General features: G+C 69.2%; 56 protein-coding genes and 1 other RNA gene (2 of these 57 cut by a window edge). 35 read left to right on the forward strand and 22 right to left on the reverse strand.

What is annotated here, in order from left to right; all coding sequences use genetic code 11:
• The 9 genes from ileS to MFF24_RS00555 all read left to right on the forward strand — a co-directional run.
• A protein-coding gene (gene ileS, locus MFF24_RS00515) for an isoleucine--tRNA ligase (RefSeq protein WP_238221604.1) crosses the window boundary here: on the forward strand, positions 1-1,141 show its end. Its footprint begins 1,841 nt before the window's first position; the window shows 1,141 of its 2,982 coding nt (coding positions 1,842-2,982); its start codon lies off the left edge, out of view; it ends in the stop codon at positions 1,139-1,141.
• On the forward strand, positions 1,138-1,653 hold the full coding sequence (gene lspA / locus MFF24_RS00520; protein WP_238221605.1) for a signal peptidase II: 516 nt from the start codon (positions 1,138-1,140) through the stop codon (positions 1,651-1,653). The genes ileS and lspA overlap by 4 nt, the downstream gene beginning before the upstream one ends.
• Before the next feature lie 166 nt (positions 1,654-1,819).
• Positions 1,820-2,524 (forward strand): hypothetical protein, encoded by a 705-nt coding sequence (locus MFF24_RS00525; RefSeq protein ID WP_108940227.1) that lies wholly within the window; start codon positions 1,820-1,822, stop codon positions 2,522-2,524.
• Between the two features lie 192 nt (positions 2,525-2,716).
• Entirely contained in the window at positions 2,717-4,111 is a 1,395-nt protein-coding gene (locus MFF24_RS00530) for a M16 family metallopeptidase (protein WP_108940228.1), read from the forward strand.
• A 72-nt stretch (positions 4,112-4,183) separates the two neighbouring features.
• Positions 4,184-5,467: a M16 family metallopeptidase gene (locus MFF24_RS00535; protein ID WP_238221613.1), complete on the forward strand. Its 1,284-nt coding sequence runs from the start codon at positions 4,184-4,186 to the stop codon at positions 5,465-5,467.
• Positions 5,468-5,650: 183 nt separating this feature from the next.
• Entirely contained in the window at positions 5,651-6,583 is a 933-nt protein-coding gene (locus MFF24_RS00540) for a ring-cleaving dioxygenase (RefSeq protein WP_238221615.1), read from the forward strand.
• A 169-nt stretch (positions 6,584-6,752) separates the two neighbouring features.
• The gene (locus MFF24_RS00545; RefSeq protein WP_108940231.1) at positions 6,753-7,526 is read left to right on the forward strand and encodes a ferredoxin--NADP reductase; all 774 of its coding nucleotides are present in this window, start codon (positions 6,753-6,755) and stop codon (positions 7,524-7,526) included.
• A gap of 196 nt (positions 7,527-7,722) precedes the next feature.
• Positions 7,723-8,400 carry a dethiobiotin synthase gene (gene bioD, locus MFF24_RS00550; RefSeq protein WP_238221617.1) on the forward strand — a complete coding sequence of 226 codons (678 nt, stop codon included), beginning with the start codon at positions 7,723-7,725 and terminating at the stop codon, positions 8,398-8,400.
• An 81-nt stretch (positions 8,401-8,481) separates the two neighbouring features.
• Positions 8,482-9,354 carry a PASTA domain-containing protein gene (locus MFF24_RS00555; RefSeq protein WP_238221619.1) on the forward strand — a complete coding sequence of 291 codons (873 nt, stop codon included), beginning with the start codon at positions 8,482-8,484 and terminating at the stop codon, positions 9,352-9,354.
• Here MFF24_RS00555 and MFF24_RS00560 read toward each other — a convergent pair whose 3' ends face one another.
• Positions 9,355-9,699, reverse strand: a complete 345-nt coding sequence (locus tag MFF24_RS00560) for a photosystem reaction center subunit H (protein WP_108940234.1) — start codon at positions 9,697-9,699, stop codon at positions 9,355-9,357.
• A gap of 36 nt (positions 9,700-9,735) precedes the next feature.
• Entirely contained in the window at positions 9,736-10,155 is a 420-nt protein-coding gene (locus tag MFF24_RS00565) for a response regulator (protein WP_238221621.1), read from the reverse strand.
• 267 nt (positions 10,156-10,422) lie between these two features.
• Here MFF24_RS00565 and MFF24_RS00570 point away from each other — a divergent pair, with 267 nt between their 5' ends.
• The 5 genes from MFF24_RS00570 to MFF24_RS00590 all read left to right on the forward strand — a co-directional run bounded on the left by MFF24_RS00570 (position 10,423) and on the right by MFF24_RS00590 (position 14,350).
• Positions 10,423-11,097, forward strand: coding sequence for a YoaK family protein (locus tag MFF24_RS00570; RefSeq protein WP_238221622.1), 675 nt, complete (start codon positions 10,423-10,425; stop codon positions 11,095-11,097).
• Between the two features lie 16 nt (positions 11,098-11,113).
• On the forward strand, positions 11,114-12,121 hold the full coding sequence (locus MFF24_RS00575) for a WD40 repeat domain-containing protein (RefSeq protein ID WP_238221624.1): 1,008 nt from the start codon (positions 11,114-11,116) through the stop codon (positions 12,119-12,121).
• A gap of 9 nt (positions 12,122-12,130) precedes the next feature.
• Positions 12,131-12,391, forward strand: a complete 261-nt coding sequence (locus MFF24_RS00580) for a hypothetical protein (protein WP_133091058.1) — start codon at positions 12,131-12,133, stop codon at positions 12,389-12,391.
• Between the two features lie 67 nt (positions 12,392-12,458).
• Complete coding sequence (locus tag MFF24_RS00585) at positions 12,459-12,989, forward strand: DUF2937 family protein (RefSeq protein ID WP_238221625.1); 531 nt, start codon at positions 12,459-12,461, stop codon at positions 12,987-12,989.
• 128 nt (positions 12,990-13,117) lie between these two features.
• Complete coding sequence (locus tag MFF24_RS00590; RefSeq protein WP_238221627.1) at positions 13,118-14,350, forward strand: peptide ABC transporter permease; 1,233 nt, start codon at positions 13,118-13,120, stop codon at positions 14,348-14,350.
• Between the two features lie 92 nt (positions 14,351-14,442).
• Here the strand turns inward: MFF24_RS00590 and MFF24_RS00595 are convergent, their stop codons facing one another.
• The 3 genes from MFF24_RS00595 to argB all read right to left on the reverse strand — a co-directional run bounded on the left by MFF24_RS00595 (position 14,443) and on the right by argB (position 16,603).
• Entirely contained in the window at positions 14,443-14,874 is a 432-nt protein-coding gene (locus tag MFF24_RS00595) for a metallopeptidase family protein (protein WP_238221629.1), read from the reverse strand.
• The gene (locus MFF24_RS00600; protein ID WP_108940242.1) at positions 14,871-15,617 is read right to left on the reverse strand and encodes a pyrimidine 5'-nucleotidase; all 747 of its coding nucleotides are present in this window, start codon (positions 15,615-15,617) and stop codon (positions 14,871-14,873) included. Before MFF24_RS00600 ends, MFF24_RS00595 begins: the two co-directional genes overlap by 4 nt.
• A gap of 89 nt (positions 15,618-15,706) precedes the next feature.
• The gene (gene argB, locus MFF24_RS00605) at positions 15,707-16,603 is read right to left on the reverse strand and encodes an acetylglutamate kinase (RefSeq protein WP_108940243.1); all 897 of its coding nucleotides are present in this window, start codon (positions 16,601-16,603) and stop codon (positions 15,707-15,709) included.
• A gap of 308 nt (positions 16,604-16,911) precedes the next feature.
• Here argB and MFF24_RS00610 point away from each other — a divergent pair, with 308 nt between their 5' ends.
• Entirely contained in the window at positions 16,912-17,136 is a 225-nt protein-coding gene (locus MFF24_RS00610) for a hypothetical protein (protein WP_108940244.1), read from the forward strand.
• 6 nt (positions 17,137-17,142) lie between these two features.
• Here the strand turns inward: MFF24_RS00610 and MFF24_RS00615 are convergent, their stop codons facing one another.
• Complete coding sequence (locus tag MFF24_RS00615; RefSeq protein WP_238221631.1) at positions 17,143-17,922, reverse strand: MOSC domain-containing protein; 780 nt, start codon at positions 17,920-17,922, stop codon at positions 17,143-17,145.
• 136 nt (positions 17,923-18,058) lie between these two features.
• Between MFF24_RS00615 and MFF24_RS00620 the strand changes: the two genes are divergently transcribed.
• The 4 genes from MFF24_RS00620 to MFF24_RS00635 all read left to right on the forward strand — a co-directional run bounded on the left by MFF24_RS00620 (position 18,059) and on the right by MFF24_RS00635 (position 24,078).
• Positions 18,059-18,835: an MOSC domain-containing protein gene (locus MFF24_RS00620; protein ID WP_238221633.1), complete on the forward strand. Its 777-nt coding sequence runs from the start codon at positions 18,059-18,061 to the stop codon at positions 18,833-18,835.
• A 251-nt stretch (positions 18,836-19,086) separates the two neighbouring features.
• The gene (clpB, locus tag MFF24_RS00625) at positions 19,087-21,711 is read left to right on the forward strand and encodes an ATP-dependent chaperone ClpB (protein WP_238221634.1); all 2,625 of its coding nucleotides are present in this window, start codon (positions 19,087-19,089) and stop codon (positions 21,709-21,711) included.
• A gap of 113 nt (positions 21,712-21,824) precedes the next feature.
• On the forward strand, positions 21,825-22,499 hold the full coding sequence (locus MFF24_RS00630) for a metallophosphoesterase family protein (RefSeq protein WP_238221636.1): 675 nt from the start codon (positions 21,825-21,827) through the stop codon (positions 22,497-22,499).
• Positions 22,500-22,641: 142 nt separating this feature from the next.
• Entirely contained in the window at positions 22,642-24,078 is a 1,437-nt protein-coding gene (locus MFF24_RS00635) for a short-chain fatty acid transporter (RefSeq protein WP_238221638.1), read from the forward strand.
• Positions 24,079-24,085: 7 nt separating this feature from the next.
• Here MFF24_RS00635 and MFF24_RS00640 read toward each other — a convergent pair whose 3' ends face one another.
• The 6 genes from MFF24_RS00640 to rpmH form a co-directional block, all read right to left on the reverse strand.
• Positions 24,086-24,673: a hypothetical protein gene (locus tag MFF24_RS00640; protein WP_238221640.1), complete on the reverse strand. Its 588-nt coding sequence runs from the start codon at positions 24,671-24,673 to the stop codon at positions 24,086-24,088.
• A 35-nt stretch (positions 24,674-24,708) separates the two neighbouring features.
• Positions 24,709-25,080, reverse strand: coding sequence for a DUF423 domain-containing protein (locus MFF24_RS00645; protein WP_238221642.1), 372 nt, complete (start codon positions 25,078-25,080; stop codon positions 24,709-24,711).
• Complete coding sequence (gene yihA / locus MFF24_RS00650; protein WP_238221646.1) at positions 25,077-25,736, reverse strand: ribosome biogenesis GTP-binding protein YihA/YsxC; 660 nt, start codon at positions 25,734-25,736, stop codon at positions 25,077-25,079. Before yihA ends, MFF24_RS00645 begins: the two co-directional genes overlap by 4 nt.
• A gap of 118 nt (positions 25,737-25,854) precedes the next feature.
• Positions 25,855-27,705: a membrane protein insertase YidC gene (gene yidC / locus MFF24_RS00655; protein WP_238221648.1), complete on the reverse strand. Its 1,851-nt coding sequence runs from the start codon at positions 27,703-27,705 to the stop codon at positions 25,855-25,857.
• Positions 27,698-28,201 (reverse strand): ribonuclease P protein component, encoded by a 504-nt coding sequence (rnpA, locus tag MFF24_RS00660; RefSeq protein ID WP_238221649.1) that lies wholly within the window; start codon positions 28,199-28,201, stop codon positions 27,698-27,700. Before rnpA ends, yidC begins: the two co-directional genes overlap by 8 nt.
• Before the next feature lie 71 nt (positions 28,202-28,272).
• A complete protein-coding gene (gene rpmH, locus MFF24_RS00665) occupies positions 28,273-28,407 on the reverse strand; it encodes a 50S ribosomal protein L34 (RefSeq protein WP_012253788.1) in 135 nt (44 codons plus the stop codon).
• 631 nt (positions 28,408-29,038) lie between these two features.
• On the opposite strand from rpmH, the gene rcdA reads away from it, so the two are divergent.
• Positions 29,039-29,572, forward strand: coding sequence for a protease adaptor protein RcdA (rcdA, locus tag MFF24_RS00670; RefSeq protein ID WP_108940254.1), 534 nt, complete (start codon positions 29,039-29,041; stop codon positions 29,570-29,572).
• 226 nt (positions 29,573-29,798) lie between these two features.
• On the opposite strand, the gene rpmE is transcribed toward rcdA, so the two are convergent.
• Positions 29,799-30,053, reverse strand: coding sequence for a 50S ribosomal protein L31 (gene rpmE / locus MFF24_RS00675; RefSeq protein WP_108940255.1), 255 nt, complete (start codon positions 30,051-30,053; stop codon positions 29,799-29,801).
• A 292-nt stretch (positions 30,054-30,345) separates the two neighbouring features.
• Here rpmE and MFF24_RS00680 point away from each other — a divergent pair, with 292 nt between their 5' ends.
• On the forward strand, positions 30,346-32,226 hold the full coding sequence (locus MFF24_RS00680; protein WP_373322648.1) for an ABC transporter transmembrane domain-containing protein: 1,881 nt from the start codon (positions 30,346-30,348) through the stop codon (positions 32,224-32,226).
• A gap of 18 nt (positions 32,227-32,244) precedes the next feature.
• A complete protein-coding gene (locus tag MFF24_RS00685) occupies positions 32,245-33,252 on the forward strand; it encodes a D-cysteine desulfhydrase family protein (RefSeq protein WP_238221651.1) in 1,008 nt (335 codons plus the stop codon).
• 147 nt (positions 33,253-33,399) lie between these two features.
• Here the strand turns inward: MFF24_RS00685 and MFF24_RS00690 are convergent, their stop codons facing one another.
• From MFF24_RS00690 to MFF24_RS00720, 7 genes are all read right to left on the reverse strand, one after another.
• Positions 33,400-34,413 carry a peptidoglycan -binding protein gene (locus tag MFF24_RS00690; protein ID WP_108940258.1) on the reverse strand — a complete coding sequence of 338 codons (1,014 nt, stop codon included), beginning with the start codon at positions 34,411-34,413 and terminating at the stop codon, positions 33,400-33,402.
• Between the two features lie 2 nt (positions 34,414-34,415).
• Positions 34,416-35,408, reverse strand: a complete 993-nt coding sequence (locus tag MFF24_RS00695; protein WP_108940259.1) for a MotA/TolQ/ExbB proton channel family protein — start codon at positions 35,406-35,408, stop codon at positions 34,416-34,418.
• Positions 35,409-35,544: 136 nt separating this feature from the next.
• Positions 35,545-36,366 (reverse strand): TIGR00282 family metallophosphoesterase, encoded by an 822-nt coding sequence (locus MFF24_RS00700; protein ID WP_133090753.1) that lies wholly within the window; start codon positions 36,364-36,366, stop codon positions 35,545-35,547.
• Between the two features lie 9 nt (positions 36,367-36,375).
• Positions 36,376-36,966 (reverse strand): 5-formyltetrahydrofolate cyclo-ligase, encoded by a 591-nt coding sequence (locus tag MFF24_RS00705; RefSeq protein ID WP_108940261.1) that lies wholly within the window; start codon positions 36,964-36,966, stop codon positions 36,376-36,378.
• Positions 36,956-37,112: non-coding RNA, 6S RNA (gene ssrS, locus MFF24_RS00710), on the reverse strand. Before ssrS ends, MFF24_RS00705 begins: the two co-directional genes overlap by 11 nt.
• Before the next feature lie 139 nt (positions 37,113-37,251).
• Complete coding sequence (locus tag MFF24_RS00715; protein ID WP_108940262.1) at positions 37,252-37,620, reverse strand: cell division protein ZapA; 369 nt, start codon at positions 37,618-37,620, stop codon at positions 37,252-37,254.
• 23 nt (positions 37,621-37,643) lie between these two features.
• The gene (locus MFF24_RS00720) at positions 37,644-37,964 is read right to left on the reverse strand and encodes a DUF4164 family protein (protein WP_108940263.1); all 321 of its coding nucleotides are present in this window, start codon (positions 37,962-37,964) and stop codon (positions 37,644-37,646) included.
• Between the two features lie 462 nt (positions 37,965-38,426).
• Between MFF24_RS00720 and gap the strand changes: the two genes are divergently transcribed.
• From gap to MFF24_RS00755, 7 genes are all read left to right on the forward strand, one after another.
• The gene (gap, locus tag MFF24_RS00725; RefSeq protein WP_238221652.1) at positions 38,427-39,434 is read left to right on the forward strand and encodes a type I glyceraldehyde-3-phosphate dehydrogenase; all 1,008 of its coding nucleotides are present in this window, start codon (positions 38,427-38,429) and stop codon (positions 39,432-39,434) included.
• 113 nt (positions 39,435-39,547) lie between these two features.
• Entirely contained in the window at positions 39,548-40,060 is a 513-nt protein-coding gene (locus MFF24_RS00730) for a hypothetical protein (RefSeq protein WP_238221653.1), read from the forward strand.
• Between the two features lie 120 nt (positions 40,061-40,180).
• A complete protein-coding gene (locus MFF24_RS00735) occupies positions 40,181-41,383 on the forward strand; it encodes a phosphoglycerate kinase (RefSeq protein ID WP_238221655.1) in 1,203 nt (400 codons plus the stop codon).
• Positions 41,384-41,662: 279 nt separating this feature from the next.
• Positions 41,663-42,730, forward strand: coding sequence for a class II fructose-bisphosphate aldolase (fba, locus tag MFF24_RS00740; protein ID WP_108940267.1), 1,068 nt, complete (start codon positions 41,663-41,665; stop codon positions 42,728-42,730).
• Positions 42,731-42,737: 7 nt separating this feature from the next.
• Complete coding sequence (locus MFF24_RS00745; protein WP_238221657.1) at positions 42,738-43,406, forward strand: thiamine phosphate synthase; 669 nt, start codon at positions 42,738-42,740, stop codon at positions 43,404-43,406.
• On the forward strand, positions 43,403-44,494 hold the full coding sequence (locus tag MFF24_RS00750; RefSeq protein WP_238221659.1) for a tetratricopeptide repeat protein: 1,092 nt from the start codon (positions 43,403-43,405) through the stop codon (positions 44,492-44,494). The genes MFF24_RS00745 and MFF24_RS00750 overlap by 4 nt, the downstream gene beginning before the upstream one ends.
• Positions 44,495-44,526: 32 nt before the next feature.
• A complete protein-coding gene (locus tag MFF24_RS00755; RefSeq protein ID WP_238221661.1) occupies positions 44,527-45,930 on the forward strand; it encodes an amino acid permease in 1,404 nt (467 codons plus the stop codon).
• A gap of 113 nt (positions 45,931-46,043) precedes the next feature.
• Here MFF24_RS00755 and MFF24_RS00760 read toward each other — a convergent pair whose 3' ends face one another.
• Positions 46,044-47,567 (reverse strand): NAD(P)H-hydrate dehydratase, encoded by a 1,524-nt coding sequence (locus MFF24_RS00760; protein WP_238221662.1) that lies wholly within the window; start codon positions 47,565-47,567, stop codon positions 46,044-46,046.
• Between the two features lie 184 nt (positions 47,568-47,751).
• Here MFF24_RS00760 and MFF24_RS00765 point away from each other — a divergent pair, with 184 nt between their 5' ends.
• Positions 47,752-48,090, forward strand: coding sequence for a P-II family nitrogen regulator (locus tag MFF24_RS00765; protein ID WP_009866062.1), 339 nt, complete (start codon positions 47,752-47,754; stop codon positions 48,088-48,090).
• Between the two features lie 85 nt (positions 48,091-48,175).
• Complete coding sequence (locus MFF24_RS00770) at positions 48,176-49,105, forward strand: glutaminase (RefSeq protein WP_108940272.1); 930 nt, start codon at positions 48,176-48,178, stop codon at positions 49,103-49,105.
• Positions 49,106-49,230: 125 nt separating this feature from the next.
• Here MFF24_RS00770 and MFF24_RS00775 read toward each other — a convergent pair whose 3' ends face one another.
• Positions 49,231-50,277, reverse strand: coding sequence for a glutamine synthetase beta-grasp domain-containing protein (locus tag MFF24_RS00775; RefSeq protein ID WP_238221664.1), 1,047 nt, complete (start codon positions 50,275-50,277; stop codon positions 49,231-49,233).
• 588 nt (positions 50,278-50,865) lie between these two features.
• Here MFF24_RS00775 and glnA point away from each other — a divergent pair.
• The 4 genes from glnA to rnr form a co-directional block, all read left to right on the forward strand.
• Entirely contained in the window at positions 50,866-52,275 is a 1,410-nt protein-coding gene (glnA, locus tag MFF24_RS00780; RefSeq protein WP_108940274.1) for a type I glutamate--ammonia ligase, read from the forward strand.
• Positions 52,276-52,427: 152 nt separating this feature from the next.
• Entirely contained in the window at positions 52,428-53,006 is a 579-nt protein-coding gene (locus MFF24_RS00785; RefSeq protein ID WP_108940275.1) for an NADPH-dependent FMN reductase, read from the forward strand.
• A gap of 144 nt (positions 53,007-53,150) precedes the next feature.
• Complete coding sequence (locus tag MFF24_RS00790; protein ID WP_108940276.1) at positions 53,151-53,489, forward strand: hypothetical protein; 339 nt, start codon at positions 53,151-53,153, stop codon at positions 53,487-53,489.
• A gap of 157 nt (positions 53,490-53,646) precedes the next feature.
• Positions 53,647-54,862: the 5' portion of a ribonuclease R gene (gene rnr / locus MFF24_RS00795; protein WP_238221667.1), read on the forward strand. Its footprint extends 1,136 nt past the window's final position; the window shows 1,216 of its 2,352 coding nt (coding positions 1-1,216); its start codon is at positions 53,647-53,649; its stop codon lies beyond the right edge, outside the window.

Here is a 54,862-nt window from a genome sequence, read left to right on the forward strand (position 1 = left end):
GATGTATCTGGAGGGCTCCGACCAGCATCGGGGCTGGTTCCAGTCCTCGCTGCTCGAATCCTGCGGCACGCGCGGCCACGCCCCCTACGACGTGGTGCTCACCCACGGCTTCGTCCTCGACGCCAAGGGCGAGAAGATGTCGAAGTCGCGCGGCAACGTCGTCGCGCCGCAGAACGTCATCAAGGAATCGGGCGCCGACATCCTCCGCTTGTGGGTCGCGGCGGCCGACTATTCCGACGATCTGCGTATCGGGCCGGAGATCGTGAAGACCTTCGCCGAGACCTACCGCAAGCTGCGCAACTCCTTGCGCTGGATGCTCGGCTCGCTCGCCCACCGGGTGCCCGGCGACGACGTGCCCATCTCCGACATGCCGGAGCTGGAGCGCTTCATCCTGCACCGCCTCGCCCAGCTCGACGGCGAGATCCGTGAGGCTTACGCCGCCTTCGACACCAAGCGGATCGTGGCGCTGCTCAACGGCTTCATGACCGGCGACCTCTCGGCCTTCTACTTCGACGTGCGCAAGGACGCGCTCTACTGCGATCCGATCTCCTCGGTGACCCGCCGCGCCGCGTTGCAGGTCATCGACGAGGCGTTCCGCAGGGTCACGATCTGGTTGGCCCCCGTCCTCGCCTTCACGGCGGAGGAGGCATGGCTCGACCGCTACCCGTCGCAGGACGGCTCGGTGCATCTCCAGACCCTGCCGGAGACGCCGGCCGCGTGGCGCGACGAGGCGCTCGCCGCGCGCTGGCAGAAGGTGCGCAAGGTTCGCCGCGTCGTCACCGGCGCGCTCGAGATCGAGCGCGCAGCCAAGCGCATCGGTGCCAGCCTGGAGGCGGCACCGACCGTCTACGTGTCGGACCCCGACCTGCTCGGCGCCCTCGACGGGGTCGATTTCGCCGATGTCTGCATTACCTCGGCGATCACGGTCCGCGCGGGCGAAGGCCCGACGGACGCCTTCCGCCTCGACGAGGTGAAGGGCGTGGCGGTGGTGCCCGAGCGCGCCGCGGGCACCAAATGCGCCCGCTCCTGGCGGGTCACGCCCGAGGTCGGCAGCGATCCCGACTATCCGGATGTGACGCCGCGCGACGCGAAGGCTCTGCGGGAATGGGATGCCGCCCATCCGGAGGCGGGAGTGGCGTGACCCCCTTCCGCTCCGGCCTCGCCGCCTTGCTCGCCACCCTGGTCCTCGATCAGGCCTCCAAGCTCTGGCTCTATTTCGGCACCGATCTCGTGTTGACCCAGCCCTGGCGGCTGGCGCCCTTTGCGGACTTCGTCGTCGTCTGGAACCGAGGCGTGTCCTACGGTCTGTTCCAGCAGGAGGGCGGCCTGGGGCGTTGGCTGCTCGTCGGCATCTCGCTCGCCGCCGCGATCGGCCTGTCGGTGTGGATGGTTCGGGCCGGCTCGCGGCTGCTCGCCGTGGCGCTGGGCCTCATCGTCGGCGGCGCGCTCGGCAACGCCATCGACCGGGCGGCCTACGGCGCCGTGTTCGACTTCGTCCACCTGCATGCGGGGACGTGGTCCTGGTACGTGTTCAACGTGGCGGATGCGGCCATCGTCGCGGGCGTCGTCGGCCTGATCCTCGACAGCCTGCGGCCGGTCGGGCGCAGCCCGCATGCGGATGTGTCGGAGGACCGCACGCATCCCCAAGCCTGACGGGAACTTCATCCCGGCTGCGTCAAGGCGCCATACCTTCGCCCGAAACCCGGCTCACCTCGGTTCGGAAGGTCTCGGTCCGCGACTCACATCGAGTGGCCCGCCGGCTGACTGCCCCGGTTGAAAAGCGGGCGGAGCCGGTTCTTGAAACCTTGGGGAAAATAGCATGAACGGGCGGCGCAGCGTCTCGCGGGCTTTCGGATCGATCCGCCCCTTGGCCTTAAGTGCGACCTTGGGCGCGGCCCTGTTGCCCGGCCTCGCCGCCGGCCCGGCCCGGGCCGAGGGTGAGTTCATGCGCGACACGCTGAGCAATCTCGGCCTGATCGAGCCGGAGCGCCCCGCCATCACCTACCGCGAGCGCGCTCCGCTCGCCATGCCGCCGAAGCTCGGCGGCAAGGAAGACCTGACCGCCGGCCTGCCCGTGCCGCGCACCCGCCAAGCCGACCCGGCCTGGCCGAAGGACCCCGAGCTGGTCCAGCGCGAGCGCGCCGCCGTCGAGGCGAAGAAGCCGATCGTCCGCGGCGCTCAGGGGCGCATGAACGACAACAACGAGACGCTCTCGGTCTACGAGCTGGAGGCCGGCCGGCGCGCCGGCGCCGGCGCCCTGACCGGGCCGGCGAACGCCCCCGGCGAGGGCGATACCCGTACCTCCACTTGGCTCAGCCCGTTCGAGCTTCTCAAGGGGACCCCCGACAAGACCGAACCCTCGCTGGTCGAGCCCGACCGCGACACGCTGACCGATCCGCCCACGGGCTACCGCAAGTCGCCGGTGAAGGTCGCCAAGCCGCAGGGCGGTCCCATCGGCGGTCCGATCAACGACCGCGACGAAGCCGATCCGCGTGCCTATATCAGGGATCAGTCCCGGCGCTGAGCGCAACCTTCCTGATGCGGATCCTTCGCAGCGGAAGGAACCGCGAAGTCGTCAAGCATTCGGACGGACCGTGACCGCGCGGACACGCCGCGCGGTACGGGATTTGCCATCGGCCTACGATCTCGGGACAATGCCGGGATTCTTGAGACGGGAAGCGCGGAGGGCGGAAGAGCCCCCGCAAAGGACAGCAGGATGCACCTCTACCGGAAGGCCATCGCGCCCGTGGGACCGCAGCGAGGCCTGAATCACGCCGGCCGCGTGGATGCTGCCCCGTTCGGGCGCTCCGAGGCCGGCGGCCCGGAGGTCACCGCCTTCGTGCTCGACAACGGGCTCGACGTTGTCGTGGTGCCCGACCACCGGGCGCCGGTGGCGACCCACATGATCTGGTACCGCAACGGTTCGGCCGACGATCCGATCGGCCAGTCCGGTATCGCCCACTTCCTCGAACACCTGATGTTCAAGGGCACCGAGCGGCATCCGGCCGGCGCCTTCTCGCGGGCGGTCTCGTCGCTTGGTGGCCAGGAGAACGCCTTCACCAGCTACGACTACACCGCCTATTTCCAGCGCGTCGCCCGCGACCACCTCTCGACGATGATGTCCTTCGAGGCCGACCGGATGAGCGGTCTCGTCCTCGACGACGCCGTCGTGGCGCCCGAGCGTGACGTGGTGCTGGAAGAGCGGCGGATGCGGGTCGAGACCGATCCCTCGGCCCAGCTTTCTGAGGCGATGTCGGCCTCGCTCTTCGTGCATCACCCCTACGGCATCCCGATCATCGGCTGGATGCACGAGATCGAGGAACTGAACCGCACCCACGCCATCGACTACTACAAGCGCTTCTACACGCCCGAGAACGCGATCCTGGTGGTGGCCGGCGACGTGACGCCCGACGAGGTGCGTCGGCTGGCCGAGGACACCTATGGCCGGGTGACACCGCAGGGCGCGCGTCCGCTTCGGACGCGGCCCCGCGAGCCGGAGCCGCGGGCGATGCGCCGCATCGCGGTGGCCGATCCGAAGGTCGAGCAGCCGACCCTGCAGCGCCTCTATCTCACCCCCTCCTGCATGACCGCCCGTGACGGCGAGGGCCACGCACTGGAACTGCTCGCCGAGGTGATCGGCGGCGGCGCGACCTCGTTCCTCTACCGCAAGCTGGTGCTGGAGATGGGCGTCGCGGTGAATGCCGGCGCCTGGTACATGGGGTCGGCCATCGACGACACGCGGTTTGCCGTCTACGCCGTGCCGGCCGAGGGCGTGAGCCTGGAGGCCCTGGAGGAGCACGTCGATCGCGTGCTGCGCCGCGTCCCCGAGGCGCTCGATCCGGAGGCGATCGAGCGGGCCAAGACCCGGCTCGTGGCCGAGACGGTCTACTCCTCCGACTCGCAATCCTCGCTTGCCCGCATCTACGGCTCGGCGCTCGCCATCGGCGAGACCGTCGAGGAGGTGCGCGCCTGGCCGACCGAGATCGAGGCGGTGACCCGCGACCGGCTCGTGGCGGTGGCCGCCCGCTACCTCGTGCCCGCCCGCTCGGTGACCGGCTACCTCACCAAGGCTCGCGAGACGGACTTGGCGATGGACGTGGCGGTCGCCTGAGCCCGCCCAATTCTTCGCGCCGCCGGAGGGCCGGCGGCGCCGTTTGTGAAAAGACGCTTTAAGGAACTTCCGATGAATCTCGCCGAGACCGGCACGCGCACCGCGACCACGCCGACCCAGGCGCTGCCGCTCGCGGCTGCCCCCGGCATCGAGGCGTGGCACGTCGCCTCGCCGGTGGTGCCGATGATCGCGCTCTCCTTCACCTTCGAGGGCGGTGCGGCGCAGGACGCGGAGGGCAAGGCGGGCACCGCGCAGATGATGGCGCGCCTGCTCGACGAGGGCGCCGGCGATCTCGATTCCGATGCCTTCCAGGAGGCGCTCGCCGCCCGCGCGATCGAGCTGAGCTTCCATACCGGCCCCGATTCCATCGGCGGCTCGCTCAAGACGCTGGTCAAGCACGCCGACGAGGCGATCCGCCTGCTCACCCTCGCGCTCGCCGAGCCGCGCTTCGATCCCGCCGCGATCGAGCGGGTGCGGGCGCAGATGATCGCCGGCCTGCGCTACCAGCAGAACGATCCCGGCGTGTTGGCCTCCCGCCGCTACTTCCGCGAGGCCTTCCCCGGCCACGCCTACGGCCGCCCCTCCGCCGGCACCGTCGAGACCCTGTCGGCGATCACCCGCGACGACCTCGTGGCGCTCCACCGCGCCGTGGTCGGCCGCGGAAGCCTGAAGGTCGCGGCTGTGGGCGCCTTCGACGAGGCGGAGATCACCGGCATGGTCGCCCGCGCCTTCGGCAGCCTGCCCGAGGCCGGCCCGCTCAAGCCCGTGCCGCCGACCGCGATCAACGAACTCGGCCGGCGCATCGTCGTCGATCTCGACGTGCCGCAATCGGTGATCCGCTTCGGCCTGCCGGGCGTGGCGTGGCGCGACCCCGACTTCATCCCGGCCTACGTGCTCAACCACATTCTGGGCGGCGGCGCCTTCACCTCGCGCCTGTTCCAGGAAGTGCGCGAGAAGCGCGGTCTGGCCTACTCGGTCGGCACCTCGCTCACCTCGCACCGGGGCGTGGCCATGACCTGGGGCTACACCGCCACCAAGAACGAGCGCGTGGTCGAGGCCCTCGACGTGATCGGCGAGGAAATCCACCGCCTCATCGCCGATGGCCCCTCCGACGAGGAGCTGCAGAAGGCCAAGGATTACCTCACCGGTTCCTACGCGCTGGGCTTCGACACCTCGACCAAGATCGCCAACCAGCTCGTGCAGATCGCCTTCGAAGGCCTCGGCATGGACTACATCGCCCGCCGCAACGACCTCGTGGCGAGCGTGACCCAGGATGACATCCGCCGGGCCGGGGCGCGCACGCTGGGCGACGGCCGGATGCTGGTGGTCGCGGCCGGGCGGCCGAAGGGGCTGTAAGCGTCTCTCCCCGATTCGGGGTTGAACAAGGCCGGGACGCGGAGACGCGTTGCCGGCCTTTTCCATGCCTGATCTGTGGCCTGCCGTGCCGATGAATGATGACGCGAGGCCGGTGCCTTGGGCTCAGGCCCAAAATCCCTATCTGATGGGCTCGAACCCGCTTCCCGCGCGAGGGCCCAAGCGATGCAGCTCACCGGACTCCACCACGTCACCGCCATCACGGCGCGGGCGGCCGACAACCTCGCCTTCTACACCCGCGTGCTGGGGCTTCGCCTCGTCAAGAAGACCGTCAATCAGGACGACGTCTCGGCCTATCACCTGTTCTACGCCGACGGCCGCGCCTCGCCTGGCACCGACATCACTTTCTTCGATTGGCCGGCACCCGCCGAGCAGCGCGGCACCGACAGCATCTCGCGCACCCTGTTGCGGGTCGGCGGCGCGGCGAGCTTCGACTGGTGGCGCGAGCATTTCGGCCGCCAGGGCGTGAGCCACCATCCGGCGATCGAGCGGGACGGCCGCCTCACCCTCGATTTCGAGGACGGCGAGGGCCAGCGCCTCAGCCTCGTCGATGACGGCGGCACGGGCGAGGCCCATCCCTGGGCGGGCAGCCCCGTGCCGCCCGAGCACCAGATCCGTGGGCTCGGGCCGATCCGTCTCACGGTCTCCCAGCCGGAGCGCACCGAGGCCGTGCTGACGCAGATCCTCGGCTTCCGCCGCGCGAGAACCTTCGAGCTGCCCGAGGGCGAGGTGAGTGTGTTCGAGACCGGCGCGGGCGGTCCGTCCGCGGAGGTGCAACTCCTCAAAGGTTCGGGGACACAGGCCCGCCAGGGTGCCGGCGCCGTCCATCACGTCGCCTTCCGCATCCCGGACGCCGATTACGAGGCTTGGGCCGACCGCCTGAAGCAACGGCGCGTACCCTCCAGCGGCCCCGTCGATCGTTACTACTTCCGCAGCCTGTATTTCCGCGAGCCCAACGGCATCCTGTTCGAGATCGCCACCGACGGGCCGGGCTTCGCCACCGACGAGCCGATGGAGCGTCTCGGCGAAGGTCTCGCCCTGCCGCCCTTCCTCGAACCGCGCCGGGCGGAGATCGAGGCGGAGCTGAAGCCGCTGTAGGACCGACCTGCGTTGCGCTCGGGCCGGGGCAGGCATGCGCCGGCTTCAAGAACAGTTCCAGACAAACCCACATTCCGAGCGCTGTGGCCGCGCTGCGTCTTGACGCGGATGCTGCAACTGCGAGAAGAGCCCGCTTTCGACGCTTCGAGAATCGGGAAACCTGCGGCCGATGAGCAAGTACAACGAGGAGCGCGTCCTCTCCGTCCATCACTGGACCGACACGCTCTTCTCCTTCCGCACGACGCGCGATCCCTCGTTCCGCTTCCGCAACGGCGAGTTCACGATGATCGGCATCGAGGTCGAGGGCCGGCCGCTGCTGCGCGCCTACTCGGTTGTCTCGGCCAATTACGAGGAGGAGCTGGAGTTCTTCTCCATCAAGGTGCCGAACGGCCCGCTCACCTCGAAGCTGCAGCACCTCAAGGTCGGCGATCCGATCATGATCGGCAAGAAGCCGACCGGCACGCTGGTGCTCGACAACCTCCTGCCGGGTAAGCACCTCTACCTGCTCGGCACCGGCACCGGTCTCGCGCCCTTCCTGTCGATCATCAAGGATCCGGAGACCTATGACCGCTTCGAGAAGGTCGTGCTGGTCCATGGCTGCCGCCAGGTGCAGGAACTGGCCTACGGCGAGACCATCACCGAGACGCTGCCGAAGCATGAGTTCCTCGGCGAGATGATCGCCAATCAGCTCATCTACTACCCGACCGTGACGCGCGAGCCGTTCCGCAACCGCGGCCGGATCACCGACCTGATGACCTCGGGCAAGCTGTTCGAGGATATCGGGCTGCCGCCGATGTCGATCGAGAACGACCGCTTCATGTTGTGCGGCAGCCCTGAGATGATCAAGGACACCCGCGAGATGCTGACGGGGCTGGGCTACGAGGAAGGCAACCACGGCGAGGCGGCCCACTACGTGATCGAGAAGGCCTTCGTCGAGAAGTAGGTCCCGCACAGGCGAGCGACCGGCCCGGTCGCTCCACCGCACGGCCTCATCCTGAGATGATGCGCAGCAGCCTCGAGGGAGGCTCCAAGGATCACCCGCGAACCGGATGATCCTTCGCAGCCCGCCGTAGTCGGCACCTCAGAATGAGGATGCGGGTGAGAAGACGCCGTTGTCTCGCCCGAGCGATCCGCACGCCATGCCCCTACCCGCCCTGTTCGTCGTCGGTGCCGGCACCGAAATCGGCAAGACCTATACAACCGCCGCCTTGGTCCGCCGGCTGCGCGGGCAGGGCCGGCAGGTGCGGGCGCTGAAGCCGCTCGCCAGCGGCGTTCCCCCGCTCGACCATCCCGACTTCTCCGCGAGCGACACCGGCCGGCTGCTCGCCGCGCAGGGACTTCCTGTGACGCCCGCGACGGTCGCGGCCTGCTCGCCCTGGCGCTTCGCCGCGCCGCTGGCGCCCGACCTCGCCGCCGCCCGCGAGGGACGCAGCCTTACCCTGTCCGAGCTGGTCGGGTGGTGCGACGCGCGTTTGGCCGAGGCCGCGGACGACGAAACGGTGGTGATCGAGGGTGTGGGCGGTCTGATGAGCCCGATCACCGAGGCCGCGACCGGGCTCGACTGGCTCAAGGCTCAGGCCGTTCCGGCCCTGCTCGTCTCCGGCAGCTATCTCGGTGCGATCAGCCACGCGCTCACTGCCGTCGAGACGCTGCGGGCGCACGGCGTCCCGCTGGTTGGAATCGTGGTCAGCGAGAGCGAGGGCGCACCGACCCCCCCGGAGACGGTGGCCGGGCAGATCGCGCGGCATGCCGGCCTGCCGGTCGTTTGCCTGCCGCGGGGCGGCGCCTTTCCGGACGGGTTCACCGGCCTCGACTGACGGACCGCCGGTTCCGCCTTGCCGGGCGCACCTGCGCCGGTCACCGTGCTTTTGCCGCCGGTCCCGATTCCGAGGGAGTGCATGAACCGTCATACCGCCACCCCTTTTTTGATCGCCGGCCTCCTCGTCGGCGTCTCGGCGATCCCTGCCTATCCGCTGGGGGACACGCCGCGACTCTCAGTGTCGTCATCGGTCGAGGCGGTCACGGTCACGCCGCTCTCGGTGCTGCCGAAGGCGCCGCCCGAGGCCGGCGAGCGTGATCTCTGCTCCCAGTTCGTCGTGACACCGCGCTCGAATGCGGGCCGTCAGGTGGCCGCAGCCGGCTGGGCGGTGACCGGCGAGGCGCGGGCCGGACGGTTTCAGGCGGTCAGCTTCGCGGGCCGCTTCACGCAGGGCACCAGCGGCTCCTGCGAGATCGCCGCCGGCAATGTCGGCCTGTTCGAGGGCGAGGTGCTGCGGGCGGTCGTCTACACCCGCAAGGACGCGGCGCGCTCGATCGGCCGCGTCGTTCCCTTCGGCGCCGACGCGCTGCGCCTGTGGGACGGCGATCTGCTTCCGCAGCCCCTGGCCGATCTGCATGTGGAGGGCGAGAGGGGGCTGAGTATAGTGCCGCTCGCACCCATCGAAGCGTTCTGCGACGGCCGGAGCCTCGTCCCGAACGTCTACGGCCAGACGGTCACCCGCGCGCGGGAGGCGTTGCGGCAGCTCGGATGGAAGCCGATCAAAGGGCCGCCTCCGGAGCATCCGGCTTCCCGAGAGGCGGCGTTGATCGAGCGCGGCGTCATTGAGGTCGAGGCCTGCTCGGGCACCGGCTTCGGCTTCTGCAGCTACGGTTACGAACGCCCGGAGGCGACGCTGTCGCTCGTGACCGTCGGGGATGCCGACGATCCGGCGGTGTCGAGCTACGATGCCCGCTGCCGTCAGGGCGGCGGGACGGACCCGGTGAAACGGTGATTACCGGCCGCGCGGCGCCTTCGGCTCGCGGGATTCCTGGATCTCCTCGGCTTTTTCCTCGTCGGTGTCGCTGCTGCGCTTGATCGTGTCGTCCGGCTTGGCGGCCAGACCCTTCACGATCGTCACGAGGCGCTTGCACTCGTCCGGGAAGCCGTAGGAATCGAGCACGATCGCCGCGTCGCGGAGCGTCCGCAGATCGCGCACGATCTGCGCGTTCTTGGCCTCCTGGAGCTCCTTCTTCGCCGCGATGGCCGGTTCCAGTCCGGTATCCTCGACATCGCATTCGGCTCGGGCTGCCGGCATCGCGGCGAGCATCAGGAAGGCGCAGGCGATCAGGCGACGCATGGTCACGTCTCGTTCCGGTTGGAGAAGGGCGGAGGATCAGCTGCGATGGCGCAGCAGGTCGTTGGTCACGGCCACGAGCTGCGCGGCGCGGTAGGGCTTGGGCATGAACACCGATTCGTTCACCGCCTCGGCGGCGGAGAGCCCCTCGCGGCCGCCGGAGGTGTAGACCACCGGCAGGCGCGGCAGGCTGCGTCGGGCGCGGTGGGCGAGCGCGATGCCGTTCGTGTTGCGGGCCAGATCGATATCGGTGAAGAGCAGGTCCACGTGCTCGCTCGACAGGATCGCCTCCGCCTCGTCCGCGTCGGCCGCCGTCAGCACCCGGTAGCCTTCGTCGAGCAGGGCCTCGGCGGCCAGCTCGCAGACGAAGGATTCGTCCTCGACCACGAGGATCGTGTCGGCATGCGGCGCCAGGGAGAACGGGGGCAGGACGGCAGGGGCGCAAGCGAAGGGGATCATGGCAGCACTCCAACTCACCCGCGCTCGGACAACGGTCGAGCTTGCGGATCGCCGGACCAACGGGGCCGTGAGAGGCCGCGTTCACCGTGATTGCTTCGATTTGCGCGCATTTGGTAACCGATCGGTTAACCTTGACGGCAGGTGGCAAGAACTGCATTCGCCCGCACCGGGCGCGACGATGGGCCTAACGCCTTGTCGGACGAGGCCGAGTTTGTCGCAGGCCGCGTCCTGCCCCGCGAAGAGCGCCTTAACGACCGTGTCCGCCCTGTGACCCGCCCCTGGCAGATCGGCTTCGGCATCGTGCTCACCGCACTCGCCGGCTTTGTGGACGCGCTCGGCTTCATCCGGCTCGGCGGCCTCTACACCTCGCTCATGAGCGGGAACACGACACAGCTCGCTGTCGCGCTCGGCCATGGCCAGCCGCTCGGCGCCGTACTGCCGGCGCTGCTGATCGCCGCCTTCCTCGTCGGCGCGGTCTCCGGCGGGGCCATCGCGGCCCTGTGCCCGCCGCGCTGGATCACGCCGACGGTGCTTGGCCTGGAGGCCGCGGCGCTGAGCGCAGCGGTGGCGCTGGCGGCCGAGCACGCCCATGTCGGGGTCGCCTCGCTGTTCCTGGCGCTCGCCATGGGCGGACAGAATGCGGTGCTCGCCCATGTCCAGGGCTTTCGCGCCGGAACCACCTTCGTCACGGGCGCGCTGTTCGCATTCGGGCAGAAGGCGGCGCTCGCGCTGGCCGGACGGGGACCGCGGCTGGGCTGGGTCGGCGATGGCTCGGTCTGGCTCTCGCTCCTCGTCGGGGCGATTGCCGGGACCTTCGCCCATATGCATCTCGGGATCGCGGCCCTGGCGATTCCCGCCATCATCACGGCCGGCCTATGCCTCGCCGCGAGCCTGTTCACCCTGGTCACCCGGCAGGCGCCGGTGACGCTGACCAAGATCTGAAGGAAGGCCCTCCGGCATGAGCGTCTCCGCTCCCTCCCTCACCGACCATGTCGCCGACATCGCCGCCGGCGCGCACGTCACCGCGGCCCGCTGGCTCAAGGGCACGCTCGCCCTGGCGCTCGCCGACGGCGGCGTGCTGCTGGCCCGCGACGGCGCCACCGAAACCGTTCCCGCCCACCCGGACAGCGGCATCCTCGTCGCGGCCGGCGACGGCACCCGGCTGGTGAGCGGGGGGGACGACGGCCGCGTGGTCGCCACCGACGCGGACGGCCGGTCGACCGAACTGGCGCGCGCCAAGAACGGCGGCTGGATCGACGCGCTGGCGCTCCACGGCGACGGCTCGGTCGCCTTCGCCTCGGGCCGCACGGTCGTCGCCCGCGACGCCAAGGGCCGGGAGAAGACCTTCACGGCGCCCACCACCGCGCGCGGCCTCGCCTTCGCGCCGAAGGGCTACCGGTTGGCGGTGGCGCACTACAACGGCGTCAGCCTCTGGTACCCCAACCTCGAGACGCCGCCGGAATTCATCGAGTGGAAGGGCTCGCATCTCGACGTGACGTGGTCGCCCGATGGCCGCTTCGTCGTCTCGACCATGCAGGAGAACGCGCTGCACGGCTGGCGCCTCCAGCCCGATCGCGGCCACATGCGGATGTCGGGCTATCCGGCCAAGGTACGCTCGCTCTCCTGGTCGGCGGACGGCAAGTGGCTCGCCACCAGCGGCGCCGAGGCCGCCATCGTCTGGCCGTTCGACTCGAAGGAGGGCCCCACCGGCAAGGCGCCGCGAGAATGCGGCGTGCGGCCGGCACGGGTCTCGCAGGTCGCGTTCCACCCAAAGGCGCCGGTCCTGGCGATCGGCTACGAGGATGGCTGCGTGCTGCTGGTGCGCTTCTCCGACGCCTCGGAACTGCTGGTGCGCCCGGCGGTGCGGGGCAGCGCGGTCTCGGCGCTCGCTTGGGACGCCAACGGCGCCCGCCTCGCCTTCGGCTGCGCAGACGGCCGGGCCGGCCTGCTCACCCTGCCGGCCTGACGCCGCGTCGTGGCGCTGTTCGGACGCCGGCCAAAGCCCGACGCCGCCGCCCGGCGGCGGGTCGAGGCATGGCTGCGGAAGGCAGGCGGCTACGGCCTGGACACGGCGATCAGCGTGAGCGAGATCGTCTGCACCGACCCGTCCTGCCCCGGCACCGAGACGGTGGTCCTACTGTTCCCGCCCGGTGAGAAGACGCGGGCGATCAAGATCGCCGGGGCGCTCGACGCCTTGAGCGAGGCGGATGTGGCGGCGGCTCTCGGGCAAGATTGAATCGCGACCCTCCCCGGGCGGGCGGGTCGCCCTACAACCCGGCAGGCACCGCCGAAGGAAGACCTTGATGTTCCGTGTCGTGCGAACGCTCGGCCTCGCCTTCGGGCTGCTCGCCGCGGTCATCGCCGCGCAGGCTCCGGAATTCGCCCAGCAATACACCCAGCGTCTTGGCGGGGCGCTGGACGAGCTGCGCCGCTCCATCGCCTCGCTCGATGCCGACGCCAGGGCCACGGGCCGCAGCCGCGACGAGGCGTTGGCGCTGCTGCGCACCAACCCGGACGCCTTCATCGCCCGCCGCGGCGAGTCGGCTCGAGCCGATGTCGAGCGGCTGAAGCGGCTGGAGGCGCAGAAGCTCGCGCTCGACACCGCCGCGAGCCCGCTCGGACGCCTCACCGTGATGGCGCGCGACCCCGACATGGACATCGCGCGGGCCGCCTATCGCGACTACCAGCCGGCAGTACCGACGACGGCGGACGGCCTCGTCGCCGGCCTGCTCGGCTTCCTCGCCGCCTGGGGCGGCTGGCGCGTCACCAGCGATGTCGGCCGCCACCTCGCCCGCCGTCGCCGGCGCGCGCGGCCGCAAACCACGCCAGTTTGACGCAAAATCTCGACTGATGCGCGGGGGGAGGTGTTGCAGCGCCTCTACAGCCCGGCCCACCCGCCTGCACTAGGTGTAGGCACGCGCCCGCACTCCGCAGGGGCGCCGGATCCGGTTCTCCCTCGATCATGCCGCGTCCCCCGAACACGACGGTCGATCCCGCCCTCGACGCGGCGGCCCTTCTGCGCCGCATCGGCTTCTTCGGCCTGTTCGTGGTGCTGCCGGTGGCCGCGCAAGTCTCGCGCCGCGCCACCGTGGTGTTGGCGCCCATCGCCGTCGTGTTGCTGATCACCGCGAGCGCCATCGACCAGCATCAGCGCGCCGTCGGTCCGGCCCTGAAGCGGCTGCTGACCGCACCCTCCTTCCTGGCCGGCATGCTGGTGGTGTTCTGGTCGGCGCTGTCGCTGGTCTGGACCCCATTTCCGGGACCGGCGAGCGAGCGGCTGGCCAACCTCGTCGCCACCGTGGTGATGACGCTGCTCGCCTATCTCGCGCTGCCCGACCGGATGCGCTCGGCCAACCTCTACCTGCTGCCGCTCGGCGTCGGCGCCGCCGCCATCGTCGCGATCCTGATCAATCTCGTCGGCGACGCGATGCTCAAGGACAACCCGGACGGCGACAGTGCCCTGGAGCGCGGCGCGGTGCTGCTGGCGTTGCTCGCATGGCCCGCCGTGGCCTGGCTGCGCTCGCGCCGCCGCGACCTGGGCTCTCTCGTCGTGGTCGTGCTCGTCGCGGGCGCGCTGCTGCTGGCGCCCGGCCTGACCGCGCTGTTCGCGCTGGCGGTCGGGGCGCTCGCCTTCGCGCTGACCCATTGGCGCCTGTCGCTCGGCGTGCGGGTCACGGCGCTGGTCGCCGCGAGCCTGCTCGTGGTGGCGCCGCTGCTGCCGTTCCTCGCCCGGCCCATCGGCATCGCCCTGTTCGGCCCCGTGGCGCCGGGTGTGCTGGCGCTCAAGGCGTGGCAGAAGGTCGTCACCCTGGAGCCGGTGCGGCTGGTGACCGGCCACGGTCTCGAGACGGCCCTGCGCGGCAAGCTCTTCGGCATCCTGCCGATCAATGCGCCGACGACGATGCTGTTCGAGTTCTGGTACGAACTCGGCATCGTCGGCGCCTTCGCCGCGGCGTTCGCCCTCTACAGCGCCATCCACCGCGCCGGCCGCGATGCCACGGTGCTGGCGCCCTGCGCCATGGCGGCCTTCGCCACGGCGTTTGCCATCGGCTGCGTCGGTGTCGGCCTCACCACGATTTGGTGGCTCACGACGCTCGCCCTGGTGATCCTCACCTTCGTAGCGATCGAGCGCGGGCAGTTCCGCTCCCGCCGGCCGAAGGTCGGGCTGATCCCGCGCCTGCCCGCGCGGGGCTGAGGACCGGCCGCGTCCTCACTGCCCGTTCGAGACGTCTGGCGTCCTCGCCCCGCGAGGACGGTGGGAGCGGAGGCACGCGGACCGAGACGGAATCAGCTCTCGATTGCGTCCGCTGCGGCCTCGATCCCGGCCATATCGTCGTCCGAGAGGCCGAAATGGTGGCCGATCTCGTGGACGAGGACGTGGGTGACGAGATGGCCCAGCGTCTCGTCGTGCTCGGCCCAGTAGTCGAGCAGCGGCCGGCGGTAGAGCCAGACGGCGTTGGGCATCTGCCCCGTGGCGACCTCGCCCGCCTGCGCCAGCCCCACGCCGCGGAACAGGCCGAGCAGGCCGAACTCCGATTCGCAGCCCATCTCGGTCAGCGTCTCGTCGTCGGGAAAGTCATCGACGTGGATGCGCACGCCCGCGCAGAGTGCGCGGAATTCCTCCGGCAGGGCGGCGAAGGCGGCGTCGGCCAGGGCCTCGATCTCGGCAAGACTCGGCGCCTTGGCCTCGGCCCAGCGGCCCGGATCACCCCCGCTCACGGTGCGGAGGGCTCCGGCGGAACGACGGGCAACACGCAGCGCTCCAGAAAGGCGGCCAAGTCGCTGGTGATGTGGTCGATATGCGGCTCCTTCACCGCCTCCTGCTCGAACCGCTCGCGGAACGGGTCGGGTGTCTGCGGCACCACGAGCACGGTCGCCATGCCGAGATCGTGCGGCACCACGAGGTTGCGGGCGATGTCCTCGAACAGGGCCGAGCGGCGGGGATCGACCCCGTGGCGCAGGAGGAAGCGCTCGTAGGTGCCGCGGTCGGGCTTCGGCACGAAGTCGGCCGCCGCGATGTCGAAGACGTCCTCGAAATGGCTGAGGATGCCGAGCTTGTCCGCGACGCGCTCCGCGTGGCGGCGCGAGCCGTTGGTGAGGATCAGCTTGCGCCCCGGGAGATGCTCGATCGCCGTGCCGAGGGACTCGTCGAGCTTGATCGTCGAGTGGTCGATGTCGTGGGCGAAGTCGAGGAAGTCGTGCGGATCGACCGCTTCCTCCACCATCAGCGCCTTCAGGGTGGTACCGTAGTGGTGGTAGAAATGCTTCTGCAGGGCGCGGGCCGAGATCGCGTCGAGTCCGTAGAGCCGCATCACGTAGAGCGTGATCCGCTCGTCCACCTGCGGCCAGACCCGCGCGTCGCTCGGGTAGAGCGTGTTGTCGAGGTCGAACACCCAGGTATCGACTTCGGAGAAGCCGCGGGCGTCGGGGGTGGTGAAGTGGCTCTCGCCGGGAAGAAGCAAGGGGAAGGTGACGCTTGATCAGGAGAAACGGGACGAGGGTGCCCCGTCCCGTAATGTAGGCGTTTGCGCCTCTCAGGGAAGCGCTGCCGTCAGGTGCGCCGGATCAGGGTGCCCGCACCGAAATCGGTGAACAGCTCCAGCAGCGCCGCGTGCGCCACCTTGCCGTTGAGGATGACCACCGCCTCGACACCCTGTTCGAGGGCGTAGATGCAGGTCTCGACCTTCGGGATCATGCCGCCCGTGATGGTGCCGTCGGCGATCAGGCGCCGGCAATCTTCCACCGAGAGCTCCTGAATCAGGTTCTTGTCCTTGTCGAGCACGCCGGGCACGTCGGTGAGCAGCAGCAGGCGCTTGGCCCGCAGCGCACCGGCGATGGCGCCGGCGAAGGTGTCGGCGTTGACGTTGTAGGTCTTGCCGTCCTCGCCGTAGGCCACGGGCGCGAGCACCGGGATCAGCTCGGCCTTCAGCACCGCGTCGAGCACGCCGCGCTCGACATGCTCGGGCTCGCCGACGAGGCCGAGATCGATCGCCTGCTCGATGTTGCTGTCGGGGTCCTTGATCGTGCGCATCGCCCGCTTGGCGCGGACCATGTTGCCGTCCTTGCCGCACAGGCCGATCGCCCGGCCGCCCTCGGCGGCGATCCAGCCGACGATCTGTTTGTTGATCGAGCCGGCCAGCACCATCTCGACCACCTCGACGGTGGCCTCGTCGGTGACGCGAAGCCCGCCGCGGAACTCCGATTCGATGCCGAGCCGAGCCAGCATCTTACCGATCTGCGGTCCGCCGCCGTGCACGACGATCGGCTTCAGCCCGGATTGCTCCAAGAGCACGATGTCCTCGGCGAAGTCCTCCGCCGCCGCCGGGTCGCCCATGGCGTGGCCGCCATACTTGATGACCACGATTTCCTGATCGTAGCGCTGCATGTGCGGCAGCGCCTGGGTCAGGATCTCGGCGCGCACATGCACGTTCGGCAGTGGATCGGTCATCGGGACGTCCTGGCTCTCTCACTCGAGTCACGGGCGGATTCGGCGGGGTTCTAGCGCAGGCTTTGTGCAGAGCGAAGACACCACGAAGACATTGCCGGTTCGCGATCCCGCAATCGTCATCATGCGGCGGCGGACCTGGGGCCGTCCGAGCGCGGATCGCTGCCTGTGCAGCTTCAATGGACAGGCGCGGCGATCCCACGGTCGAGGTTCGACCTTCCATCACGCGTCTGTGCAGAGACGGTCGAACAACTTAATCGGCCATTAACCATCACCATCAATCATCCCCTCCTCGAACGAAGGGGCCGATCATGCCGAACGCCGATCTGGTGACGCCGCGTCCCAGTCTCACCCATCCCGGTCTGCTTGCGCGCGTCGTCGAGCGTCTCGGGCAGGGTGCGGGCTCTTCGGCCGATGTCTGGCGTCAGCTCACCGAGAACTACGCGGTCGACCTCGATGCCGTGGCCGCTCTCTTGCCCTGCGCCGAGCCCGAGCCGCTCTGGCTGACCGCCCGCGCCCAGACTCGCAAGCGCTGATCCGCCTCAGCCGATCACGCGCAAGCTGTCGCCCGCCCGCAGCACGCCCCCGGCCAAAACCTCGGCATAGACGCCGCAATCGGCGTGGCCGAGCTCCTCCATCAGGGCCTTCGGGAGCGACAGGTCGCGCAGACCCGTCTGCGGATCGACGTTGGTGGCGGCGCACCGCACGGTTCGGCTGGTGATCTTGAGACGGACACCGCCCTCCGCCTCCAGCACGCGACCGACCATGTCGAGTTCGGCCCAAGGCCCCAGCCCGTCGAGATAGAGGTTGCCGCGAAAGCGCAGGGGATCGACGGGGGCGCCGACGAGATCCTCGGTTGCCGCCACGCTCGCCCGGTTGATGAGCGAGACGTAGCCGGTGCGCGAATCGGTGAAGCGGTAGCCGGACGGCGCCGCCAGCACCCGCGGCGCGCCGCGCAGCTCCTGCGGCAGGAACCCCTTCATGAAGTCGGCGAGCGCCGCGCGGCCCTCCGCCGTGCCGAGATCCGCATCGACCGCCTGCACGCCGTTCTCCTCGACGGTGAGGCGATGCGTGGTGTCGTCGAACCGGGTGCGCAGCCGCGCCAATGCTTCGTTGCGCATCAGCATCAGGTAGGTGACCTTCGGCAGGTGGCGCGGCACGGTCTCGTTGAAGCCGGAAGGACCGTTCTCGATGGCGTAGAGCCGGTCCCCGGGGAAGTAACCGCTGGTTTCGAGTTCCGCCGTCTCCAGCGCCTCGGGCGAGAGGCCCTTGACCGGATAGCGGTAGAGGGCGGCGATGCGGATCGTGGGGCTCTGGCTCATGCCCCAGCGCTAAGGCCGGCCCTGCGCTTTTGGCAACCGGGCCCACGCCCCCCACGCCTCATCTACGAAGAATTCCGCATGGTCGGCGGCTGCGGTCTGGGTCAGCGTGCCGGCTCCGGCATGAGGATGAGGACAGATGGCCGAAGTCACCGCGCTCTACAGATATCCGGTCAAGGGCCTGTCGGCCGAGCCGCTTCCCGCCCTGACGCTGGCCCGCGCCTCCGGCCTCGCCTTCGACCGCGAATACGCGCTTGCCCTCGGCACCACGGCCTTCGATCCGCAGAATCCGGAGCCGCTCGACAAGGGCTATTTCCTGATGCTGCGCAGCAACGAGGTGCTGGCGGCTCTGTCGACGCGGTTCGATCCCGAAACCGGGCAGCTCACGATCACGCGCGGGGGTGAACCCCTGCTCACCGAGGATCTGACCCATCCCGAGGGCCGCGAGGCGGTCGAGCGCTTCTTCGAGGCCTATGTCGGCCCGGCCGCCAAGGGACGTCCGCGCCTCGTGCAGGCGAGGGATCACAAGTTCACCGACGGCAGCGTGATCTCGCCGGCCTTCATGCGGGCGGTCTCGCTCATCAATCTCGCCTCGGTCCGCGCCTTGGAGGAGCGGACCGGCGAAACGATCCACCCCTTGCGCTTCCGCGCCAACATCTACGTCGACGGGCTGGAGCCCTGGGCCGAGATGGATTGGATCGATCGCGAGGTGACGATCGGGAGCCCGCGCCTGCGAGGACTCGCCCGGACTCCACGCTGCGCCGCTGTGGACGTCAATCCGGAGACGGCCGAGCGTGACACCCACCTGCCGAAGGCGCTCAAGCGCCATTTCGGCCATGTCGATCTCGGCATCTATCTCGAAGTCCTCGCCGACGGTGCCGTCGCGGTCGGCGACCGGATGGCGGTGGCCGCGTAAGCCGAAGACGCCATTGGCTGACCGGCTTGCGGTCGAGCCGGCTCAGCGGCTCCGAATGCCCGCAGAGCCTGCATTTCCGGCTCCCTTACCCCCTTGTGTTACGTAAACGCAACACCAGATCATCCCTGCCGGCGGCTCGCAAAACAGCGCCGGCGTCCTGGCGGGGAAGACCCCGCGGGGCGACGCATCGGGGGCTTCGTGCCGCGGAAAGCGGGCGGATGACCCATCCGATCCGGGGAAGGGCAACACGCATGAATTTTGAAAAGTACACTGAGCGCGCCCGTGGCTTCGTCCAGGCCGCGCAGAATCTCGCCGTCCGCGAGGGCAATCCGCAGCTCGCACCCGGCCATCTCCTGAAGGTCCTGCTCGACGATCCCGAAGGCCTCTGCGCCGGTCTCATCGATCGGGCCGGCGGCCAGTCGCGGGTCGCGCATGCGCAGGTCGAGCAGTGGCTCGCCAAGCAGCCGAAGGTCTCGGGCAACGCCGCGCAGCCGCAGGCGACCCGCGACCTCGTGCGCCTGCTCGACACGGCCGAGCAGGCCGCCGAAAAGGCGGGCGATTCCTACGTCACCGTCGAGCGCCTGCTGATCGCCTTTGCGGTCGAGAAGGACTCGGAGGCCGGCCGCATCCTGACCGCGGCGGGCGTCACCGCGGCCTCGCTCAACGCGGCGATCAACGCCCTACGCAAGGGCCGCACCGCTGACAACGCGAGCGCCGAGAACGCCTACGACGCCCTGAAGAAATACGCCCGCGATCTCACCGAGGCTGCCCGCGAGGGCAAGCTCGATCCGGTGATCGGCCGCGACGAAGAGATCCGCCGCACGATCCAGGTTCTGTCGCGGCGCACCAAGAACAATCCCGTGCTGATCGGCGAACCCGGTGTCGGTAAGACCGCCATCGTCGAGGGCTTGGCCCTGCGCATCGTCAACGGCGACGTGCCGGAATCCTTGAAGGAGAAGAACCTGCTCGCGCTCGACATGGGCGCGCTGATCGCCGGCGCGAAGTATCGCGGCGAGTTCGAGGAGCGTCTGAAGGGCGTGCTCTCCGAGGTGACCGCGGCGGAAGGCCAGATCATCCTGTTCATCGACGAGATGCACACGCTGGTCGGCGCCGGAAAGGCGGATGGCGCCATGGACGCCTCGAACCTCCTGAAGCCCGCGCTCGCGCGCGGTGAGCTGCATTGCGTCGGCGCGACCACGCTCGACGAGTACCGCAAGCATGTCGAGAAGGACGCCGCGCTCGCCCGCCGCTTCCAGCCGGTCTTCGTGTCCGAGCCCACCGTCGAGGACACGGTCTCGATCCTGCGCGGCATCAAGGAGAAGTACGAGCAGCACCACGGTGTTCGCATCCACGACTCGGCTCTGGTCGCGGCGGCGACGCTGTCGAACCGCTACATCACCGACCGCTTCCTGCCCGACAAGGCGATCGACCTCGTGGACGAGGCGGGCTCCCGGCTGCGCATGCAGGTCGATTCGAAGCCGGAGGAACTCGACAACGTCGATCGTGAGATCGTGCGGCTGAAGATCGAGGGCGAGGCGTTGAAGAAGGAGACGGATTCCGCCTCCCGCGACCGGCTCCAGCGGCTGGAGAAGGAACTGGCCGATCTTGAGGAGCAGTCCGCCACCATCACGGCGCGCTGGAAGGCCGAGAAGGACAAGCTGGGTGCCGCGGCCGAGCTGAAGAAGAAGCTCGACGAGGCGCGCAACGAACTCGCCTCGGCACAGCGCCAGGGCCAGTACCAGCGCGCGGGCGAACTCGCCTACGGCGTGATCCCCGGTCTCGAAAAGCAGCTCTCCGAGATCGAGGCTGCCGCCGAGAACGCGGTCGCGCGCGACGGCATGGTCGAGGAAGCGGTGACGCCGGCTCACATCGCGGGCGTGGTCTCGCGCTGGACCGGCGTGCCGGTGGACAAGATGCTGGAGGGCGAGCGCGAGAAGCTGCTGGCGATGGAGGAGGCGCTCGGAAAGCGCGTCGTCGGCCAGCGCGAGGCGGTGGAGTCGGTCTCGACTGCGGTGCGCCGGGCGCGCGCCGGCCTGCAGGATCCGAACCGGCCGATCGGCTCGTTCATGTTCCTCGGTCCGACAGGCGTCGGCAAGACCGAGCTGACCAAGGCGCTCGCCGGCTTCCTGTTCGACGACGACACGGCGTTGGTCCGCATCGACATGTCCGAGTACATGGAGAAGCACGCGGTCGCCCGCCTCATCGGCGCCCCTCCGGGCTATGTCGGCTACGAGGAGGGCGGGGCGCTGACCGAAGCCGTGCGGCGTCGGCCCTACCAGGTCGTGCTGTTCGACGAGGTCGAAAAGGCGCATCCGGACGTGTTCAACGTCCTCCTGCAGGTGCTCGACGACGGGCGTCTGACGGACGGGCAGGGGCGCACGGTCGATTTCCGCAACACGCTTCTGATCATGACCTCGAACCTGGGCGCCGAGTATCTGGTGAACCAGCCCGCCGGCCAGGACACCGATGCGGTGCGTGACGAGGTGATGGGCGTGGTGCGCGGCCACTTCCGGCCGGAGTTCCTGAATCGGGTGGACGAGATCATCCTGTTCCACCGCCTCGCGCGGTCCGAGATGGGGGCGATCGTCGACATCCAGCTCGGCCGCCTCGCCAAGCTCTTGGAGGATCGCAAGATCACCCTCGACGTGGACGAGGAGGCCCGCACCTGGCTCGCCGACAAGGGCTACGACCCCGCCTACGGGGCACGGCCGCTGAAGCGGGTGATCCAGAAGAACGTGCAGGACCCGCTCGCCGAGGCGATCCTCTCCGGCGTGATCCACGACGGCGAAACGGTGCCGGTGCGCGTCGGCCCGGCCGGGCTGATGATCGGCGACGTCGCCGCCGAGCGCCGGCCGGCGGGGGTGCTGCTGAACTGATCCGCCGCAAAGTGGCTACGTGAAATGCCCCGGCGCCGAGAGGTGCCGGGGCATTTCAGTTTGCAGCGACGCCAGCTCTTGCGCTGCACAAGAATACCCTCGACAACCACCGGATGACGGCGGAAACGCTCACCTACGCCATCGGCGACATCCACGGCTGCGCCGACCTCCTCGACCGCATGCTGGAGCGCATCGAGGCCCATGCCGGGGATCGCGCGAAAAAGCTCGTTTTCCTCGGCGACTACATCGATCGCGGACCCGACAGCGCGCGGGTAATTGAGACCCTGCGCCGCCTGCAATGGCGCGGGCCGGACGACGTGGTCTGCCTGATGGGCAACCACGAGGCGATGCTGCTCAAGACGTTGCACGAGCCGGGCGCCCTCGACCATTGGCTGGTGAATGGCGGCACCGAGACGCTGGCCTCTTACGATGCGGCCGGCCCGGAGGAGATCCCCGGCGACGTGCTGGACTGGATCGAAGCTTTGCCAACTGTGCATGACGATGCGCAGCGCTGGTTCGTCCATGCCGGCTTCCGGCCCGACGCGGAGGTCCCCGACCCGGATCGCGAGACGCATCTCTGGATCCGCGAGCCGTTCCTCTCCGCCGATCACGATTTCGGCCGCCACGTCGTCCATGGGCACACGCCGCAGACCCGCGGCGGGGCGGATTGCCGCCGCTTCCGCACCAATCTCGACACGGGTGCGGTCTACGGCAATGCGCTGACGGCGGGCGTTTTTTCGCAGGCACAAGGGCCTGCGCTGGAATTCCTGCGTGTGTCAGTCCGGTGAGCGGCGGAGGCCGCACGACCGGCCAACCTCGATTTCTGTGAGCGCTGAGGTTTCGTAACGGGACCCGCTTGAACCCGGCATCGGCTCCCCTTCTAACGGAGGATAAGCGGCCGCCCGCGCCGCGGATCAGGAGACGACGTCCATGGATGCGCCCGCCAAGCCCCGCGACCGGACCGAGGAGAGGGCCATGGCCCGCCTTGCGCTCCGCTTCACCGATTGGGCCGAGAAGTGGTTTCCGGACGCCTTCGTGTTCGTGGCCATCGCCGTCGTCATCGTAGCCGGCGCTGCCCTCGTCAACGGCGCGCCGGTCCAGGCCGTGACCAAGAGCTTCGGCGACGGCTTCTGGAGCCTGATCCCCTTCACCATGCAGATGGTCTTCGTCACCATCGGCGGCTACGTCGTGGCGACCTCCGCACCGGTCCAGGCGCTGATCGACCGCATGGCTTTGGTGCCGAAGACCGGGCGCGGCGCCATCGGATACGTCGCGCTCGCCACCATGCTCTCCTCGCTCCTGAGCTGGGGCCTCAGCCTGATCTTCGGCGGCCTGCTCGCCCGCGCACTGGCTCGCCGGCCCGAACTGCGGATGGATTATCGCGCGGCCGGCGCGGCGGCCTATCTCGGCCTCGGCGCGACCTGGGCCATGGGCCTGTCCTCCTCCGCCGCGCAGCTTCAGGCGAATCCCAAAAGTCTGCCGCCGGGCCTCTTGCCGATCACCGGCGTGATTCCGTTCAGCGAGACGATCTTCCTCTGGCAGTCCATCCTGATCACCGTGATCCTCGTCGTCATGTCGGCGGTGATCGCCGTCGCTTCGGCGCCGGGCCGCGACACCGCGGTGACGGCCCAGGATCTCGGCGTCGACGTGTCGAAGGAGGACACCAGCCTGCCCCCGCCGAAGCAGCCCGGCGAGTGGCTGGAGCACGCTCCCGTTCTGACGGTGCTGATCGGCCTGCTCGCGGCGGGCTGGCTGATTCAGGAATTCGCGCGCCAGGACTGGATGATCGCGATCTCCAGCCTCAACACCTACAACTTCCTGTTCCTGATGGCCGGCCTCGTGCTGCACTGGCGGCCCAAGCGCTTCCTCGCCGCGCTCAGCAAGGCGGTGCCGGCCACCGCCGGCATCCTGATCCAGTTCCCGTTCTACGCCGCCATCGCGGCGATCCTGACGGGCGCCAAGAACGCCGCCGGCCACAGCCTGTCGGACGTCATCGCCCACGCCTTCGTGGCGCTGAACACGCAAGGCAGCTTCCCGCTGGCCATGGGCGTCTACTCGGCGCTGCTCGGCTTCTTCATTCCGTCGGGGGGCGGCAAGTGGCTCTTGGAGGCGCCCTACGTGATGCAGGCGGCCAACGAGCTGAAGGTGCATCTCGGCTGGGCGGTGCAGGTCTACAACGCGGCGGAAGCCTTGCCGAACCTGATCAACCCGTTCTTCATGCTGCCGCTTCTCGGCATTCTGGGGTTGAAGGCCCGCGACATCGTCGGCTTCAGCTTCCTCCAGCTCCTCGTCCACCTGCCGGTGGTGCTGTTCCTGCTCTGGGCGCTCGCCTTCACGCTGGAATATCACCCGCCGGTGATGCCGTAAGGCGCACCTACGGGCGGCCCTGCGGCGGGCCGCCCATCACGATGAGGCCGGCATCCATCAGGCCGGTTGCCGCGTCGCTGCCGGTGGGGAGAAGCGTGAAGCTGACGGGGCGCAGAGGGCCGGCATCGTGTCCGGTGCTCTTCTCCGACCAAAGGCTCGTGGCAAGCGGTGAGAAAGTGTCGGCCGGAAAGGCGTCCTCGAAGCCCGCAGAGCGCGCCCGCTCGGTGACGCGTCCGAGGAAATCCTTGGCCCGCACACCGAGCCGCGCCGGCAGGCCGTCGCGCTCGGCCCACCACACGGTCTGGAGGAGGCAGTGCCGGCCGTCGGCATCCCGTCCCCAGGACGCGACGTAGCGCGGCGACAGCAACTCGACCGCCTTCTCCCGATCCGGGGCGCGGGAGGGAATCTGATCGATCGCCTCCTTCGAGGCGGGGCGCGTCGCGAGGCCCTCGAACGGGGTGCGACCGTGGCGGATATAGCCGAGGCAATCCTCGAAGATCAGTCGCATGACCAGCGGCTCGTTCTCCTCGATCGCGCCGGCACGGGCGGGACAAGCCGCGAGGCAGGCGGCGAGCAGAAGCCAGTGTCTCGGCACGCGTCCCTCCTGCGGGCTCGGCCGCACTGACCGTATCAGCGCCGCGCCGGCACCAGTGCGGCGACGGCCGCGAGCGCCCATCCCGCCATCAGCACCGTTCCTCCGATCGGTGCCGCCATCGGGAACAGTGCTTGGCCGGTCAGCGCCAGCAGGGCGAGATCGCCTGAGAACAGCGCGAGCCCGACGAGCAGAGCTGCCGCGGCGAGGCGGGTGAGGGCACCACGGGTCAGGCCGGCGGCGGCGAAGCCGGTCAAAGCGATGATGGCCGGCGCGTGGAACAGCAGGAACTGCGCGGCGGTCTTCAGCGTCTCGCCGCCGCTGGTATGGGCGACCGCCGCGCTGGCCGCCACGCCGAGCCCGCCGGCGAGCGCTGCCAGGGCTGCGAGGAGGCGGTCGAGGCCGGTCACGCGCCGCGCTCCTGCAGCAGCCGGGCGATGCTGGCGCGCAGCTCCGCCACGCCGCTGTCGTCGCGGCTCGAAGTCAGCAGAACTTCCGGATAGGCCGCCGGGCGCTTGGCGAGCGCCGCCTGGATGCCGGCGATGCGCCGCTCGATCTCGGCCTTCTTGAGGGCGTCGCCCTTGGTCAGCACGATCTGATAGGAGACCGCCGCCTTGTCGAGCCCGTCGAGCAGATCGGTGTCGATCGACTTCAGGCCGTGCCGGGAATCGATCAGGACGTAGACCCGCGCGAGGTTCGAGCGGCCCTTCAGGTAGGCGTGGATCAACTGGGTCCAGGCCTCGACCTTGGCCTTCTCGACCGCGGCGTAGCCGTAGCCCGGCATGTCGACGAGGGTCAGGCGCCCGCCGATGCGGAAGAAGTTGAGCTGCTGGGTGCGGCCCGGCGTGTGAGAGGTGCGCGCCAGCGTGTTGCGGCCGGTCAGCGCGTTGACGAGGCTCGACTTGCCGACGTTGGAACGCCCGGCAAACGCGATCTCGATACCTTCCATCGGCGGCAGGGCGCCGAGCGCCGGGGCAGCGGCGGTGAACTCGGCCTCGCCCGCGAACAGCAGGCGACCGGCTTCGAGCAGTTCGGGGGAGAGGGAATCGGTCTCGGCTTCGGTCATTGCGGATATCGCCTCGCCTGGCGACGCCGTCCCGATGAGGCCGGGCCGGCGCGGCCCGGGCCGGAACGCAGCGGATCCCGGGCAGGCCCGGGATCCAGGGAAGAGAGAGCCGTGGCGCTCAGCTCTTGGTGGCCGCGGCTTTCTTGTCGCCGCGTTTGAACATGCCCCTCATGTTGTCCCACAATTCCACCTTCACGCCGTTCCGGCGCATGATGATGTATTGCTGGATCACCGAGAGAGTGTTGTTCCAGGCCCAGTAGATCACCAGTCCGGCCGGGAACGAGCCGAGCATGAAGGTGAACACGATCGGCATGAAGGCGAAGACCTGCGCCTGGACCGGGTCCGGCGGCGCGGGGTTCATCTTCATCTGCACGAACATCGTGATGCCCATGATGATCGGCCACACGCCCAGATGGATGAAGTCGGGCGCGGCGAACGGCAGGAGGCCGAACAGGTTGACGATGCTCGTCGGATCGGGCGCGGCGAGGTCCTGGATCCAGCCGAAGAACGGCGCGTGCCGCATCTCGATGGTGATGAACAGGACCTTGTAGAGCGCGAAGAAGACCGGGATCTGGATCAGCACCGGCCAGCAGCCGGCCACCGGATTGATCTTCTCCTTCTTGTACAGCTCCATCATCGCCTGTTGCTGCTTCGTCCGGTCGTCCTTGTAGCGCTCCCGGATGGAGGTCATCTCCGGCTGCACGGCCTTCATCTTGGCCATGGAGACGTAGGAGCGGTTGGCGATCGGCAGGAAGAAGATCTTCAGGATCAGCGTCACGAGCAGGATCGAGACGCCGAAATTCCCGGCGAGATGGAAGAAGAAGTCCAGCGCCCGGAACATCGGCTTGGTCAGGAACCAGAACCAGCCCCAGTCGATCATCAGGTCGAACTGCTTGATGCCGAGCTCGCGCTCGTAGGCGTTGATCTGGTTGACCTCCTTGGCGCCTGCGAACAGGCGCTGGGTCGTGGTCGAGGATGCGTTCGGTGCCACCGTCACGGCGTCGGCGCGCACGGAGGTCTGGTAGACCTTGGTCGCGCCGTCGGTGCGCTCGGTGAAGGCGCCGGTGAAGGGCTTGTCCTGCTCCGGAATGGCCGCGGCGGCCCAGTACTTGTCGGTGATGCCGACCCAGCCGCCGGTCACGTTCGTCCAGGCCTTGCCCAGCGTGCCGGGGCCGCCATAGGCCGGCTCCTTGGCGACCTTGTCGTAGGTGTATTCCTGCAGGCCGTCGTTGCCGAGCACGCCGATCAGGCCCTCGTGCAGCACGAAGTAGCCCTGAGTGTGCGGCTTACCCCAGCGCGAGACGAGGCTGTAGGGATAGAGCGTCACCGGGTTGGCCGAGGTGTTCTCCACCTCGTCGCGAACCGTGAACATGAACTTGTCGTCGACCGCGACGATGCGCTTGAACACGAGGCCCTGGCCGTTGTCCCAGCTCAGCGTCAGCGGCTTGCCGGGGGCGAGCAACTCGCCGTCGGCCTTCCACACCGTCTCGCTGGTGGGCAGCGGCCCGGCATTGGCGCCGACCCAGCCGAACTCGGCATAATAGGGGTTGGCGCTGCCGATGGGCGAGAGCAGCACGATGCGCGGGCTCTCGTCGCTGACGGTCTCGTGGTAGTTCTTCAGGCTCACGTCGTCGATGCGCGCACCCTTGAGCGCGATCGAGCCGTAGAGGGCGGGCGTGTCGATGCGCACGCGGGCCGAGCGGGCCAGCGCGTCCTCGCGGGAGACGGGGCCCTGCGCAGCGGTGCCCGGCACCGTGCCGGGAACGGGCGCGTTGGGGCTGCCCTCCCGCGGGCTCGGGGCGGGGATGCCGTCGGCCGTCTGCGGCACGCCGGATTGCTGCGTGGTCTGGCTCTGCGCCGCCTGTCGCTGCCGCTCGCTGGCCGGCCCGGTGACGAAGTAATGCCAGCCAAGCAGGACCACCAGCGACAAGGCGATGGCGACGAACATGTTCGTCTTGTCGTTACCCATCGGTCGATCCGTCAGGCGCCTTCGATGTGGAGGGAAAGGGCGGAGTGCCACCCGCGTTCGCACCGCGGCCGGAGCGTGAGCCGCCGCGTCGCGATGGAGAGGGAGATGGTCTGGAAGCGTCGCCGGAACGGGGCGAGGCCGGGCGCGTCACCGTGTGGAGGGCCCGGCGCAGATCCGCGACGAGACTTTCGAAGGGCGCGTCGAGGGCGGGGCGTCGGGCGATCACCACGACATCCGCTCCGATCGCGGGGGCGTCCGCGGCCACGGCAGCGACGGCGCTGCGCAGGCGACGCCGGATCCGGTTGCGTTCGGTCGCATGCCCTACGCGCTTGGTGATGGTGAAGCCGAGGAAGAGCCCCTCGGCGGGCGCGCCGTCGCGGGTCTCGTCGGGCGTGCGCAGGCGCCCCTGGGCGCTCATGCGTTCCGTGTGGAAGCGCCGGCCCTGGGCGGCTGCCAGGAAGTCCGGGCGCCGCCGGAGACGTCCGATCGTCGGCACGGGCGCTCCGATCCCGATTCGCGGGCTCGTGTTGCGAAACGTGGCGCCGGCGTGCGGCGCCACGGATTGTATCAGGCCGAGAGGCGCTTGCGGCCGTGCGCGCGGCGGGCAGCGATGACCTTGCGGCCGCCGGCGGTCGCCATGCGGGCGCGGAAGCCGTGACGGCGCTTACGGACGAGCTTGCTGGGCTGGTAGGTTCTCTTCATGATCGGTCTCCGGCGGTCGAGGTATCGACCCGGCGGCGCTTGTGTTCAGCGCGCGGACCGTGCGTGGACCTCGAAATGGGATCTGCAAACGCGAAGGGCGCCCCGAACAGGGCGCCGCTTCGCAATGGCGCGGCTTATGGCGGAGGGGGCGCCGCAAGTCAATGACGCCATGCCGATGCGGATGCGGGGCGGGGGAGGGTGCCGCAACCCTAATGGGTCACCCTCGTGCGTATTGGCGGCTCGATGTCATATCCGGCCGCGTTTTCAGCCCTCGATCCCGACGCCATGCAGCTTTTTTGAGACGCCTAGCGAGCGTTTAACGCTGCGTTAACCTTTCCGTTCTACAAAGAGGCACATCCAGATTGTCTGGATCCTGATTGGGATCTCCGTCCAGTCTGTTTGATGCCTCCCTGTAAGACTCGTGACAGCCGCTCCTCTGGAGCGGCTTCTTTTTTGGCGCCGACGCCCATGGCAGGCTTCGCGCCCTTTGCTGCGCCGGCCCCGTTAACGTTAAAAAGACGTGAACCCTCACCCGGCTCGCGTTCGGCGCTACACTTGCCCCACTGGCTGCATTCGCACCGAGATCGTCCCGAGGCGGGACAGATGGTTCGCCGGCGGCACAGGAGGCAGGATGACCGAGTTCGACGTCACGTTCCGGGACGACCGTGAGTGGGTGAGCTTCGGCGAGTCCTACGTGTCGTCGGAGGCATTCAAGACCCTGTTTCGCGAGGGCATGCTGCTGGTCGAAGAGACCGCGGCCTATCTCGACGGGGAGGGCAGGGCCGAATCGCGGCTGATCTCGCGTGATGCCACGCTGGCCTATGCCAGCGAGAGCATGCGCCTCACCACGCGGCTGATGCAGATCGCCTCTTGGCTGCTGGTGCAGCGGGCGGTGTCCGAGGGCGAACTCTCGGTGAGTCAGGCGCAGGAGGAGAAGACCCGAGTCAAGCTCGCCGAATCGGAGCGCGCCCTGCCGGAGGCCGGTGAGGCCTTCGCCACCTTGCCGCTGCGGCTCCAGGACCTCGTGCGCCGCTCGCGCCGGCTGCACGCGCGCATCCTTCACCTCGATGCGCTGATCAGTGAAGACCGTCCCGTGCCGGTGCCGCGGGAGAGCCCCGTTACCGCGCAGTTCGGTCGCCTGCGGGCCGCGTTCGGCGGCGAGTGAGGCGTTCGCCCGCGAAAAGCCGTTCCCGGTGATCGAGGTCGGGGCCAGATCGGGCGCGTGCCATCAGCCGATGGCCGCGCCCGTTCGATTCGGAAAAAGTGTCTGTTCCGGCAGCGCCCCTCGGCGGGCTCATGCGAACGGCGCGTTGCCCCTCGCGCACAAACGAAAACGGCGCCGCGAGCGGCGCCGTTTCAACGAACCGGACCGGAGTCCGTCCCGAAAAGAATCACTTCTTGCCGAAGCCGAGGCCGCCGAAGCGCGAGTTGAAGCGCGAGACGCGCCCGCCGCGATCGAGCATCTTCTGCTCGCCGCCGGTCCAGGCCGGGTGCGTGGTCGGGTCGATGTCCAGGTTGAGGACGTCGCCTTCCTTGCCGTAGGTCGACCGGGTCTTGTACTCGGTGCCGTCGGTCATCACGACCTTGATGAAGTGGTAGTCGGGGTGCTCGGTCCCCTTGGCCTTGGCGGCCTCGTTCTTTGCCATGACGAATTCCTGAGGTAGCACGCCGACCGGCCCCGCCACTCAGGGGAAGAGCCAGGGGCAAAACATCGCGCGCATTCCGATGAAGGCGCGCCTATACCTCAGCCTCGGGCGACGGACAAGAGAGGACGGATCGGCGGTCGCAGGCGAAATCGCAGCACGACCATCGGTCATGACGTCTCGCCAGGTCCGGCACGAACTGGAAATCGCGGCGCGCGCTGCTTATGCGATGGCCTGAGCCCAGAACGATAAGACAGAAGCGGCAAGGAACGGGACTAAACGATGTCGAGGAATGATGGCCCGCAGGCGTGACGCGTCGTCCGGCGCGAGGAGCGACAGAGGGAGCGATATGGGGGGCGATCCGCAGGCGGCTCTCCGGGGGCGGGCGCCGCTCGGGGCGCTCAAACCCCTGATTCCCTTCGCGAGCCGCTATCGGGGCCGCATCCTCGCGGCGCTGATCTCGCTGATCGCGGCGTCGGGCGCGACGCTGGTCGTGCCGATCGCGATTCGCCGCGTGATCGACCACGGCTTCTCGCCGGAGGGGCAGGCCCTCATCAATTCCTACTTCGTGGCCCTGCTCGGCGTCGTGGCGGTGCTCGCGGTGTCGAGTGCCGGGCGCTACTACTCGGTGGTGACTCTGGGCGAGCGCGTCGTGGCGGATCTGCGCTCGGCGGTCTTCGCCCGTTTGACGAGCCTCGATCCGACCTTCTTCGACAAGTCGCAATCGGGCGAGATCGTCTCGCGCCTGACGGCCGACGCGACGCAGGTCAAGGCGGTGTTCGGGGTCTCGATCTCGATCCTGCTGCGCAACCTGTTCCTGTTCGTCGGCGCCGTCGTCCTGATGGTCTGGACCAGCCCCGGCCTGTCGATCCTCGTGCTCGCGGCCATTCCGCTGATCGTCTTCCCGTTGATCCTGTCGGGCCGCGGCGTGCGCCGCCGCTCCCGCGCGGCGCAGGACCGGCTGGCCGACGCGTCGGCCTACGCGGCCGAAGCCGTCGGTGCTATCCGCACGATGCAGGCTTTCGGCATGGGCCGCGCGACTGCCGAGCGCTTCGCGGGCGCCTCCGAGAATGCCTACCGGGCGGCGCGCGCCTCGATCACCGCGCGCGCCCTGCTCACCGGCGTGGCGATCTTCCTGATCTCGGCCTCGGTGGTCGGCGTCATGTGGTACGGCGCCAAGGAGGTGCTCGCCGGCACCACCACCGCCGGTCAGCTCTCCCAATTCGTGCTCTACGCCGTGTTCGGCGCCAGCGCGCTGGGTCAGCTCTCCGAGGTTTACGGCGAACTCGCCCAGGCGGCGGGTGCGGCCGAGCGGCTCGGCGAGATCCTAGCCGCCGAGCCGGCGATCCGTTCGCCCGAGCACCCGATCGCCCTGCCGAGCCCGGCCCGCGGCGCCGTCGCGTTCGAGTCGGTCCGCTTCCGCTACCCGACCCGACCCGAGCACGCGGCCCTCGACGGCATCTCGTTCACGGCGGCGCCGGGCGAGCGCATCGCCCTGGTCGGTCCCTCGGGCGCCGGCAAGACCACGGTGCTGCAACTGCTGCTGCGCTTCTACGATCCCGATGAGGGACGCGTGACGATCGACGGCGTGCCCCTGCCGCAGGCCGATCTCGACGCGCTGCGCCAGCGCCTCTCCCTGGTGCCGCAGGACCCGGTGGTGTTCTCCGGCACGGTTCTCGAAAATATCCGCTACGGCCGTCCCGGCGCCAGCGAGGCGGAGGTGGAGGAGGCTGCCCGGCTCGCCAATGCCGACGGCTTCATCCGGGCCCTGCCGCAGGGCTACGCGACGCTGCTCGGCGAGCGCGGCACCACGCTCTCGGGCGGGCAGCGCCAGCGCGTCGCCATCGCCCGCGCGATCCTCAAGGACGCCCCGGTCCTGCTCCTCGACGAGGCGACCTCGGCGCTGGACGCCGAGAGCGAGCGCGCGGTGCAGAACGCCCTCGACCGGCTGATGCAGGGGCGCACCACCCTGGTGATCGCCCACCGGCTCGCGACCATCCGCGCCGCCGACCGCATCCTCGTCTTCGACGGGGGCAAGATCGTCGAGGAGGGCACGCATGAGAGCCTGCTCGCCCACGGCGCCCTCTACGCGCAGCTCGCGAGCCTGCAATTCGCCGACAGCTTCGACGAAAGTGCGCGATCCCGCGACCCGCGCCCGAAACACGCGGCGGAATAGCGGGCGCAAGGGAGATCGATGGACCTCACCCGCTTCCCCCGCGTGGCGCTCACCGACGGGCCGACGCCGATCCGCTCCCTAGACCGGCTCTCGACCCATCTCGGGCCTGAGCTGAACGGCGTGCGCCTGTTCGTGAAGCGCGATGATGTCGGCCCGGTGGGCCTGGGCGGCAACAAGCTGCGCAAGCTCGAATTCCTGCTCGGCCAAGCCCTGGCAGAGCGGGCCGACACGGTGATCACCGTCGGTGCGCTGCAGTCAAATCACGCCCGGCTCACCGCCGCCTCCGCCGCGCGGATGGGGCTCGCCTGCGAGTTGTTCCTCACCCGCAGCGTCCCGCGGGAGGACGCCGACTACACGGCCAACGGCAACCGGCTGCTGCAGGATCTGTTCGGCGCCCGCGTCCACCTGCTGCCGGGTGAGGCCGATTCGCTGGCGCAGGCCGAGGCTCGGGCGGACGAGCTGAAAGGGGAGGGGCGGCGCGTCTTTGTCTTTCCCTCCGGCGGGTCGAGCCCGCTCGGTTGCCTCGGCTACGCGGCCTGCGCCGCCGAGATCCTGGAGCAATCGGCCAATCTCGGCCTCGGCTTCGCCCGCATCGTCGTGCCGAACGGCAGCTCCGGCACCCATGCCGGCCTCGCCGCAGGCCTCGCCGCCGCCGGCCGGGACCCGCATCTGGCCCAGTCCTACACGGTGCTGGCACCGGAGCCCGAGGCCCGGGCGGCGACGCTGGCCAAAGCCCGCGAGACCCTCGCGCTGATCGACGTCGGCCTGACTCTTTCCGACGACGCCATCCGCGTGGACGGCGCCCATCGCGGGCCGGGCTACGGCATCCCGACCGAGGGCATGCGCGAGGCCGTGCGGCTGATGGCGCGGACCGAAGGGCTGCTGCTCGATCCGGTCTACAGCGGCAAGGCGTTTGCCGGCTTGCTCCACGATGTACGCACGGGCGCCTACGAGCGCGGCGCGGCGGTGCTGTTCGTGATGACCGGCGGGGTGCCAGGATTGTTTGCGTATCGGAGCGAGTTTTAGCGGCCCAACCCTCACCATCTGCGGGGTAGGGTGCCTCGTGGATGCGAGGTGAGAGAGGGGACGACGCTTCCGGAGGAACCTTAACTGGCTCCCAGCCGACCCTCCTTTAAGGGCCACCCACTCCCGCAGAGGGGAGCGGGATTGCTCTCACCGCTCGGTCAGCTTCATCTCGATCCGGCGGTTGCGCGAATAGGCCTCCTCGCTCGTTCCCGAATCGAGCGGCTGGAACTCGCCGAAAGCGCCGGCCAGGAGCCGCTGCGGCGGAAGCCCCTTGCTCCGCAGATACTGTACGACCGCGATGGCGCGCGCCGCCGAGAGCGCCCAGTTCGAGGGAAACTGCGCCGACTGGATCGGTCGCGCATCGGTGTGGCCGTCGACGCGCAGCACCCAGGGGATGTCGGCGGGGATTTCTTTGGCGATGTCGAGGATCGCCCCGGCGATCCGGTCGAGTTCCGGCCCGGCCTCCGGCTTCAGCGCCGCGGAGCCCGCCGCGAACAGCACCTCGGATTGCAGGACGAAGCGGTCGCCGACGATGCGCACATCCGTGCGGCTACCGATGACCTGGCGTAGGCGTCCGAAGAAGTCGGAGCGATAGCGGGCGAGTTCCTGCACCCGCTGAGCGAGCGCGACGTTGAGGCGGCTGCCGAGTTCGGCGATGCGCGCCTGGCTCTCACGGTCGCGGGTCTCAGAGGCCGCCAGTGCATCCTCCAGCGCCGCGAGCTGCCGGCGCAGCGCCCGGATCTGCTCGTTGAGCAGCTCGACCTGGTTCTGCGCCCGCTGCGTCGCGCCCCGCTCGGCGGCGAGCTGCGCATCGACATCGGCGCTCTTGCCCGAGGCCGCCTCGCTGGCGTCGGCGAGCGCCCGGAGCCGGTCGCGCTCGGCTTCCGTTGCGGTCAGCGTGTTGCGCAGGCCGGAGGCTGCCTCCTCCTGCGCACGACGGCTGGAGCGCTCCAGCGCCAGCAGGTCGGTGAGGTCGGCGATCTGGCGGTTGAGGCGGTTGAGCACCGCGTCCCGCCCGGTCAGCTCCTGCGACAGGAAGAACTGCCCGACCACGAAGACGGTGAGCAGGAACACGACCGCGAGCAGAAGGGTGGCGAGCGCATCGACGTAGCCCGGCCAGACATTCAGGCTGCGCTGCGCGCGCGCGCGGACCGACGCCATTCTTAATTGACCTTCTCGCGCGCCAGCCTTTCGAGCACCTGCTTCAGCTCGCGCTCGCGGGCGGCCTGGGCCTCGACCCAGTCGCGGATCATCTGCTGCTCGGCGCGCATGTGCTGCACGAGGCCCTGGATGCCCTCGGCGAGGTTGGTCATGGCCTGGGTCGCACCGCGGCCCCCGGCGCCCTCGGCGATGACACCGCTGAGACGGTCGACGGCGGCCTGAAGCTCGCGGGCAATGGCCGGGTCGTGCTCCGGCGCGGGGCGGGCGGCGATGGCGGTGGTGGCGACCGCCTGCTCCTCGCCGGAGACCAGCCAATCCTCCAACTCGTTATGGAAGCGCGCATGGGCTTGGCCGGCCTGCAGATCGAGGAAGCCGACGATCAGCGAGGAGGCGAGGCCGAACAGCGAGGCGGAGAAGGCCAGGCCGATGCCGGAGAGCGGCACGGCGAGCCCGCTCTTCAACTCGTCGAACATCACCGCCGCGTCCCCGCCGCCGCGCATGCCGCCGATCACCGAACCCACCGCCGAGAGCGTCTCGATCAGGCCCCAGAAGGTGCCGAGCAGGCCGAGCAGGATCAGGATGCCGGCGATGTAGCGCAGGATCTCGCGGCCTTCGTCGAGCCGCACGGCGGTGGTGTCGAGATGGGCGCGGGTGGAGGTCAGCGTCACGCCCTCGCGCCGGGCCGCGATGGCCGGCAGCAGGGGACCCAGCAGGGTCGGCCGCTCCTTCGGATTCTGCCCGGCGGCGACCGCGTTGACGTAGCGCACCTCGCGAAACAGCCGTGTCACCTGACCGAAAGCGAGCAGCACCGCGATCAGCAGGACACCGAGGATCAGGCCGTTCAGGCCCGGATTGGCGAGGAAGGCCGGCGTGATCTGCTTGTAGAGGACGAAGGCGAGGAAGCCCGCGAGCGCCAGGAACACCAGCATCCGCACCAGCGTCATGCCGGGTTTGGCCAGGGGAGGCGTGTCGGGGGACGCGGAACGGGCCGCCATCGGGTCCATACTCGAGTTGGGGCCTCACGCCGGGACCGGCGGCACCGCTGTGACGAAATCGGCGGCACTCTGGCGGCTCGGCCGGCCGCGATCAAGTCGCGGCGCGCGCTCGTTCAACGCGCCTCGATGCGGGAACTCAGTCCCAGGCGCGCGGCCAGGTCTCTTCCAGATGCGGCCCGAGCCGCACCGCCCAGACCTGCTTGGCCAGTCCCGTCGCGTCGTCGGTCTCGACCGCGACCCCGCACAGCGTGCCCTCGCCGGTCGCCGCTTCGAGCCGCGAGCCCGGCGTCTTCTGCAGAAAGCGGCGGATCGGTTCGTCCTTCTGCATGCCGAGGATCGAATCGTAGTCGCCGCACATGCCGGCATCGGAGAGGTAGGCGGTGCCGCCGGGCAGGATGCGGTGGTCGCCGGTGGGCGCATGGGTGTGGGTGCCGACGACGAGGCTGGCCCGGCCGTCGAGGAAATGCGCCATGGCCTGCTTCTCGCTGGTGGCCTCGGCGTGCATGTCGACGATCACCGCATCCGCCGCCGCCCCGAGCGGGCAGGCATCGAGTTCCCGGTCGGCCGCAGTGAAGGGATCGTCGAGGGGGTCGAGGTAGATCCGGCCCATCACGTTGACGACGAGCACGCGGGCGCCGCGCGCCGTCTCGATCACCGTCGCGCCCCGGCCCGGCGTTCCGGGCGGGTAGTTCGCCGGCCGGATCAGCCGCGGCTGGCGGGCGATGAAGACGAGCGCCTCGCGCTGGTCGAAGGAATGATTGCCGAGCGTCACCGCGTCGGCGCCGGCCTGGAGGATCTCGTCGCAGATCGATTCGGTGATGCCGAAGCCGCCGGCCGCGTTCTCGCCGTTGATGACCACGCAATCGAGTCGCCAGCGCTCGCGAAGGCCGGGAAGACGTTCGGTGACGGCGTGGCGGCCGGGGCGCCCGACGATGTCGCCGAGGAAAAGGATGCGCATCGCGAAGATTCAGCTTTGCCGGAGCGGCACGGGTCCGGTCTCGGTCACGAGATGGTCGAGGGGACGGTCGTGCGGCTCGGCCGGAACGCGCTCGATCTCCTGGACGGAAAATGCGATGCCCACCGTCAGCACCGGACCGTTCTTCGAGAGCCGCTCGATCGCCTGATCGTAGTAGCCCGCGCCGTAGCCGATGCGCTGGCCCGCCCGGTCGAAGGCGGCGAGCGGCACGATCAGGGCGGTGGGGTCGAGGGGCGGAAGGTCGTCGCGCGGCTCGCTGAGGCCGAAGCCGCCCTGGACCAGTTCCTCGCCGGCCCGCCATTCGCGAAAGACGAGGCCCTGCTTGGTGACCTTCGGCAGGGCGACCCGCTGGCCGCGGGCGAACAGGCGCTCGATCAGAGGGCGCGGATCAATCTCACTGCGGATCGGCCAGAAGGCGCCGACCAGCGGCGCCTGCGCGAGTTCGGGAAAGCCCGCGATGGTCTCAGCAGCGGCGAGTGAGCCGGCGGCACGGGCCTCGGGCGAGAGCGCATCGCGGCGCTTGAGCGCCTCGGCGCGGAGGCTCGCCTTGAGCGAGCGTTCAGGGGAAGAGTGCGGAGCCACTTGAGCCGTTGGAGTGTCGATCCCGGGAAACCTACAGAGTAGGTGGGCGCCGTGTTGGCCAAGTCCACGGACGAGGCCAGTGACAGCTCCCGAGGGAGTCGATAAGGCCCCGGGGAAAGTTCTCCTGACGAACTCTGCAGCCCCGCCTGCCAGAGATAGACGCGCCGGGGCCCGGGCGCCAGGGGGTGATCGCGCCGCGCTCCAGAAATTCGAAGCCGGCACGATGATCCGGCTGCGGCATCTTCGTCTCGCGGCCGGTCGTCCGGCCCGTCTCGACCGTCGCGTTCACTCTCGCCCTTGCTCGCCCTTGCCGCCCGAGGGCCCGACCGATTGGCCCGACAGCGCCCGTGCGAGCCGGTCGATGCGCTCGGCGGCGACGCCGACGCCGCCCGCGAGCCGCGCCTGCTCCGCGGCGCCCTGGGCCGCGCCACGCTCCAGATCGGCGATGCGGCGGCGAGCCTCGTGCAGCTCGTCGGCCAGCGTCAGCGAGGCCATCACGTGCAGGCGCATGTCGCCGATCTCGCCGAAGGTGCCGCGCATCTCGGTGACCCGGTCGTCGAAGCTCTTAGCGAGCGCCGCGAGATGGTCCTCCTCGCCGGGGCCGCAGGCCATCCGGTAGCTCTTGCCCGCGATGGTGACGTTGACGTGCGGCATCCGCGTTTGAACCTGACTCGAACTCAGCGCCCGGCCGGGCCGGACAGGACGTCTTCCACGGTCTCGATGGCGCGATCGAGGCGGCGGTTGACCTCGCCGGTGGTGCTCGTCATCCGCGCGAGCCGCGCGCCCGCCGCATCGAGTTCGGCGGCAAGCCGAACCCGGTCCTCTTCGAGCAGGGCGAACTCCGTCTCCCGGTCGCCGCGGCTGCGCTCGGCCTCGAGCTTGCGGGCCACCGCCGTCTCCAGCAGCGCGAGAGCCGTGTCGAGCCGGTGCAACGCCTCTTCCAGGTTGCCGCCCTGCTGCTCTCTCGCCTGCGCTGCCCTTGAATCCGCTCGCGCCATGATCACCCGTTGATTGCCGCCTCGCTGGGTCCTGCCACGGAACGCGTCCAGCGCCGCGGCGGCCAGAACGCAAACGGCCGACCACGGACGGACTTTCGCGGTACTCCGAACCCTCGCGACCAACAGGTTTCAGCCAAGAGCATTCGAAATTCCAGACAATTCACAGGCCTACCCACGATCTTTGACAGTCCGGAGGGCCATGTTAGAGAGCCGGCGCCCGGCCCCGATCCCCCGGCGCGGGGCCGCCCAACGGATTCCCAAGACCGTGATCCTTTCCGGCTCTCCGCTCAGACCGTCCGCCGACCGGACGGGTGCGGGCCGCGTCACGGTTCATCCCCGGTTCAGTCCCTCCCCGCTTGGAGCGGTCTCATCGACTTCGGGCGCCGCGCGCGAACGCCGCTGGCGGGCCCGCCCTGTTTTTCATCGGCGCGCGGGTGCGCCTCATCACGAAGGAGTCACGCCGTGACCGTCAAGGTTGCCATCAACGGGTTCGGGCGCATCGGCCGCAACGTGCTGCGTGCCATCGTCGAGGCCGGCCGCACCGACATCGAGGTCGTCGCGATCAACGATCTCGGCCCCGTCGAGACCAACGCCCACCTGCTGCGCTACGATTCCGTGCATGGCCGGTTCCCGGCCGAGGTCGCGGTCGAGGGCGACGACATCGTCATCAACGGCAAGCGCATCCGCGTCACCGCCGTGCGTAACCCGGCCGAGTTGCCGCACCGCGATCTCGGCGTCGATATCGCGATGGAATGCACCGGCATCTTCACCTCGAAGGACAAGGCGAAGGCCCACCTCGACGCGGGTGCCAAGCGCGTCCTCGTCTCGGCGCCCGCCGACGGCGCCGACCTGACGGTGGTCTACGGCGTCAACCACGACCGGCTCACGGGCGAGCACCTCGTGGTCTCCAACGCCTCCTGCACCACGAACTGCCTCGCGCCGGTCGCCAAGATCATCCACGAGACGGTGGGCATCGAGCGCGGCTTCATGACCACGATCCACTCCTACACCAACGACCAGCCGTCGCTGGATCAGATGCACAAGGATCTCTACCGGGCGCGCGCCGCCGCGCTCTCGATGATCCCGACCTCGACCGGAGCCGCCAAGGCCGTCGGCCTCGTCCTGCCGGAGCTGAAGGGCAAGCTCGACGGCACCGCGATCCGCGTTCCGACCCCGAACGTCTCGGCGGTCGATCTCGTCTTCACCGCCAAGCGCGAGACCTCGGTCCAGGAGATCAACGACGCGATCAAGGCGGCCGCCGCCGGCCCGCTCAAGGGCGTGCTCGGCGTGACCGACCGGCCGAACGTGTCGATCGATTTCAACCACGATCCGCACTCGTCCACCTTCCACCTCGACCAGACCAAGGTCATGGACGGCACCTTCGTGCGCATTCTGTCCTGGTACGACAACGAGTGGGGCTTCTCGAACCGCATGGCCGACACCGCCGTGGCCATGGCCAAGCTGATCTGACGCTCTAGCTACGCTTCCACGGGAGCGGCCGGCCGTGTGCGTCGGCCGCTCCGGACTGCCTTCGAGTTCCCTTAGGCGAGCCCAGCTCGCCGAAGATCCAAGGTGCGTATGCGATGACCGAGACTTCGCCGGCAAAGCCTTCCGGGGGCGACTTCATTCCCGCGACCTCTTCCTCCTCCCCGCCGTCCGCCGCCGCGACGCCCGTTCCCGCGGCCCCGTCGCCGAGCGTCGGCAAGGCCGAGCTGCCCGCCTCCGGCGCCGGCTATCACGCCGACCAGCTTGCCCGCATCGAGGACAAGACCGCGCGCATCGAGGACAAGTACGCCCGCTCCGAGGCGCTGCTCTCGCGCGTCGAAGAGAAGGTCGAGTCGGCCTCGGTCCGGATGAACGACGCCGCCCGTCAGGCCGACCTCTCGTCGCTTCGCAGCGAAGTCCGCACCCTGTCCGACCGGGTCGGCCGCCTGCCCGGCACCGGCGCCCTCGTTCTGACCGCGATCATCACGGCCGTGCTCACCGTCGCGCTGATGGTTGCCGTGCAGCGGCTGAACCTCGACCGGATGCTGCCGCACGGCGTCGGTGGCCAGAGCCAGACCGCGCCCGCCACTCCCCCGGCCTCCAACCCTTAGGACCAAGCACGATCGCGCCGCGATCATGCCCGGCTCTAAATTCCTGTTTTGCCGCGCTCTCTCACGCCGAACCGGTATCCACTTCGGCGGAGAGCGCACTGAGAAGAACCCGACGCCGCCATGACGGATTTCCGCACCCTCGACGATGCCGGCCCGCTCCAGGGCAAGCGCGTGCTGCTGCGCGTCGATCTCAACGTGCCGATGGAGGGCGGCCGCGTCACCGACGCGACCCGGATCGAGCGCGTGGTGCCGACGATCCGCGAGATTGCGGATGCGGGCGGACGGGTGATCCTGCTCGCGCATTTCGGCCGCCCCAAGGGCAAGCCGGATCCGAAGGATTCGCTCAAGCCGATCCTGCCGACGCTGTCCGAAAAGCTCGCCCGTCCGGTGGCCTTCGGCGAGGATTGCGTCGGTGAGGCTGCGGCCAAGGCGGTCGCGGCGCTGAACGACGGCGACGTGCTGCTTCTCGAGAACACCCGCTACCACGCAGGCGAGGAGAAGAACGACGCCGAGTTCGCACGGGCGCTCGCGGAGAACGGCGACCTCTACGTCAACGAGGCCTTCTCCGCCGCTCACCGGGCGCACGCCTCGACCGAGGGACTCGCCCGCCTGCTGCCGGCCTATGCCGGCCGCCTGATGCAGGCCGAACTCGACGCGCTGACCAAGGGGCTCGAATCTCCGGCCCGCCCGGTCATCGCCATTGTCGGCGGCGCCAAGGTCTCGACCAAGATCGACCTTCTCGAAAACCTCGTCGCCAAGGTCGACATGCTGGTGATCGGCGGCGGCATGGCCAACACCTTCCTGCACGCGCAGGGCAAGGATGTCGGCAAGTCGCTGTGCGAGAAGGATCTCGCCGAGACCGCCCAGCGCATCCTGACTGCGGCCAAGGAGAAGAACTGCACCATCATCCTGCCGGCCGATGCGCTGGTCGCGCGCGAGTTCAAGGCCAACGCCGAGAACGAGACCGTGACGGTGGATGCCGTTCCCTCCGACGCGATGATCCTCGATGTCGGCGCCTCCTCGATCGCCACGATCGACGGCGCCATCGACGAGGCGCGCACGCTGGTCTGGAACGGCCCGCTCGGCGCCTTCGAACTGACGCCCTTCGACACCGGCACGGTGGCGGTGGCCCGGCACGCGGCGGCCCGCACCAAGGCCGGCCAGCTCGTCAGCGTGGCGGGCGGCGGCGACACGGTGGCGGCGCTGAACCATGCCGGCGTGGGCGAAGACTTCTCCTACGTCTCCACCGCGGGCGGTGCCTTCCTCGAATGGCTTGAGGGCAAGGAGCTCCCCGGCGTCGAGGCGCTGCGCGCCAAGGGCTGAGACCGGATCAATCCTCCCTCTTCAAGGGGGGAGGGAGCCCGCGGAGCGGGCGGGAGAGGAGCCGGCTCGGGTTTAACCCGGACACGGCGCGCTCCCGTCGCCCAGACCCCTCCGTGGCCCCCTCTCCGGCAGCGGGAAGAGGGCTTGCTGCGGAAGCGGCAGAAGGCGGGGAAGCCCAAGTTTTTCATCGCCCTGCGCAGGCTCTCGGCGCGGCGGCACCTATATTGGCCTCAACACGGGACAGGCCCGGCTGAGGCCGCATCGCACGAGGATCGAATCATGGCACGCATCACCCTTCGGCAGCTCCTCGATCACGCCGCCGAGTACGGCTACGGCGTGCCCGCGTTCAACCTGAACAACATGGAGCAGGGGCTCGCCATCATGGCGGCGGCGGACGCCACCGACTCGCCGGTGATCCTCCAGGCGAGCCGGGGTGCACGCGCCTATGCCAACGACGTGGTGCTGGCCAAGCTCATCGACGGCCTCGTCGAGATCTACCCGCACATTCCCGTCTGCATGCATCTCGACCACGGCAACAACGAAGCCACCTGCGCCACCGCGATCCAGTACGGCTTCACCTCGGTGATGATGGACGGCTCGCTCAAGGCCGACGGCAAGACTCCGGCCGACTACAACTACAACGTCGAGATCACCCGCAACGTCACCAAGATGGCCCACTGGGCCGGCGTCTCCGTCGAGGGCGAACTCGGCGTGCTCGGCTCGCTGGAGAGCGGCCAGGGCGAGGCCGAGGACGGCCACGGCGCCGAGGGCGTGCTGTCGCACGACCAGCTCCTGACCGATCCGGACGAGGCGGTGAAGTTCGTGGCCGCCACCAAGGTCGATGCGCTGGCGGTGGCCATGGGCACCAGCCACGGCGCCTACAAGTTTACCCGCAAGCCGGACGGCGACGTGCTCGCCATGGGCGTGATCGAGGAGATCCATCGCCGCCTGCCGACGACCCACCTCGTCATGCACGGCTCCTCCTCGGTGCCGCAGGACCTTCAGGACATCATCAACCAGTATGGCGGCCAGATGAAGCCGACCTGGGGCGTGCCGGTGGAGGAGATCCAGCGCGGCATCAAGCACGGCGTGCGCAAGATCAACATCGACACCGACAACCGCATGGCGATGACCGGCCAGATCCGGAAGGTGCTGACCGAGAACCCCTCCGAGTTCGATCCGCGCAAGTACCTCAAGCCCGCCATGGAGGCGATGACCAAGCTGTGCAAGCAGCGCTTCGAGGAGTTCAACACCGCCGGCCAGGGCTCGAAGATCCGCCCGATCTCGGTGGCCGAGATGGCCAAGCGCTACGCCAACGGCTCCCTCGACCCGAAGATCGACGCCTGATCCGATCATGGCCGAGAAAGACTCCGCGGCGCCGCGGCCCCGCCTCGCCCTCCTTACCCCCTACGGCCTCGGTCCAGCCGAGGCGGAGGCGACCGCTGCCTCCCTCGATGCGGCCTGCGCCGCAGGGGACGTGGCGGCGGTGATCCTGAGGCTGGCGGCCGCCGATGAGCGCAGCCTCGTCGGCATCGTCAAGAAACTGGCGCCGTCGGCGCAGGCGCGCGGCGCGGCGGTGCTGGTCTGCGTGCCGGGATTTACCGGCGACATCGTCTCCGTCGCGGCCCGCGGCGGGGCGGACGGGGTGCATCTCGACCGTGCGGACGAGGACACCCTGCGCGATTGGCGCGGGCGCCTGCGCGACGGGCGCATCCTCGGGACGGGCGGCGTGCTCGGCTCGCGGGATGCGGCGATGGTCGCGGGCGAGACCGGCGTCGATTACGTCATGTTCGGCGGGCTCTTTCCCGACGGAGCCGCCCCCGATGCGGAGGAGGTGCGCGAGCGCGCGACGTGGTGGGCCGAGATCTTCGAGACCCCGTGCATCGCGGTCGCGACCGCCGACGAGGATGTTGCGGCGTTGGCACGTGTGGGCGCGGAGTTCGTCGGGCTGGAAGGCGGCCTGTGGCGCGACGATCCCGAGGGTGTGCAGGCCGCTCAGGCGCAGCTCGATCAGGTGCGATGATCTTGTTTGATGAGAGGACCGTGGCGAGAGCTTCAAAAGCACGGCTCCAAGTCGGGACTCGGTCCCTCTCGATCTTGACCGCTTTCGCCGTCCTCGGCATCGGCGGGCTGCACGCCGCCCCGAACCCGCCGGCGGCGAAGGCACCCGCCGCACAGACGCCGGCCAAACCGAACCAGCTCGATCTGAAGCGCGAGCTGCCCTCGCCCTACTCGCCCAATGCCGAGGGGGCGAAGCCGGCCGCCGCGAACCCGAATGCCGACGTGGCCTACGGCGCCTACCAGCGCGGACGCTACGTCACCGCCTTCCGCGAGGCGACGCGACGCATCGAGGCGAGCCCAAAAGACGCCGCGGCGATGACGCTGCTCGGCGAACTCTACAACCAGGGCCTCGGGGTGAAGCAGGACCCCAAGCGCGCCCACGAATGGTATCGGCTCGCCGCCCTCCAGAACGATGCCAACGCCATGGCTTCTCTCGGCATGATGGCGATGGACGGGCGGGGGCAGCCCAAGGACGAGAAGGCCGGTCGCGCCTGGCTCGAACAGGCGGCGCGCAAGGGCCAGCCCAGCGCCAGCTACAACCTCGCGCTGATCCAGCTCGCCAGCGACAAGCCGGCGGATCTCGCCGCCGCCGTGGCGAATTTCCGCACGGCGGCCGAGGCCGAGGTTCCCGCCGCGCAATACGCCCTCGGCGTGCTCTACCTCCAGGGCAAGGGCGTTCCCAAGGACACGACCCAGGCTGCGCAATGGTTCCGCCGCGCCGCCGACAACGGCGACCTCGGGGCCGAGGTCGAGTTCGCGATCCGGCTGTTCAACGGCGACGGCGTGCCCAAGGACGAGGCTCGCGCCGCCCGCTACTTCCTGCACGCCGCGCAGCGCGGCAACGCCATCGCTCAGAACCGGATCGCCAAGCTCTTTCTTTTCGGCCGCGGCGTGCCGAAGAACCTCGTCGAGGCCGCGGCCTGGAATCTCGCCGCGGCGTCGCAGGGTCGGTCCGATGCCGGGCTCGATCAGGCGACCGCCGGGCTCACCCCGGACGAGCGCAAGCGCGCCGAGCTGCTGGCGGCGGACCGGACGAGCCTTTCACCGTAGCGCCCAGCGGCACCCGCGCGACAGGAGTCCGAATGACGTCCAGCCTCCTTCGCCGCAAGCCCCTGCGACGGGAGCCCGACGGGGAGCGGCGGTTGGCTCGGACGCTGAGCTGGCCCCACCTCGTGGCGCTCGGTGTCGGCGCGATCGTCGGAACCGGCATTCTCACGCTGATCGGCGTCGGGGCGGCCAAGGCCGGGCCGGCGGTGATCCTGTCCTTCGCCATCGCCGGCGCGATCTGCGCCTGCGCCGCCCTGGCTTACGCCGAGATGGCGACGATGATCCCGGTCTCGGGCAGCGCCTACACCTACAGCTACGTCGTGCTCGGTGAGTTGCTGGCCTGGATCATCGGCTGGAGCCTGATCCTCGAATACTCGCTCGTGGTGAGTGCGGTGGCGGTCGGCTGGTCCGGCTACGCCGCGCCGCTCCTCGAGAGTCTGTTCGGTTTCCCCAAGGCGCTGATGCAAGGACCGGAGGCGGGCGGTGTGGTCAATCTGCCGGCGGTGGGCATCATCGTCCTGGTCGCCGTGCTGCTCCTGCGCGGCACGCGTGAGAGCGCCACACTCAACGCCGCCCTGGTTCTGGTGAAGATCGCCGCGCTCGTCGTGTTCGTCGCCTTCGCCCTGCCGGCGTTCGAGGCCACCCATCTCGAGCCGTTCAATCCGTTCGGCTTCTCCAAGAGCGTTCAGGCCGACGGCGTCGAGCGCGGCGTCATGGCCGCGGCGGCGATCATCTTCTTCGCCTTCTACGGCTTCGACGCGATCGCCACCGCCGCGGAGGAGACGCGCAATCCCGGCCGCGACCTGATGATCGGCATCGTCGGATCGATGGCGGCCTGTGTCGTGATCTACGTCGCGGTCGCCGTCGCCGCGGTGGGGGCCGTCTCCTACACCCGCTTCGCCGACAGCCCGGAGCCGTTGGCGCTGATCCTGCGCGAACTCGGCCAGCCGCTGGTGGCGCAGTATCTCGCGGCCTCCGCCGTGATCGCCCTGCCCACGGTCATCCTCGCCTTCTTCTACGGGCAGAGCCGCATCTTCTTCACCATGGCCCGCGACGGAATGCTGCCGCAGGGTCTGGCTAAGGTATCCGCCAATGGCACGCCGGTGCGGATCACCCTCTTCACCGCCGCCATCGTTACCGTGCTCGCCGGGCTCGTTCCGCTGGGCGAACTCGCGGCGCTCGCCAATGCCGGGACGCTGGCAGCCTTCATCGCGGTCGCGGCCTGCATGCTGGTGATGCGCGTCCGCGCGCCTGAGGCGTCGCGCACCTTCCGCGCCCCGATGCCCTGGCTGATCGGCAGCATCACGATTCTCGGCTGCGGATACCTGTTCTTCAGCCTGCCCGCGACGACCCAGCTCTGGTTCGCGGTCTGGAACGTGTTCGGGCTGGTGTTCTACGCCCTCTACGGCCGCAGGCACGCGGTGGCCGCAGCCGGTTAGAGCATCGTGCTGGATATCAGATCCAGTACGATGCTCTCTCTTCTCGTTTGGGCATCATCTTTTTCCGAAAGCCGGTGGCCACCTTTCGGGACGATGCTTGAGCCGGCGGGCGATCAGGCGTCCCCCGCGAGGTCGCGCAGGACCGCCGGAAGCAGCTCGGGAAGGTCCTCGGAGATCAGCCCCGGCCCGAACCGCAGGCCCGCATCGCCGTGCAGCCAGACGGCGGCGCTGGCCGCCTCGAACGGCTCCAGGCCCTGGGCCAGCAGCCCGGCGATGATGCCGCCGAGCACGTCGCCGGAGCCGGCGGTGCCGAGATGCGGCGTGCCGTGATCGTTGATCGCCGTGCGCCGATTGGGGGCGGCGATCACCGTGTCGGCCCCTTTCAGCACCACGACCGCTCCGGCGATCTCGGCAGCCCGCGCCGTCCGCTCTGTCTTGCTCAGCCCGTCCGTCACGGCGTCCGTGCCGGAGAACAGGCGCGCGAACTCGCCTTCGTGCGGCGTGAGCACGGCCCGCGCCTCGCCATCGCGGATATGGCGGGCCAGCGTGCGCACCTCGCTGCGGAAGCTCGTGAGCGCATCGGCGTCGAGCACCAGGGCACGCCCGGCCCCCGCCGCGACCGCGACGAGGTCGCAGGTGGCCGGGCCGGTGCCGAGGCCGGGCCCGAGCAGCAGCGCGTTCAGCCGTTCGTCGGCCAGCATATCGTCGAGGTCGTCGGCGCTCTCGCATGGGCGCAGCATGATCGCGGTGAGGTGGGCGGCATTCTCCGCCAGCGCCTCGGTGGGCGAGGCCACGGTGACGAGGCCCGCGCCGACCCGCAGCGCACCGCGGGCGGCGAGCCGGGCCGCGCCGGTGCGGTGCGCCGGGCCCGACAGTACGAGCGCGTGGCCGCGGGTGTATTTGTGGCTGCCGGCGGTGAGCCGCGGCAGCCGCCACAGACCGGGCGCGTTGCGATAGAGCGCCCGCACTTCCTCGGCGAGGCCGGCAGCGAGGGCGGCCTCGCCCGTGCCGATCTGAGCGACGTGCAGCGCGCCGCAATGGGTCCGCCCCGGCTCCAGCAGGTGGCCGGGCTTGAGCGCGACGAAGGTCACCGTCTCGGTCGCCTCGATCGCGCGGCCGCGCACCGCGCCGCTGTCCCCGTCGATGCCACTCGGCACATCGACCGCCACCACGGGGATGCCGGAGCGGTTGACGGCCTCGACCAGGGCGTGGGCGGTCCCTTCCAGATCGCGGCAGAGGCCGGCGCCGAACAGGGCATCGATGATGAGATCGACCGGTGGAACCTCCGCCTCCGCGGCACCGATCGGGCCGGCCCAGGCCTCGGCCGCGAGGGCGGCGTCGCCCTTGAGCGCGGCAGGCTCGCCGAGCAGGCGCAGGTCGACGCGGTAGCCGCCCTCTGCCAGCAGGCAGGCGGCCACGAAGCCGTCTCCGCCATTGTTGCCGGAGCCGCACAGGACGAGGATCCGGCCGCCGTCCGGCGCCAGGGTGCGGGCGCATTCGGCGACCGCGGCGCCCGCCGCCCGCATCAGGGTCAGGCCCGGCGTACCGGCGGCGATGGCCGCGGCATCGACCCGGCGCATCGCCTCAACGGTGAGCAGCCGTTCCGCGGGCTTCCTGTGTTTCACCGGCTCATGCATGCAACTGGCTCACGCTCTGCCCGAAAATTCATCGATTTCGGCATCATTGCCTACATATTCCGCTTTGTTTGCACATTGCGTGCGCAACTTCCCGGTCTCGTCATCCAAATCGCCGTGGCGGTCACGCGACGGCGATGGTACATAATTGACTGACTGAGGGACGAGGCGGATCGGGCTTTTCCGGATGAAGAAGATCGAGGCGATCATCAAGCCGTTCAAGCTCGACGAGGTGAAGGAAGCCCTCCAGGAGGTCGGCCTCCAGGGCATCACCGTGATCGAGGCGAAAGGGTTCGGCCGACAGAAGGGCCATACCGAACTCTACCGCGGCGCAGAGTACGTCGTGGACTTCCTGCCCAAGGTGAAGCTGGAAATCGTGCTCTCGGACGCCCTCGTCGAAGGGGCCGTCGAGGCGATCCGCAAGTCGGCCCAGACCGGCCGCATCGGCGACGGCAAGATCTTCGTCTCGACGATCGAGGAAGCCATCCGCATCCGCACCGGCGAGACCGGCTCCGACGCGATCTGACCCGAACGGCCTCGTTTTGTGGCCCGCTTCGTGAAGGGCCGGGCTCGTCTGCGCTCGCCCTGAAGCGCCGTAGCCGAGTGACGCCGTGCCCGATCTCGACACCATCGTCCAAGACATCGCCCAGGAGATGCGGGCGCGGCCCGACCGCGGCACGGTGGCGAGCTACATTCCCGAACTCGCCCGCGCCGACGCCCAAGCCTTCGGCCTCGTCGTGATCGACGGCGATGGCCGGGTCGCCGCCGGGGGCGATGCCGACATCCCCTTCTCGATCCAGAGCATTTCCAAGGTCTTCACCCTGACGCTGGCGCTCGGCATGGTCGGCGACCGGCTCTGGCGCCGGGTCGGCCGCGAACCCTCGGGCAGCCCGTTCAACTCGATCGTGCAGTTGGAGCGGGAGAACGGGATCCCGCGCAATCCCTTTATCAATGCCGGCGCCATCGCCGTCACCGACGTGATCCTCTCGGGCCACCAGCCGCGGGAGGCGCTCGGCGAGATTCTGCGCTTCATGCAGTTCCTGGCGCAGGACGACAGCATCACCATCGACGAGCGCGTGGCGGCCTCCGAGAAGCGCACGGGCTTCCGCAACGCCGCGCTTGCCAACTACATGCGCTCGTTCGGCGTGATCGAGAACCCGGTCGATTACACTCTGGGCGTCTACTTCCATCACTGCGCCATTGCGATGAGCTGCCGCCAGCTCGCGACCGCCGGGCTGTTCCTCGCCTATTCCGGGCATCATCCGCTGGCCGGGCACTCGGTGATCTCGGCCGAGCGGGCACGGCGCATCAACGCCATCATGCTCACCTGCGGCCATTACGACGGCTCGGGTGATTTCGCCTACCGCGTCGGCCTGCCGGGCAAGAGCGGCGTCGGCGGCGGCATTCTGGCGGTTGCGCCGGGGAAGGCTTCGATCTGCGTCTGGTCGCCGGGGCTGGACGCGGCCGGCAATTCGCATCTCGGGCGTATCGCCCTGGAGATGCTGGTGAAACGGACGGGTTGGTCGATCTTCGGTGTTTGAGGCGCGGCCGTCATCGCGAGGTGGAGCCGAAGCGAAGACCGCGTGAAGCGATCCAACAAAAAACCGCCCCCGCCTTGCGGCGGGAGCGGCCTGTCTCAAGCCTCGATATTCGGCCTCGAAAGTCCTTACGCGACGGCCTTCTGCACCGCTTCGGCGGGAAGCGGCACTTCGGAGATCGTCTTCAGGACCTGCGAGGCGATCTGGTAGGGGTCGCCCATGGAGTTCGGGCGGCGGTCCTCAAGGTAACCCTTGTAGCCGTTGTTGACGAAGGAGTGGGGCACGCGCACCGAGGCGCCGCGGTCGGCCACGCCGTAGGAGAACTTGTTCCAAGGCGCCGTCTCGTGCTTGCCGGTCAGACGCATGTGGTTGTCGGGGCCGTAGACGGCGATGTGGTCGTCGAGGTTGCGCTCGAAGGCCGCCATCATGGCCTCGAAGTACTCCTTGCCGCCGGTCTCGCGCATGAACGTCGTCGAGAAGTTGCAGTGCATGCCCGAGCCGTTCCAGTCGGTGTCGCCGAGCGGCTTGCAATGGTACTCGATGTCGATCTCGTAGGTTTCGCACAGGCGCTGGAGCAGGTAGCGCGCCATCCACATCTCGTCGGCGGCCTTCTTGGAGCCCTTGCCGAAGATCTGGAATTCCCACTGGCCCTTGGCCACTTCGGCGTTGATGCCCTCGTGGTTGATGCCGGCGGCCAGGCACAGGTCGAGATGCTCCTCGACGATCTTGCGGGCCACGGGGCCGACATTCGAGGCACCGACGCCGCAATAGTACGGGCCCTGCGGAGCGGGGTAGCCGGTCTCGGGGAAGCCGAGCGGGCGGCCGTTCTTGTAGAGGAAGTACTCCTGCTCGAAGCCGAACCACGCGCCGGCATCGTCGAGCACGGTCGCGCGCTTGTTCGACGGGTGCGGGGTCTTGCCGTCCGGCATCATCACTTCGCACAGCACGAGCACGCCGTTGGTGCGGGCCGGGTCGGGGAAGTGGCGCACAGGCTTCAGCACGCAATCGGATGAGGAGCCCTCGGCCTGCTGGGTCGAGCTGCCGTCGAAGCCCCAGAGCGGGAGCTGCTCGAAGATCGGGAAGCTGTCGTACTCTTTGATCTGCGTCTTGCCGCGCAGGTTCGGAGTGGGCGTGTAGCCGTCGAGCCAGATGTACTCGAGCTTAAACTTGGTCATTCCGAGTCTCTCGTACCTTGAGGATCCGTGTCCTGACGAAACCTTTTCCGGAACCGGCGCCGTTGAGAGCCTGAACCCCCGCTGGACCCTTGGCGTCCGGCGGGTGTCCTCCCCCGCCGCATCCGAAACGCCGATCCACCGAGCGAGCAGGGCGCCAGCCCGACCCCCGAGCGCCCGCTGTGCGGGCGGACGCTCCGGCCAGCCCTAAGCATGTCGCGTGCCAATCGTCGCCGTATCGTCACAAACCTCGGTGCGGCACTTTCGACCGCCGCGGCGGCGCGATCGGGAACGAAACGCCCCGAACGTCCCGCGATCACGTGGATTTTTTCCCCTCCGACGGGTGGCAACGGCGAAGCGCGAACGATATCGTCCGCGCCGGTCGGCGGGACCGGCCAGGGCACGAGAGGGGGCGGTATCCGGATCAGGAACGAAGCCGCGGACGCCGCGCCGCTCCTTCGAGAGGTTCTTCTTTCCCGCCGCTTTCCCGATCAGCCCCTCGCGCCGCAGGTACGGACCGGCTAGACCCGCGCCCGAACCCGGCGGATGGCTCACCGCCCGCTCTGAGATTTTGCCGAGGAGACGTACAGCATGACTACGGCCGCCGATGTGCTGAAGGCCATCAAGGACAACGACGTCAAGTACGTCGACTTCCGCTTCACCGACCCGCGCGGAAAGTGGCAGCACGTGACCTTCGACGTCTCCCTGATCGACGAGGAGATGTTTACGGACGGCACCATGTTCGACGGCTCGTCGATCGCCGGCTGGAAGGCGATCAACGAGTCCGACATGCTGCTGATGCCCGATCCGGTCACGGCCTGCATGGACCCGTTCTTCTCGGCCTCCACCATGTCGATCGTCTGCGACGTGCTGGAGCCCTCGACCGGTGAGCCCTATGCCCGCGACCCGCGTTCGACCGCCAAGCTCGCCGAGGCGTATCTGCGCTCCACCGGCATCGGCGACACCATCTATGTCGGCCCCGAGGCCGAGTTCTTCGTGTTCGACGACGTGAAGTTCGGCGCCGACCCCTACCATACCGGCTTCCAGCTCGACTCGACCGAGCTGCCGACCAACGGCTTCACCGATTACGAGGGCGGTAACCTCGGCCACCGGGTGCAGACCAAGGGCGGCTACTTCCCCGTGCCGCCGCAGGATTCGGCCCAGGACATGCGCGGCGAGATGCTGGCTGCGATGCAGTCCATGGGCGTGAAGGTCGAGAAGCACCACCACGAGGTGGCCTCGGCCCAGCACGAACTCGGCATGAAGTTCGACACGCTGACGCTGCTCGCCGACCACATGCAGATCTACAAGTACTGCATCCACAACGTGGCGCAGAGCTACGGCAAGTCCGCGACCTTCATGCCCAAGCCCGTCTACGGCGACAACGGCTCCGGCATGCACGTGCACCAGTCGATCTGGAAGGACGGCAAGCCGCTGTTCGCCGGCGACAAGTATGCCGACCTTTCGCAGGAATGCCTGTGGTACATCGGCGGCATCATCAAGCACGCCAAGGCGCTGAACGCCTTCACCAACCCGTCGACCAACTCCTACAAGCGTCTGGTGCCGGGCTACGAGGCCCCCGTGCTGCTGGCCTACTCGGCCCGCAACCGCTCGGCCTCCTGCCGTATCCCGTGGACGACGAACCCGAAGGCCAAGCGCGTCGAGGTCCGCTTCCCCGATCCGATGGCCAACCCCTACCTCGCCTTCTCGGCGCTGCTGATGGCCGGCCTCGACGGCATCATCAACAAGATCGATCCGGGCCCGGCCATGGACAAGGATCTCTACGATCTGCCGCCGCGCGAGCTGAAGAAGATCCCGACCGTCTGCGGCTCGCTTCGTGAGGCACTGCAGAACCTCGACAAGGACCGCGCCTTCCTCAAGGCCGGCGGCGTGTTCTCGGACGATCAGATCGACTCGTTCATCGAGCTTAAGATGACCGAGGTGCTGCGCTACGAGATGACCCCGCACCCGATCGAGTTCGTGAACTACTACTCGCTGTAAGACTTTTTCGCGCAGCGTTGTGCATTCGGCACCGGAGCTTTCGAGGCTCCGGTGCCTTTTTTGTTCGGTGAGCACGCGGCGGCGCGAGTGGCTGCTTGACGTCGGCGGACGGAGTGGAGCGAGTAGGCTCTGTTGTATCGGGAGCCCTGCCCATGCCTCTCACAATCCCCGTGATCCTCGGCTCCGTGCGTGCGGACCGCGCCGGCATCCGTGCCGCCCGCTTCCTCATCGGCCAACTCGAAGCCCGCGGCCACGCGGCGCCGCTGGTCGATCCGGCCGAACTGAAGTTCCCGCTCCTCGACCGGATGTACAAGGAGTATCCCAAGGGCGAGGCACCCGAGCCGATGGAGCGGCTGGCGACGCTGTTCCGCGAGGCGGATGCCTTCGTCGTGGTCTCGGCCGAGTACAACCACTCGATCCCGCCCGCGCTGTCGAACACTCTCGACCACTTCCTGGAAGAGTATTTCTGGCGGCCTTCGGCCATCTGCTGCTACTCGGCCGGGCAGTACGGCGGTGTGCGCGCCGCGATGCAGTTGCGGGCGATGCTGGCCGAACTCGGCACGCCGAGCATTCCCTCCCTGCTGCCGATCCCGCGCATCCAGAAGGCATTGAGCGAGGCGGGCGAGCCGGCCGAAGACTGGCTCGGACGAGCCGCCAAGAAGTTCCTCGACGAGTTGACGTGGTATGCCGAGGCGCTGCAGGCGAAGCGCGCGGGCGGTACGCCGTACTGAGTGTCTCTCACAAAACTCGCGTTGAGCCGTGATTGCCAGACCGACGACGGTCAGAGGTCGTGCGTCTTGTGAGGCCCTCTGAACCACGCACGCGGCACTCCGTTTGCACTCCTCGAAACGCACCAGCCCGGAGACGAAGAGCGCATGAACGCGAGTGTGGACAGGGTCAGGGACGCGCTGGCCGAGTTGATCAAGGCGGCGCTCGTCTCCAATGACGGCAGGAGCCTCGCGTTCCGGCAGGCGGCCGCCGAAAAGCTCGCGGCGCTCGCCGCCGACCCGCCGCGAGCGGAGACTGTGCGGATCGACGGCGCCTGGACCCTCGCGGTCGGCGCGGCGGAGGCGCCCGAGCTTCGGCCGGAGGAGGGGCGGGTCAATCTGACCCTGCCGCAGACCGCGCCCTTCACCCTCGAAGACCTAACGAGCGAAGGATTCGACGTAGCCGCGGCTGTCGAAACAATCCGAAAATCCGCCTCGACCGGCTGAGCGCGGGGCCGAACCTGTTCACGGGTCACGCCGAAACGTTGTCCTGCGCGCTGCGAGAGCCCATCTTTACCGGACATCGGGACCCTTCACGGTCTCTCCGAACCTCGATCTTTCAGCGCGTCGGGCCCTTCCGGGCCGGCGCGGCGAGCCCAACTCCTTGGCCAGACGCATCAATCCGAAGGCGGGTGCCCCCGCTCTTCCCTCCCGCGAGCAGATCCTCGCTTTTGTGGCCGAGACGCCCGGAAAGGTCGGCAAGCGCGAGATCGCCAAAGCCTTCGGCATCTCGGGCGCCGACAAGATCGGCCTCAAGGCGATCCTGAAGGAAATCGAGGCCGACGGCGCTCTGGAGCGCGACCGCGGCGGGTTGCGAAAAGGCGGCAGCCTGCCGCCTGTCGTCCTCGCCGACATCGTCTCCCGCGACCGCGATGGCGACCTGATCGCCCGCCCGGCGCAGTGGGACGGGGAGGGCGAGGCGCCGAAGATCGCCGTCGAGATCCCGCGCGCAGGCCGCAAGGGCAATCGTCCGGCCCCCGGCCTCGGTGACCGGGCCTTGATCCGCGTCGTGCCGGATCCGGAAGCGCCCGGCCGCTACACCGGCCGCGTCATCAAGGTGATCGGTAAGAACCGTGCGGAGGTGATCGGCATCTACCGCGCCGGCCGCGACGGCGGACGCCTGCTGCCCGTCGAGAAGAAGTCGCAAGGGAAAGAGATTGCGATTCCCGCGGGCGAGGAAGGGGAGGCGCGTGACGGCGACCTCGTCAGCGTCGCGGTGGAGCGCGAGACCCGCTTCGGCCTGCCCCGCGGACGCGTGACCGAGCGGCTCGGCACCCTCGGCTCCGAGAAGGCGGTGAGCCTGATCGCGCTCCATCTCCACAACATCCCGCACGTCTTCCCCGCCGCGGTGCTGGCGGAAGCCGACGCGGCCAAGCGCGCGACCAAGCGCGGTCGCGAGGATTGGCGCGAGGCGCCGCTCGTGACCATCGACCCACCCGACGCCAAGGACCACGACGACGCGGTGATGGCCGAGGTCGATCCCGATCCGGCCAACGCGGGCGGCTTCATCGTCACCGTCGCGATCGCCGATGTCGCTGCCTATGTCAGGCCGGATTCGGCCCTCGACCGTGAGGCGCTGCTGCGGGGCAACTCGGTCTACTTTCCCGACCGGGTGGTGCCGATGCTGCCCGAGCGGATCTCCAACGATCTCTGCTCGCTGCGCGAGGGCGAGGACCGCCCGGCGCTGGCCGTGCGCATGATCATCGGCGCGGACGGGGTGAAGCGGAGCCACAGCTTCCACCGCATCCTGATGCGCTCCCACGCCAAACTCGCCTATGCGCAGGCGCAAGCGGCGATCGATGGCCAGCCGGACGAGAAGT

It is taken from the genome of Methylorubrum aminovorans (assembly GCF_022179725.1).
Lineage (GTDB): Bacteria > Pseudomonadota > Alphaproteobacteria > Rhizobiales > Beijerinckiaceae > Methylobacterium > Methylobacterium aminovorans.

What these genes read in the sequence shown, in the direction of transcription:
- MFF24_RS00525 (WP_108940227.1), top strand. Translation starts at nt 1,820, where the DNA reads ATGAACGGGCGGCGCAGCGTCTCGCGGGCTTTCGGATCGATCCGCCCC.
- MFF24_RS00530 (WP_108940228.1), top strand. Translation starts at nt 2,717, where the DNA reads ATGCACCTCTACCGGAAGGCCATCGCGCCCGTGGGACCGCAGCGAGGC.
- MFF24_RS00535 (WP_238221613.1), top strand. Translation starts at nt 4,184, where the DNA reads ATGAATCTCGCCGAGACCGGCACGCGCACCGCGACCACGCCGACCCAG.
- MFF24_RS00540 (WP_238221615.1), top strand. Translation starts at nt 5,651, where the DNA reads ATGCAGCTCACCGGACTCCACCACGTCACCGCCATCACGGCGCGGGCG.
- MFF24_RS00545 (WP_108940231.1), top strand. Translation starts at nt 6,753, where the DNA reads ATGAGCAAGTACAACGAGGAGCGCGTCCTCTCCGTCCATCACTGGACC.
- bioD (WP_238221617.1), top strand. Translation starts at nt 7,723, where the DNA reads ATGCCCCTACCCGCCCTGTTCGTCGTCGGTGCCGGCACCGAAATCGGC.
- MFF24_RS00555 (WP_238221619.1), top strand. Translation starts at nt 8,482, where the DNA reads ATGAACCGTCATACCGCCACCCCTTTTTTGATCGCCGGCCTCCTCGTC.
- MFF24_RS00560 (WP_108940234.1), bottom strand. Translation starts at nt 9,699, where the DNA reads ATGCGTCGCCTGATCGCCTGCGCCTTCCTGATGCTCGCCGCGATGCCG.
- MFF24_RS00565 (WP_238221621.1), bottom strand. Translation starts at nt 10,155, where the DNA reads ATGATCCCCTTCGCTTGCGCCCCTGCCGTCCTGCCCCCGTTCTCCCTG.
- MFF24_RS00575 (WP_238221624.1), top strand. Translation starts at nt 11,114, where the DNA reads ATGAGCGTCTCCGCTCCCTCCCTCACCGACCATGTCGCCGACATCGCC.
- MFF24_RS00585 (WP_238221625.1), top strand. Translation starts at nt 12,459, where the DNA reads ATGTTCCGTGTCGTGCGAACGCTCGGCCTCGCCTTCGGGCTGCTCGCC.
- MFF24_RS00590 (WP_238221627.1), top strand. Translation starts at nt 13,118, where the DNA reads ATGCCGCGTCCCCCGAACACGACGGTCGATCCCGCCCTCGACGCGGCG.
- argB (WP_108940243.1), bottom strand. Translation starts at nt 16,603, where the DNA reads ATGACCGATCCACTGCCGAACGTGCATGTGCGCGCCGAGATCCTGACC.
- MFF24_RS00610 (WP_108940244.1), top strand. Translation starts at nt 16,912, where the DNA reads ATGCCGAACGCCGATCTGGTGACGCCGCGTCCCAGTCTCACCCATCCC.
- MFF24_RS00615 (WP_238221631.1), bottom strand. Translation starts at nt 17,922, where the DNA reads ATGAGCCAGAGCCCCACGATCCGCATCGCCGCCCTCTACCGCTATCCG.
- MFF24_RS00620 (WP_238221633.1), top strand. Translation starts at nt 18,059, where the DNA reads ATGGCCGAAGTCACCGCGCTCTACAGATATCCGGTCAAGGGCCTGTCG.
- clpB (WP_238221634.1), top strand. Translation starts at nt 19,087, where the DNA reads ATGAATTTTGAAAAGTACACTGAGCGCGCCCGTGGCTTCGTCCAGGCC.
- MFF24_RS00630 (WP_238221636.1), top strand. Translation starts at nt 21,825, where the DNA reads ATGACGGCGGAAACGCTCACCTACGCCATCGGCGACATCCACGGCTGC.
- MFF24_RS00635 (WP_238221638.1), top strand. Translation starts at nt 22,642, where the DNA reads ATGGATGCGCCCGCCAAGCCCCGCGACCGGACCGAGGAGAGGGCCATG.
- yihA (WP_238221646.1), bottom strand. Translation starts at nt 25,736, where the DNA reads ATGACCGAAGCCGAGACCGATTCCCTCTCCCCCGAACTGCTCGAAGCC.
- yidC (WP_238221648.1), bottom strand. Translation starts at nt 27,705, where the DNA reads ATGGGTAACGACAAGACGAACATGTTCGTCGCCATCGCCTTGTCGCTG.
- rpmH (WP_012253788.1), bottom strand. Translation starts at nt 28,407, where the DNA reads ATGAAGAGAACCTACCAGCCCAGCAAGCTCGTCCGTAAGCGCCGTCAC.
- rcdA (WP_108940254.1), top strand. Translation starts at nt 29,039, where the DNA reads ATGACCGAGTTCGACGTCACGTTCCGGGACGACCGTGAGTGGGTGAGC.
- rpmE (WP_108940255.1), bottom strand. Translation starts at nt 30,053, where the DNA reads ATGGCAAAGAACGAGGCCGCCAAGGCCAAGGGGACCGAGCACCCCGAC.
- MFF24_RS00680 (WP_373322648.1), top strand. Translation starts at nt 30,346, where the DNA reads ATGGCCCGCAGGCGTGACGCGTCGTCCGGCGCGAGGAGCGACAGAGGG.
- MFF24_RS00685 (WP_238221651.1), top strand. Translation starts at nt 32,245, where the DNA reads ATGGACCTCACCCGCTTCCCCCGCGTGGCGCTCACCGACGGGCCGACG.
- MFF24_RS00690 (WP_108940258.1), bottom strand. Translation starts at nt 34,413, where the DNA reads ATGGCGTCGGTCCGCGCGCGCGCGCAGCGCAGCCTGAATGTCTGGCCG.
- MFF24_RS00695 (WP_108940259.1), bottom strand. Translation starts at nt 35,408, where the DNA reads ATGGCGGCCCGTTCCGCGTCCCCCGACACGCCTCCCCTGGCCAAACCC.
- MFF24_RS00700 (WP_133090753.1), bottom strand. Translation starts at nt 36,366, where the DNA reads ATGCGCATCCTTTTCCTCGGCGACATCGTCGGGCGCCCCGGCCGCCAC.
- MFF24_RS00715 (WP_108940262.1), bottom strand. Translation starts at nt 37,620, where the DNA reads ATGCCGCACGTCAACGTCACCATCGCGGGCAAGAGCTACCGGATGGCC.
- MFF24_RS00720 (WP_108940263.1), bottom strand. Translation starts at nt 37,964, where the DNA reads ATGGCGCGAGCGGATTCAAGGGCAGCGCAGGCGAGAGAGCAGCAGGGC.
- MFF24_RS00730 (WP_238221653.1), top strand. Translation starts at nt 39,548, where the DNA reads ATGACCGAGACTTCGCCGGCAAAGCCTTCCGGGGGCGACTTCATTCCC.
- MFF24_RS00735 (WP_238221655.1), top strand. Translation starts at nt 40,181, where the DNA reads ATGACGGATTTCCGCACCCTCGACGATGCCGGCCCGCTCCAGGGCAAG.
- fba (WP_108940267.1), top strand. Translation starts at nt 41,663, where the DNA reads ATGGCACGCATCACCCTTCGGCAGCTCCTCGATCACGCCGCCGAGTAC.
- MFF24_RS00745 (WP_238221657.1), top strand. Translation starts at nt 42,738, where the DNA reads ATGGCCGAGAAAGACTCCGCGGCGCCGCGGCCCCGCCTCGCCCTCCTT.
- MFF24_RS00750 (WP_238221659.1), top strand. Translation starts at nt 43,403, where the DNA reads ATGATCTTGTTTGATGAGAGGACCGTGGCGAGAGCTTCAAAAGCACGG.
- MFF24_RS00755 (WP_238221661.1), top strand. Translation starts at nt 44,527, where the DNA reads ATGACGTCCAGCCTCCTTCGCCGCAAGCCCCTGCGACGGGAGCCCGAC.
- MFF24_RS00760 (WP_238221662.1), bottom strand. Translation starts at nt 47,567, where the DNA reads ATGCATGAGCCGGTGAAACACAGGAAGCCCGCGGAACGGCTGCTCACC.
- MFF24_RS00765 (WP_009866062.1), top strand. Translation starts at nt 47,752, where the DNA reads ATGAAGAAGATCGAGGCGATCATCAAGCCGTTCAAGCTCGACGAGGTG.
- MFF24_RS00775 (WP_238221664.1), bottom strand. Translation starts at nt 50,277, where the DNA reads ATGACCAAGTTTAAGCTCGAGTACATCTGGCTCGACGGCTACACGCCC.
- glnA (WP_108940274.1), top strand. Translation starts at nt 50,866, where the DNA reads ATGACTACGGCCGCCGATGTGCTGAAGGCCATCAAGGACAACGACGTC.
- MFF24_RS00785 (WP_108940275.1), top strand. Translation starts at nt 52,428, where the DNA reads ATGCCTCTCACAATCCCCGTGATCCTCGGCTCCGTGCGTGCGGACCGC.
- MFF24_RS00790 (WP_108940276.1), top strand. Translation starts at nt 53,151, where the DNA reads ATGAACGCGAGTGTGGACAGGGTCAGGGACGCGCTGGCCGAGTTGATC.